Origin of the sequence: Fulvivirga imtechensis AK7 (genome assembly GCF_000331535.1) — a bacterium.
Taxonomy (GTDB): Bacteria; Bacteroidota; Bacteroidia; order Cytophagales; family Cyclobacteriaceae; genus Fulvivirga; species Fulvivirga imtechensis.
Genome location: NZ_AMZN01000006.1, coordinates 1 through 57,671 on the forward strand (window position 1 = coordinate 1; position 57,671 = coordinate 57,671).

Annotated in this window: 45 protein-coding genes (1 of these 45 running past the window's edge); 28 read left to right on the plus strand and 17 right to left on the minus strand. The window is 43.0% G+C overall.

The window, feature by feature from the left end:
- Positions 1-46: 46 nt before the first annotated feature.
- Together C900_RS01875 and C900_RS01880 are read right to left on the minus strand one after the other, a co-directional pair.
- A complete protein-coding gene (locus C900_RS01875) occupies positions 47-1,018 on the minus strand; it encodes an EamA family transporter (RefSeq protein WP_009577853.1) in 972 nt (323 codons plus the stop codon).
- Positions 1,019-1,372: 354 nt separating this feature from the next.
- Entirely contained in the window at positions 1,373-2,905 is a 1,533-nt protein-coding gene (locus C900_RS01880; protein WP_009577854.1) for a GH3 family acyl-acid amido synthetase, read from the minus strand.
- Between the two features lie 178 nt (positions 2,906-3,083).
- Here C900_RS01880 and C900_RS01885 point away from each other — a divergent pair, with 178 nt between their 5' ends.
- From C900_RS01885 to C900_RS27995, 3 genes are all read left to right on the plus strand, one after another.
- On the plus strand, positions 3,084-4,292 hold the full coding sequence (locus C900_RS01885) for a BaiN/RdsA family NAD(P)/FAD-dependent oxidoreductase (RefSeq protein ID WP_009577855.1): 1,209 nt from the start codon (positions 3,084-3,086) through the stop codon (positions 4,290-4,292).
- A gap of 246 nt (positions 4,293-4,538) precedes the next feature.
- Positions 4,539-7,790: a glycosyl hydrolase family 18 protein gene (locus C900_RS27990; RefSeq protein ID WP_009577856.1), complete on the plus strand. Its 3,252-nt coding sequence runs from the start codon at positions 4,539-4,541 to the stop codon at positions 7,788-7,790.
- 312 nt (positions 7,791-8,102) lie between these two features.
- Positions 8,103-10,466 carry an Ig-like domain-containing protein gene (locus C900_RS27995; RefSeq protein ID WP_009577857.1) on the plus strand — a complete coding sequence of 788 codons (2,364 nt, stop codon included), beginning with the start codon at positions 8,103-8,105 and terminating at the stop codon, positions 10,464-10,466.
- A 63-nt stretch (positions 10,467-10,529) separates the two neighbouring features.
- Here C900_RS27995 and C900_RS01900 read toward each other — a convergent pair whose 3' ends face one another.
- The 5 genes from C900_RS01900 to C900_RS01915 all read right to left on the minus strand — a co-directional run bounded on the left by C900_RS01900 (position 10,530) and on the right by C900_RS01915 (position 13,363).
- A complete protein-coding gene (locus tag C900_RS01900; protein WP_009577858.1) occupies positions 10,530-11,309 on the minus strand; it encodes a zinc metalloprotease in 780 nt (259 codons plus the stop codon).
- Positions 11,310-11,484: 175 nt separating this feature from the next.
- Positions 11,485-11,619 (minus strand): hypothetical protein, encoded by a 135-nt coding sequence (locus C900_RS30795; RefSeq protein ID WP_009577859.1) that lies wholly within the window; start codon positions 11,617-11,619, stop codon positions 11,485-11,487.
- Positions 11,620-11,648: 29 nt separating this feature from the next.
- Positions 11,649-11,747 (minus strand): helix-turn-helix domain-containing protein, encoded by a 99-nt coding sequence (locus tag C900_RS31000; RefSeq protein ID WP_083867419.1) that lies wholly within the window; start codon positions 11,745-11,747, stop codon positions 11,649-11,651.
- A 222-nt stretch (positions 11,748-11,969) separates the two neighbouring features.
- Positions 11,970-12,566 carry a hypothetical protein gene (locus C900_RS01910; RefSeq protein WP_009577860.1) on the minus strand — a complete coding sequence of 199 codons (597 nt, stop codon included), beginning with the start codon at positions 12,564-12,566 and terminating at the stop codon, positions 11,970-11,972.
- Positions 12,566-13,363 carry a metallophosphoesterase family protein gene (locus tag C900_RS01915; RefSeq protein WP_040495279.1) on the minus strand — a complete coding sequence of 266 codons (798 nt, stop codon included), beginning with the start codon at positions 13,361-13,363 and terminating at the stop codon, positions 12,566-12,568. The genes C900_RS01910 and C900_RS01915 overlap by 1 nt, the downstream gene beginning before the upstream one ends.
- A gap of 453 nt (positions 13,364-13,816) precedes the next feature.
- On the opposite strand from C900_RS01915, the gene C900_RS01920 reads away from it, so the two are divergent.
- The 13 genes from C900_RS01920 (at position 13,817) to C900_RS01980 (ending at position 28,108) form a co-directional block, all read left to right on the plus strand.
- Positions 13,817-14,197: a SpoIIAA family protein gene (locus C900_RS01920; protein ID WP_009577862.1), complete on the plus strand. Its 381-nt coding sequence runs from the start codon at positions 13,817-13,819 to the stop codon at positions 14,195-14,197.
- A gap of 13 nt (positions 14,198-14,210) precedes the next feature.
- Positions 14,211-15,536, plus strand: coding sequence for an NAD(P)/FAD-dependent oxidoreductase (locus C900_RS01925; protein ID WP_009577863.1), 1,326 nt, complete (start codon positions 14,211-14,213; stop codon positions 15,534-15,536).
- A 10-nt stretch (positions 15,537-15,546) separates the two neighbouring features.
- Entirely contained in the window at positions 15,547-16,830 is a 1,284-nt protein-coding gene (locus tag C900_RS01930; RefSeq protein ID WP_009577864.1) for an OmpP1/FadL family transporter, read from the plus strand.
- Entirely contained in the window at positions 16,827-18,236 is a 1,410-nt protein-coding gene (locus C900_RS01935) for an SGNH/GDSL hydrolase family protein (RefSeq protein WP_009577865.1), read from the plus strand. The genes C900_RS01930 and C900_RS01935 overlap by 4 nt, the downstream gene beginning before the upstream one ends.
- Before the next feature lie 12 nt (positions 18,237-18,248).
- On the plus strand, positions 18,249-18,827 hold the full coding sequence (locus tag C900_RS01940; RefSeq protein WP_009577866.1) for a DNA polymerase ligase N-terminal domain-containing protein: 579 nt from the start codon (positions 18,249-18,251) through the stop codon (positions 18,825-18,827).
- Between the two features lie 34 nt (positions 18,828-18,861).
- Positions 18,862-19,773 (plus strand): non-homologous end-joining DNA ligase, encoded by a 912-nt coding sequence (gene ligD / locus C900_RS01945; protein WP_009577867.1) that lies wholly within the window; start codon positions 18,862-18,864, stop codon positions 19,771-19,773.
- A 197-nt stretch (positions 19,774-19,970) separates the two neighbouring features.
- Positions 19,971-20,588 carry a superoxide dismutase family protein gene (locus C900_RS01950; protein WP_009577869.1) on the plus strand — a complete coding sequence of 206 codons (618 nt, stop codon included), beginning with the start codon at positions 19,971-19,973 and terminating at the stop codon, positions 20,586-20,588.
- 3 nt (positions 20,589-20,591) lie between these two features.
- Positions 20,592-21,371: an MlaE family ABC transporter permease gene (locus tag C900_RS01955; protein ID WP_009577870.1), complete on the plus strand. Its 780-nt coding sequence runs from the start codon at positions 20,592-20,594 to the stop codon at positions 21,369-21,371.
- Positions 21,368-22,108 (plus strand): ABC transporter ATP-binding protein, encoded by a 741-nt coding sequence (locus C900_RS01960; protein ID WP_009577871.1) that lies wholly within the window; start codon positions 21,368-21,370, stop codon positions 22,106-22,108. Before C900_RS01955 ends, C900_RS01960 begins: the two co-directional genes overlap by 4 nt.
- A gap of 22 nt (positions 22,109-22,130) precedes the next feature.
- Complete coding sequence (locus C900_RS01965; RefSeq protein WP_009577872.1) at positions 22,131-23,090, plus strand: MlaD family protein; 960 nt, start codon at positions 22,131-22,133, stop codon at positions 23,088-23,090.
- A 20-nt stretch (positions 23,091-23,110) separates the two neighbouring features.
- Positions 23,111-23,590: a thiol-disulfide oxidoreductase DCC family protein gene (locus C900_RS01970; protein WP_009577873.1), complete on the plus strand. Its 480-nt coding sequence runs from the start codon at positions 23,111-23,113 to the stop codon at positions 23,588-23,590.
- A 168-nt stretch (positions 23,591-23,758) separates the two neighbouring features.
- Entirely contained in the window at positions 23,759-26,266 is a 2,508-nt protein-coding gene (locus C900_RS01975; protein WP_083867412.1) for a PIG-L family deacetylase, read from the plus strand.
- Between the two features lie 141 nt (positions 26,267-26,407).
- Positions 26,408-28,108, plus strand: a complete 1,701-nt coding sequence (locus C900_RS01980; RefSeq protein ID WP_009577876.1) for a sodium:solute symporter family protein — start codon at positions 26,408-26,410, stop codon at positions 28,106-28,108.
- 20 nt (positions 28,109-28,128) lie between these two features.
- Here the strand turns inward: C900_RS01980 and C900_RS01985 are convergent, their stop codons facing one another.
- The 3 genes from C900_RS01985 to C900_RS01995 form a co-directional block, all read right to left on the minus strand.
- Positions 28,129-31,401, minus strand: a complete 3,273-nt coding sequence (locus tag C900_RS01985; protein WP_009577877.1) for a two-component regulator propeller domain-containing protein — start codon at positions 31,399-31,401, stop codon at positions 28,129-28,131.
- 146 nt (positions 31,402-31,547) lie between these two features.
- Positions 31,548-31,904: a sensor histidine kinase gene (locus tag C900_RS01990; RefSeq protein ID WP_157493855.1), complete on the minus strand. Its 357-nt coding sequence runs from the start codon at positions 31,902-31,904 to the stop codon at positions 31,548-31,550.
- A 170-nt stretch (positions 31,905-32,074) separates the two neighbouring features.
- Positions 32,075-33,067 carry a helix-turn-helix transcriptional regulator gene (locus C900_RS01995; protein WP_009577879.1) on the minus strand — a complete coding sequence of 331 codons (993 nt, stop codon included), beginning with the start codon at positions 33,065-33,067 and terminating at the stop codon, positions 32,075-32,077.
- Positions 33,068-33,149: 82 nt separating this feature from the next.
- Between C900_RS01995 and C900_RS02000 the strand changes: the two genes are divergently transcribed.
- The 8 genes from C900_RS02000 to C900_RS02040 all read left to right on the plus strand — a co-directional run bounded on the left by C900_RS02000 (position 33,150) and on the right by C900_RS02040 (position 43,953).
- Positions 33,150-33,989 (plus strand): DUF3825 domain-containing protein, encoded by an 840-nt coding sequence (locus C900_RS02000; protein ID WP_009577880.1) that lies wholly within the window; start codon positions 33,150-33,152, stop codon positions 33,987-33,989.
- Positions 33,990-34,037: 48 nt separating this feature from the next.
- On the plus strand, positions 34,038-36,506 hold the full coding sequence (locus C900_RS02005; RefSeq protein WP_009577881.1) for a site-specific DNA-methyltransferase: 2,469 nt from the start codon (positions 34,038-34,040) through the stop codon (positions 36,504-36,506).
- Positions 36,503-37,357 carry a DNA damage-inducible protein D gene (gene dinD, locus C900_RS02010; RefSeq protein WP_009577882.1) on the plus strand — a complete coding sequence of 285 codons (855 nt, stop codon included), beginning with the start codon at positions 36,503-36,505 and terminating at the stop codon, positions 37,355-37,357. The genes C900_RS02005 and dinD overlap by 4 nt, the downstream gene beginning before the upstream one ends.
- A complete protein-coding gene (locus tag C900_RS02015; protein ID WP_009577883.1) occupies positions 37,354-40,959 on the plus strand; it encodes a BPTD_3080 family restriction endonuclease in 3,606 nt (1,201 codons plus the stop codon). Before dinD ends, C900_RS02015 begins: the two co-directional genes overlap by 4 nt.
- A 303-nt stretch (positions 40,960-41,262) precedes the next feature.
- Complete coding sequence (locus C900_RS02025) at positions 41,263-41,679, plus strand: hypothetical protein (protein ID WP_009577884.1); 417 nt, start codon at positions 41,263-41,265, stop codon at positions 41,677-41,679.
- Between the two features lie 95 nt (positions 41,680-41,774).
- A complete protein-coding gene (locus C900_RS31005) occupies positions 41,775-42,269 on the plus strand; it encodes a Pycsar system effector family protein (RefSeq protein ID WP_040495282.1) in 495 nt (164 codons plus the stop codon).
- Positions 42,266-43,285: an adenylate/guanylate cyclase domain-containing protein gene (locus C900_RS02035; protein ID WP_009577885.1), complete on the plus strand. Its 1,020-nt coding sequence runs from the start codon at positions 42,266-42,268 to the stop codon at positions 43,283-43,285. The genes C900_RS31005 and C900_RS02035 overlap by 4 nt, the downstream gene beginning before the upstream one ends.
- Before the next feature lie 2 nt (positions 43,286-43,287).
- Entirely contained in the window at positions 43,288-43,953 is a 666-nt protein-coding gene (locus C900_RS02040; protein WP_009577886.1) for a hypothetical protein, read from the plus strand.
- A 138-nt stretch (positions 43,954-44,091) separates the two neighbouring features.
- Here C900_RS02040 and C900_RS02045 read toward each other — a convergent pair whose 3' ends face one another.
- Complete coding sequence (locus C900_RS02045; RefSeq protein ID WP_009577887.1) at positions 44,092-44,892, minus strand: hypothetical protein; 801 nt, start codon at positions 44,890-44,892, stop codon at positions 44,092-44,094.
- 753 nt (positions 44,893-45,645) lie between these two features.
- Here C900_RS02045 and C900_RS02050 point away from each other — a divergent pair.
- Positions 45,646-48,357 (plus strand): vWA domain-containing protein, encoded by a 2,712-nt coding sequence (locus tag C900_RS02050; protein WP_040495284.1) that lies wholly within the window; start codon positions 45,646-45,648, stop codon positions 48,355-48,357.
- Positions 48,358-48,512: 155 nt separating this feature from the next.
- Here the strand turns inward: C900_RS02050 and C900_RS02055 are convergent, their stop codons facing one another.
- A complete protein-coding gene (locus C900_RS02055) occupies positions 48,513-49,073 on the minus strand; it encodes a peroxiredoxin-like family protein (protein ID WP_009577889.1) in 561 nt (186 codons plus the stop codon).
- Between the two features lie 187 nt (positions 49,074-49,260).
- Here C900_RS02055 and C900_RS02060 point away from each other — a divergent pair, with 187 nt between their 5' ends.
- A complete protein-coding gene (locus C900_RS02060) occupies positions 49,261-49,620 on the plus strand; it encodes a TerB family tellurite resistance protein (RefSeq protein WP_009577890.1) in 360 nt (119 codons plus the stop codon).
- Positions 49,621-49,623: 3 nt separating this feature from the next.
- Here the strand turns inward: C900_RS02060 and C900_RS02065 are convergent, their stop codons facing one another.
- Positions 49,624-50,304: a hypothetical protein gene (locus C900_RS02065; protein ID WP_040495286.1), complete on the minus strand. Its 681-nt coding sequence runs from the start codon at positions 50,302-50,304 to the stop codon at positions 49,624-49,626.
- Between the two features lie 315 nt (positions 50,305-50,619).
- On the opposite strand from C900_RS02065, the gene C900_RS02075 reads away from it, so the two are divergent.
- Together C900_RS02075 and arfB are read left to right on the plus strand one after the other, a co-directional pair.
- Positions 50,620-53,142, plus strand: coding sequence for a phosphoenolpyruvate carboxylase (locus C900_RS02075; RefSeq protein WP_245558388.1), 2,523 nt, complete (start codon positions 50,620-50,622; stop codon positions 53,140-53,142).
- 70 nt (positions 53,143-53,212) lie between these two features.
- On the plus strand, positions 53,213-53,623 hold the full coding sequence (arfB, locus tag C900_RS02080) for an alternative ribosome rescue aminoacyl-tRNA hydrolase ArfB (RefSeq protein WP_009577893.1): 411 nt from the start codon (positions 53,213-53,215) through the stop codon (positions 53,621-53,623).
- A 62-nt stretch (positions 53,624-53,685) separates the two neighbouring features.
- Here arfB and C900_RS02085 read toward each other — a convergent pair whose 3' ends face one another.
- The 4 genes from C900_RS02085 to C900_RS02100 all read right to left on the minus strand — a co-directional run.
- Complete coding sequence (locus tag C900_RS02085) at positions 53,686-54,213, minus strand: hypothetical protein (RefSeq protein ID WP_009577894.1); 528 nt, start codon at positions 54,211-54,213, stop codon at positions 53,686-53,688.
- A gap of 228 nt (positions 54,214-54,441) precedes the next feature.
- A complete protein-coding gene (locus C900_RS02090; protein ID WP_009577895.1) occupies positions 54,442-55,476 on the minus strand; it encodes a hypothetical protein in 1,035 nt (344 codons plus the stop codon).
- Between the two features lie 324 nt (positions 55,477-55,800).
- Positions 55,801-57,393, minus strand: a complete 1,593-nt coding sequence (locus tag C900_RS02095) for a Kelch repeat-containing protein (protein ID WP_009577896.1) — start codon at positions 57,391-57,393, stop codon at positions 55,801-55,803.
- 189 nt (positions 57,394-57,582) lie between these two features.
- Positions 57,583-57,671, minus strand: partial view of a hypothetical protein gene (locus C900_RS02100; protein ID WP_009577897.1) — the 3' end only. It continues 2,395 nt past the right edge of the window; 89 of the gene's 2,484 nt are visible here — the last part of the coding sequence; the start codon falls outside the window, past its right edge; it ends in the stop codon at positions 57,583-57,585.

Here is a 57,671-nt window from a genome sequence, read left to right on the forward strand (position 1 = left end):
ACTGGAAACTCTAAACTGGAAACTCTAAACTGGAAACTCTAAACAATTAACAATTAACAGCTTCATCCTCCATGGGAACATTTGAGGCACTGGTTTTCTGCACTTGTGCACGCGTAATATTAACGAGTATGGCACTGCCCAAAATGATGGACATTCCAACTAACTGATTGGTATTGATGACCTCATCGGCAAGCAGCCAACCAAGAAAAACGGCTACCACGGGATTGATATAGGCATAGGTGCCTACCACAGCAGATGGTTTCTGCGTAAGCAACCAAGTATAGGCAATGAAAGCTATGATAGAGCCGGCAACGGACAAATATAACACGGCTGACCATGCCCTCCAGCTAATATGGGTAAAAGTGAAAGAGGTCAATTCACCCGCACTCACACTGATCACTGAACAGATAACCGAACCAATGATCAACTGCCAACCCAGGTTAAGATAAATTGACCCGGGCGCGGGGTTAGTCCTGTGATATAAGGTGCCGGCTACCCAGCAAACAGAGCCCAGCAAAACCGCCAATGAGGCGATAAGCTCAAGGCGTACATTTTCGTTCATGGATGTGCCGCTGATAGTATCTTTAAAAAGCAAAAGTATACCTAAAAAACCCAGCACGACCCCGGCTATGATATAGGGATTTGAAAAATATGTCTTCCAGTTCGTTTTATCCATAATTACGAACCAGATGGGCAAGGTGGCCACCAATACGGCCGCATAGCCCGATGCAATATATTGCTCAGACCATATCAATAGCCCCTGTCCCCCTGCCAGTACCACCAAAGCAAGTACGGCATTCTTGACAAGAGCGGAGGCTGTTGGAAACTTTTCTCCCTTAAAAACACAATAACCTACCAATGGCAGTCCAGCAACAATAAATCGCACGGCAGCCATCAAAAAAGGAGGGAAACCTTCCAATCCGATAACAATAGCCAGATATGTGGTGCCCCATATAAAATAAATAGCAGCAAAAGCTGCTATGGTTGCCAGCTTATAAGATAATAATGATCGATCCATAAATAGTGTCTATAGGAAAACTCTAAGTAGCTTTAAGAAAAACGCTTCCGCCAAAGGGCGGGACGAAGTGCCAAAAAAGCGGAGTCCCGTACAACAAAACTGTTGGGATGAGCATTTTTGGAACAAGCGTAACGCAGACACTCAGACATTGGCGTTTTTTCTTAGAGGCACTAAATAGTAAGTTTATAATTTTTGATCATCCAATGGATGATTCAGTATAAACGGATAACCCCAGATTTGGATGGGTTCAGATACGTGATATTTTTTAATCAGGTCGATTAAATTATTTCATTATCCCGGAGTGATAACCACCGGATTAGGCTATGTTTATTGATGGAAGCGTATCGCATCGGGTTATTGCCAACTGAGTTCACGGGCTACAAAGTTCTCCCATTCAATAAATTGATCTTCTTTCATTACACGGGGCGTTTTTACCTGCCCTCCCTTTTTGTTCTTTATTGCATTCCAGTCATAAAATAATCCGGGAGGAATGATCTTGACGATCACATGTTTTAAAGCACGGCTTCGGGCATTTTCGTAGCTGTGGTTAATTTTTTTGAGGCTTTCATCAAGCAGCCTGACGATTTTGTTTTCATCTACAGTGTCTTCGGAGCCAATATACCATTTGTGGGCGTAGTTATTTTCGGTGAGTATGGCTGAGACGGTAAATTCATTAATAGTCATACCTAACTCATCTTCCAACTTCTGAATGGCCCAATTCATATTGTCTACCGAAAGTTTTGAGCCTACTACATTCAGGAAATGCTTTGTCCGGCCGGTAATGATGATCTCGCTTTTCTTTCGATTGACAAACTTTACGGTATCCCCAATTAGATATCTCCAGGCTCCTGATACTGTTGAGATCAGCACTACATATTCCTCATCTTGCCGTATTTCAGCCAGTGGCAATACCTCGGCACCAGGCTTTATTGCACCATTCTCATCGACATTCGCGGCATTGAAAGGTACAAATTCAAAATAGATCCCGTTATCAGTGGCCAGTGCCATGGCATGGGTTTCCGGCCTCGACTGAAAGGCAAGGAAGCCCTCCGAAGCAAAGTAAGTGTCGATATAGATAAGCGGTCGTGCCAACAGTTTTTCCAGTCCTTTTTGATAAGGGCCAAAAGCTACCCCGCCAGTAGCATACACTTCCAGGTTGGGCCATATCTCGTGAATATTACGGATACCATTGTACTCAATAATCTTTTTGAGCATAAGTTCTATCCATGAGGGTATGCCAGATAGTGAGCCAACATCCCAATTCGGAGCCTCCAGGGCAATCCGTTGTATCCTTTCCTCCCAATTGTCTATCCTTAGAATTTCGTCTCCGGGTTTGCAATAGGTTTTAAACCAAAAGGGTATGTTGCTGGCGTTGATGCCGCTAATATCACCCTCTTTGAATATTCCATTCTCAATGAGATTGGTGCTGCTACACAGCATTAATATGTCTTTTTCAAAAAACTCAGGGGGCAGGTCAAAGTTGGCCAGGCAAGTCACTTGTTGTAAGCTGGTCTTACGTGTGGCTTGCAGCATATCTTCCGTTACCGGTATTTTTTTTCTTGCGAGATTTGTGGTGCCTGAGCTATAGGCCATATAGGTGGGTTTACCTGGCCAGGTAACGTCCGCTTCTCCAGCTACTGTTTTATGCCACCATTCCCTGTAGATCTTGTTATGATCATGAACGGGTATAGCTTTTGAAAATGCTTTAGCTACATCAGGAGCCTGAAGAATGGTCGTGAAATTATATTTCCTCCCAAATTGGGTGTCTTTTGCTTTTTGTAGCAGATCAAGTAGCACTCTTTCCTGACAAAGCACAGCCGGATCATCTGCAGATAACCGATCCTTTAGTTCGATAGCTGTCTTTATAATATTTCCAAGTACTGCCATAGGTTTTATATAACATTTCATTATGACACTTGCTAAAATAGTACCCATTATGAAAGTAGGTTTTAAAACACAAGAAATCAGCAGATTCGGAAAGAGGGTGAGTTTTGTTCTACAATTGTGTGGTTGATGTGCAACTTATTCCTTTCCTTTATGGGCACTTTACAACAGACGAAAATCAATGAATGTAGCTATAATAGGCGGAGGAGCTGCAGGCTTTTTTGCCGCCTTGTCTTGCAGGGAGGCACATCCTGATGCCAACATTACCATCTACGAAAAGTCGGGTAAGCTGTTATCCAAGGTAAAGGTTTCAGGAGGAGGGCGTTGCAACGTGACACATGCCTGCTTCAGGATCTCTGAGTTAGTTAAATTCTATCCCAGGGGATCAAAACAGTTAAAGAAAGCCTTTGGCCAGTTCGATACCAACAACACAGTGCAATGGTTCGAAGGAAGAGGAGTGAAGCTCAAATCGGAACCCGACAATAGAATGTTCCCCGTTACCGACAACTCACAAACGGTTATTGATTGCCTGATGCGAGAGGCAAAGCGGGCCGATGTTCATATAACTATGCACTGTCCGGTAATCGGAATAGCTAAAGAGGCATCCGGGTTTTTATTGAAAACCAAAGAGGCAACCTTTGAGGTCGACAAGGTAATAGTGACTACTGGTGGTAGTCCCAAGCAAGAGGGCTTTGACTGGCTCAGGGAGCTTGGGCATGTTATCGAACCACCAGTTCCTTCACTTTTTACATTTAATATGCCAAATGAGCCCATTAAAAAGCTTATGGGGCTTTCAGTGCCCTACGTAGCAGTCAGGGTGCAAGGCACCAGGCTAAATGCGGAGGGGCCGTTATTGATCACCCACTGGGGTATGAGTGGTCCTGCTATTCTTAAGCTTTCAGCCTTTGGCGCCAGGGTTTTACACGAGCTTAATTATGAGTTTAATGTGCAGGTGAGTTGGGTAGGAGTGCTTTCAGAGAGGGAAGTGCAAGAACAGTTAGAGCAGCTTACTGCCTTTCATACCAAAAAAAAGGTGCTGAATCTCAATACATTCGGTTTGCCATCCCGGCTGTGGGGGTTTTTAATTCAAAAGATCGACCTTAGAGAGGACATCACCTGGGGTGAACTGGGTAAGAAAGGACAAAACCGAATGGTGAATATTCTGACCAACGATATCTATAAAGTGCAGGGAAAAACAACCTTTAAAGAAGAATTTGTGACATGCGGAGGCGTAGGTCTTCAGGATGTAGACTTTAATACAATGCAGAGCAGAAAAGTTGAAGGACTTTACTTTGCCGGTGAGGTACTGGACATAGATGGTGTAACCGGAGGCTTTAATTTCCAGGCAGCGTGGACTACTGGTTTTATTGCCGGAAAGCTGTTAGAGTAAGGATCGAGCGGAAAAAAAACTGTAGACTACTTCAAAGAGTAAGGGGTCGCTCGTTTTCTTATAAGAGATTCCGGATATAGATCACCCATATTCGATTAATTTGACTCACCAATCTGCACTTAGCTACACTTTCCCACCATTCAGCTAATAAAGTTGTAATTAGGTCTTGATTTTAATAAATCATGGTGTAGAAGTACCTGGGTACATCTGTTCTCAGGAGCTATTACCAACCTAAAACCAATTATTATGATCAAATCACATTACCTAAAATTATCTTTTGGCAGCTATAAACTGCCATGGATGTTGGCGTTAGTCATATTGGCGAGCCTAAATACAGGAAGGGCTCAACAATATTCTGCTACCTGGACGCAGGGGCAAAGGCTGATGCCGGATTTTACAGGAACGCTAAAGGTTACCAACCACACGTCTTCAGCAGTAGAAGACTATCACGTTGAGTTTGAACTTGACGCGCACTATTTACAGGTAACAAGTTATTCCGGTACTGTCACGAGTCTGGGAAATAACAGATATAAATGGGAGCCACCCTCCTGGGGCGGGGGTACGTCATTGGGAGCCAATGCATCTGTTGATATCTCGGTAAATGCGAAATATGCCGGTATTTCGATACCACCTTTCAATGCTACTATTCAAGGGGCAAACATTTCCGCTACCGGCTTTGAGGTGGAGAACCTGAGTCCCCTTTTTCCTTCTCCCTGCGGACAACCACAGTGTGACCCGGCACCGGGCTATGACCCATCAATGAAGGTCATAGCTTATTATATCTCATGGGGTGTCTATGGGCGTAACTTTCATGTGCAGAACCTGAGGGCAGATAAAATGACGCACATCAATTTTGCTTTTGCTAACATCAATCCCTCTACCTATCGAATCGTGGTTGGAGATGAGTTTGCTGACCTTCAAAAAGAAGGCGGAAGCTTCGATAAGCTGTATCAACTAAAACAGTATTATCCTCACCTGAAAACGCTCATATCAGTAGGTGGCTGGACCTGGTCGACACATTTCTATGAAGCTGCGGCTACGGCCGCCAACAGACAGGCTTTTGCAGAGTCGGTGCGCGAGTTTCTCGTGAAGTACAAGTTTGATGGGGTGGACCTAGATTGGGAGTATCCCGGTGGGGGTGGCAATGATACCGGGAAAGGAGGCCCGGAGGATGGCGCCAACTATACCAGGCTCGTACAGGCAATAAGAGCGGAACTCGATGCACAGGAAGCGATCGATGGTAAACAATACCTGATCACCGCAGCCGTAGGAGCCGGCACTTCCAAGATCAACGCCATGGATGTTCAGGGCTTTTTTGCAGCGGTAGACTGGGCAAACATCATGACCTATGATATGAATGGAGCGTGGGCCAACTACACCGGGCATCATGCTCCTTTGTATAACAGTGCCGGAGATGGCGTGGGCACACATCCGGATGGTAGCCCGGTTATTGATCCTAAATTCAATGTTCATTCTGCAATAAGCCACTACATGGCTGATGGCGCTCCTGCCAATAAGATCACTGTAGGGCTTCCAATCTATAGCAGGGAATGGCGAGATGTTGCTGCTGGTGATTCACACGGCTTATACCAACAATCATCAGCCTCGCAGCCACCTCCCGGCTCCTGGGATGAACCGGGTCAGCCTTCCGGAGTGCATGATTATAAAGACCTTGTAGCGAGCTATATTAATAAAAATGGCTATACCAGGTACTGGGATGACGTAGCCAGCGTGCCTTATTTGTACAATCCCAATCAGTTGGGGGGGCACTTCATTTCTTATGAAGATACGGAGTCACTGGGCCACAAGATCAGCTATATTCATCAGAACAACCTGGCGGGCGCCATGTACTGGGAAGGGACACAAGACGTGCCTTCCGGGCCCAATTCATTGATCGATAAGATCTATAGTGATGTAATGGCGGGTGGGTGTTCTCCTAATTGCCCAAACGTTGATCCACAGGTGAGCATTGTAACACCTGCTAATGGTAGTACTTTTGTTGAAGGCACTGACATTACCATTACAGCATCGGCTTCTGATCCTGATGGACATGTAGTGTTGGTGGAGTTTTACGGAGACGGCCAGAAGTTGGGAGAGGATAATTCGGCCCCATATTCATTTACGTGGTCCGGGGCTGCGGTTGGTGTGCATGAAATTGCTGCAATAGCTACAGACAATGATAATGCCTCGACTATTTCATCTGCCGTAACCATTGAAGTGACGGAGCAAGGTTCCAATCAGCCACCCTCTGTTAGTATCACTGCTCCTGCTGATGGGACAGTTTTCACCACAGCCGATATTATCACCATAACGGCAGAAGCTTCTGATGCTGATGGCTCCGTTTTAAAGGTGGAATTTTTTGAGGGAAATAATAAACTGGGCGAGAACTCTTCGGCACCATATACTTTTAACTGGAGCGGTGTAGTAACAGGTAGCTACTCTATTACTGCCAGAGCTACGGACAATGAGGGACTTATCACCACTTCCCCGGCCGTTCACATAACTGTTGAGCAGCCAGATACAGGTGGGTGTGACGGCTTACCTCAGTATGTAGCCGGCTCTTCCTATTCGCAGGATCAGGACGTTCAGAATATTGGTAATAAATACAATTGCAATATTCCGGGATGGTGCTCTTCTTCCGCTGCCTGGGCTTACGAACCAGGAGTAGGGCAGCATTGGCAGGATGGATGGAGTCTGTTAGGCCCTTGTGGGGATGGCACTGGTAATGCCAGGCCTTCTGTTAGCATCAGCGCTCCTGCGAACAATGCTTCCTTCGATGAAGGTGAAAATATCTCCTTTTCCGCTTTAGCTTCCGACAGCGATGGTACCATTGCATTGGTGGAATATTTCCGTGGAACAACCAAAATAGGTGAGTCAGCCACAAGTCCGTATACCGTTACCTGGACAAACGCTGCAGTGGGTACCTATTCTATCACCGCCAAGGCAACTGATGATCAAGGAGCTCAGGGTACCAGTAGCCCTATTTCCATTACTGTTAACTCGAACTCAACAGGTGGAGACTGCGAAGGAATAGCGGTGTGGTCGGCTTCAGCAATATATCACGGAGGGGATCAGGTTCAATTCAATGGCAATAAATACCAGGCTAACTATTGGACACAAAATAATAACCCCGAAGAGTTCTCGGATCCTTATGAGCACTGGACGCTCGTAGGGCCTTGTAGCAGCGCTTCGGCCCGTTTGGGCCATCAGGCTCAGCATGTGCTGGAAAACATACCGGTTGATTTTGTTCTTCGGCAGAATTATCCCAACCCTTTCACAGAGAATACCACAATAGAGTTTTCTCTTCCTGAAAAACACCCGGTGTCACTGGTTATTTACAACAGTGTGGGTGAGGAGGTAATGCGAATAACTGATGGCAACCCAGAGCCCGGGAAGTATAGTTACGAACTTAATACTACCAACTGGTCGAAAGGACTTTATTACTACCAATTGACCTATAAAGCGAACGTGACTACACTAAAAATGCGTAAGGAATAACCTTAATTCAAGTTGCCACTGCGCCTGGTCGGTGGCAACTTCTGCCTTTTCAAAACCAGTAAAATGAATAGCCGGCTGTAGGCAAAAGGGACGGAAATCCGAAGACCAAGGCTCTCATCGAAGGAGTGTCTTATCAAAGCAGATCTCATCCGATGAATGACAAGAGGAAATTTGAAAAAGTTGACAGTTGGCAAAAGCAGTAGGCAAAAAAGTGTGTGGCGAGTAATAGTCGAGGTCTTCAGTGATATATTTTGGACTCCCGGCTTTGGTCTATTTACTCAATACTAATATCTCAATACTAAATATATGCACATGAAATCTTTATATATACAATACTTATTATCTATCAGGGTAGCAGCTATCCTGACGTTCTGTTTTTCTGGTTTGACATTTACTGCCATTGGGGCGGATGAAGTAGATTGTAGTGGATTACCGGAGTGGAGCGCTTCCGCGGTTTATACCGGGGGAGCTGAGGTACAATATAATGGCCATAAATATCGCGCTAATTACTGGACTCAAAACAATAATCCGGAACAATACTCTGACCCCTATGAGCACTGGACCAATTTGGGTGCCTGTGATGGGGGTACTAATGTCAGCCCGTCTGTAAACATCACACAACCATTAAACGGAGCTACTTTTATAGCAGGAGACAATGTATTAATTGAAGCCAATGCCTCTGATAGTGATGGCAGTGTGGTGAAGGTGGAATTTTATTCGGGTGGTACTAAGCTGGGGGAAGCCACCTCTTCACCATATATTTTTACATGGAGCAATGTTGTGGCAGGAACTTATTCACTTACAGCAAAAGCCACAGATAATGAGGGCGCTTCCAAAACTTCTATAGCGGTGGCTGTTACGGTTAACCAGGATGGAACCGGTGGCAACTGTTCAGGCTTGCCGCAATACAGTGCAGGAACCAGCTATGGCCAGGATCAGGAAGTGCAGAATGTCAATCAGAGGTTCCGTTGCAATATTCCCGGTTGGTGCTCTTCTTCTGCGGCCTGGGCCTATGAACCGGGGGTAGGCATGCATTGGCAGGATGCCTGGACTTCTTTAGGTGATTGTGGTCCGGGAGGAGAAAATGAAGCCCCATCAGTAAGTATCACTTCGCCACTTAACGGTAGTAGCTTTGTTGAGGGAGCTACCATCACAGTTACGGCTAATGCTTCTGATGACGGGCAGGTAACAAAAGTTGAGTTTTACAGAAACGGAACAAAGATAGGAGAGGACTCGAGCAGCCCTTACGAGATAGTATGGTCTAATGCTACGATCGGCTCTTATACTTTAACGGCTAAAGCAACTGATGACAAGGGTGCATCTACCACATCATCCGCAGTATCAGTCATGGTAAGGTCTGATGATAGTGGTGAAGATGGAGACCTGCCTAAGCGGATCATGGTGGGGTACTGGCACAATTTTGATAATGGATCAGGGACAATTAAGCTTCGCAATGTCTCCGATAAGTGGGATGTGATCAACATTGCTTTTGCCGAACCAACAACACATGCCGGTTCTACTATGCAATTCACACCTGATCCTGCTATTTACCCTACTGTGCAGGAATTTAAAGATGACGTGGCGCTACTTCGCAGCAGAGGAAAAAAGGTGCTGATCTCCATCGGAGGTGCTAATGGTGCTATTGAGGTGAGTAGCGCTGCAGGTGCACAGAATTTCAGCAGCAGCATGATCAATATTATTAATACATACGGCTTCAGTGGTATGGATATTGACCTGGAGGGGAGCTCCCTCTCGCTGGTAGCCGGTGATACAGACTTTAGAAATCCGGTGTCACCAAAGATCACCTACTTCATCTCAGCCACTCAGACAGTGCTAAGTAACTATGGGTCTGATTTTATCCTGTCTATGGCGCCAGAAACAGCCTTTGTACAGGGAGGGCACAGCACCTATTCCGGTATCTACGGAGCTTATCTGCCGGTGATCTATGCCCTTAGAGGCCAGATGAATTATATACATGTGCAACATTACAATTCGGGTTGTATGGTTGGCCTGGATGGCAGATGTTATTCGCAAAGCACTCCCGATTTTCATGTGGCCATGGCTGAGATGTTGCTACAGGGGTTTTCCATAGCAGGCAACCCGACAAGTTTCCCTGCTCTAAGACCTGACCAGGTGGCCATAGGACTGCCTGCCTCACCCTCAGCAGCGGGAGGTGGATATACTACCCCCGCTAATGTTCACAAGGCATTGGATTACCTCATCAAAGGTATTCCTTTTGGGGGGAGTTATACCCTGCGAAATTCCAGTGGATATTTTGATTTCAGAGGGCTTATGACCTGGTCCATCAACTGGGACATAGCCAATGGCTATGAATTTTCGAACAACCACAGAGCCTATCTGGATGCATTGGACGGTGCTTCAATGGCAAGAGTGGCTTCTACAGCTCAGGTTGAAAAGCAGGATACAGAGGTAATTAATCACCCGAATCCATTTGTGTCATCCACCACGATACATTTTACAGTGGAGCAGGAGGCCCACACCTCGCTGGTGATATATAATACCGTGGGGAAAAGAGTGGCTGTATTGGCCGATGATATTTTTGCACCGGGGCATCATGCCATACAATGGAATGCAGAACAGGCGCCTACAGGGGTCTACTTCTTTAGATTGACCTCCGGTGGTAAGGCAACGACCTATAAGATGTATAAAGACTAGTATTATAACCCTCCAAGGGTTTTGGAACCCTTGGAGGGTTAGTATACGATCTCGGGCGCTCTCTTAGTACAAGCCGTATGCCCATCTGATCATTTCTCTGTCACCACTTGTCCATGCTGCTATATTATATTGCCATCCACTGGGTATATTTGGATGCATTATGGAATTATAATCTGTATATGGGGTGCCGGGAATATGATAGGCGCCAGGTTGATTGGTATGCCAGTACCCGAGGTTGTGGCCTAGTTCATGTACCATTAATCCTACTTTATCTCCATAACTTTGATTATGACGGTGATACGTGTTGATCCACATCCAGGACCCAACGTTTCCATTACCATGGGGAAACGCGGCATATGCCCATGCGGATGCACTGCTGTTGTAATAGCCTGATACTACTATGTCAGCCTCGCTTCTGATATTAGTAAATGAAATATTTATGTTAGGACTAATATTACTCCAGTGTTTCGCTGCGTAGTATAATGGTCCGCCATATAAATGGTTGGGAAAGGTGGCGTCTTTATATATTTTCACATCTCTGGTATAAGAGTAATACATCCAGCCACCATTCCAACGCTGTTCCTCAGCAGGTTGTTCACTGTTGAAGTTTTCAGCCATTTTTTTATCAAAGACTATATCAACTCCTTTAACGTAGTAAAAGCCGTCCTCAATATAGATATCCTTTGCGTCAAACCCTTTATCGCTAATCAGTTCAACCATTTTAGCATCCGGTGGTTCTTGCTGAAGTTCTGCCAAAGCGCCATCATCTTCCTGGCAGGAAAACATTAATCCCATGCCAAATAAAAGGTATGTTAGTGTGATAAATTTATTTTTTGCTGTCATAATTGGTATTATGGTTTAAGGTTCATTGCTAACTTAAAGGGATTTTATACTAATTAATTGGTCTTTATTTTCTACTCCTGATACTATTTTAACGTGAGTTCGGCATAGGAGAACCGATTAAAGGTATGCATATCAGAAAACAGCCGAAAAAACTGGTAATCTTGTTACATGGTTTTCAGAAGAAAATAAAACACTCCGCTACCATATAGTCCTCTGCTTTTTGCTCAAAATCAGATCGTCCCTTACTTCCTTTTTTACCGTACTTCTGATCAAACAGCTCGTTAATCGTTTTTGGATTCTTTGTCATCATAGTACTCTTTTCTTAATTTTTTGCTCGTTCTATTTCCTTTCGCGGGCTCGTTCGATTTTGGATATGTAGCTACGTTTTACGTTGAGTTTTTCTGCCAACCGTTGTTGTGTTAAGGCTTTTTTTGCAATTCTTTAACCATCAAGTGATATCCGGCTTTCAGCTTTATGCAAGATTATTGAGGCAGGGCCAGGTGGGGCAGGTTAAATATCAGCGTTGAGTTATAGCCTGCCAACGTCAGAGGACTGTCCCGGTTGCCAACACGCTCCTTCTCCCGATATGAAATAATATGAAATATGGGAAATCGGATTGGATGGCACCCTTAACTTTAGTGGGGATTTAGTGTGAGGTCATCAATACAACTTCAGCTTCACCCCCAGGGCGAGGCTAAATATATCTGTGATACTCAGGTATTTCGTATTTTGAATATAACTCAAAAATTCCAGATCGTAGGTCCCTAATTCATAGTAAAAATCCAGACCTTTAACTTTTTGCTCACTTTTTAGCGGCATTTGTAGTCTGCCACCGATAAACGCCCCGAAACGCAACGAGGTTGCCCACCAATAGTATCCCTTAGGGTACTCATTGGGAAGTAGGGTGTCAAACTGACTTCCGAATGAATAGCTCAGGTAAGGCCCGATAGAAAAAGGGATGAGAGTTAACTCTTCTCCTAAATTCGTTTTCCAGGGAGAATAGGTCATTTTACCGGTCAGGCTTACAATATGATCTCCTCCGATGGATTTGGGTAAAAAGCCCAACATCAGATCCGTTTCCAGCTTTCCCTTTCCATGAAGATAGCCCGGACCAGCAGATAGAAAGCCGATGTTGCCGGCAAATTGTACCTTTGTATGATTCGGAATATACCATTTTTTATCCCTCTGATCGTACTGCCCTTTTAAGGTGGATACAGAGAAGAGGAATAAGATCAGGATTATAGTAGTCTGCCGCATCAGTAGTTAATTACTTCTATTTGTGTTTCTTGTGAAGACATCGTCACAACAATATACCCCCGCTTTTGCATGCTGGTGGTAACAAAATAACGGGTACCGTCATCATAGTATTCATTATCAAAAAAGGAATGCCGATGCGCATGAAGAGATAGCTCCACATTTGGGTCCTCAGCTAGCAATTGTGCATACTCTTGCTCAAGGTTGGGATCAAAATCACCATCAAAAGGTGGAATATGAGACATTACTACCGTCTTTTTGTTAGCTGTATTATCCTCCAATTGCTGTTTCAGCCACATCAAATCGGGCACAGTTCCATTGAAATTAAATTCCCTGGAATTTGTATTGAGCATAATAAATCTGTAATTGCCATACTCAAAGGTATAATCAAGCTCTCCGTACATCTCGCGGTATACTTTTCTGCCATTGGCCAAAAGGTCATGATTACCGATCACTGTGAGGTAAGGTACCTTTAAGCCGGACATTATCTCATGTATCCATTTGAATTCCTGCACCAGTCCAAAATCAGAGATGTCACCGCCATGAACCACAAAATCGATGTTGGCTAATTGGTTGACGCTCTTTACAAAATCATCAGACTCATCATAGAAGCGCTGCGTATCGCCCATGAAAACGAATCTAATGGTTTCAGAGGGAGTTGTTTCTTGCAGTTTGGCAATATTTTTAGCGGTCAAATCCTTTTCATCATCTTCAAGAATAATTTGATTCGGATTATATTCAAAACATGCCTGCAGTGTGACGCAAAGCAGAATTAAAATAGTATATAATGATCGTCTCATTGCACTTATATTCATCACTAAAACGGAAGGATGAATAAAAGTGTTACTATGAAATGAGCATAAATTTTAGGCATCCTCAAATTATTGAGATCCCGATAGTTAGTTATATTCAATGGGGACAGCTCCCCGATAGCGATCAGGACAGGAATGAATAGTGGACAGCAGACAAAATCAGCAGGCAAAGGTGTGGGTAATAGGCGAAAGCCTCCAGGAATGTAGTCGGACTTCAGTCTACGGTCTTCGGTCTTCCCACCCCAAACATTCATCGGATGAGACTTTCTTTGTGAAGACACTCATCCGATGAAAAGTACGTTCCACATACTGTGGTGGTTATTGCACGTTATTTCGACACTTCTAAACAATCTCTTCTCTCAAAACCATCTGAAACCTGCCAATAAAGACGGTACAATTTTTTCATCTCTATGATTATACAATGTAAAAACTTTAGAAGCCATGATAGAGATACTAACAAAAGTGCATGACGATACTCTGGCCATAAGAATGAGTGGTGAAATCACCTCGAGCGATTATGATCTTATCATTCCACTGCTGGAAGATAAGATCAGGATTCATGGTAAGATCAATCTGTACTGTGAAATGGAAGAATTGGATGAGGTAGAACCTAAGGCGGTCTGGAAGGATCTTAAGTTTGATATTAAGCATTTCAATGACTTCAAGAGAGTGGCAATAGTAGGTGACAAGCAGTGGCTCGAGTGGGGCGCGAAGTTTGCCAAACCCTTTACCTCAGCTAAAGTGAAGTACTTCGACAAAACTGAAAAAGCAACTGCTATGGAGTGGGTAATGTTAAGTGAAACTGAGGAACATCGGAGGTAAGATTAGTTATAATATGCCGGAACAAGTTATCGAACTGCTGAAAGAACAGCATGAAGAAAAACCAGTTAGAGAATTAAATGACCTGGGAATTAGAAAAACCGAGAGGCCGCGCCTGGTGATCCTGGGGGGTGGTTTTGGCGGCTTGCATCTTATTCGTGCGTTAAGGAAGCAGGACTTCCAGGTTGTGCTCATCGATAAGCAGAATCATCACACTTTTCAGCCCCTGCTGTACCAGGTGGCAACCTCTGGTTTAGAGGCAGATTCGATTGCCTACCCACTAAGAAAACCGCTTAACGCTCATCCCGACTGCCATTTCAGAATGGTAGAAGTGACAGAAGTGGTGCCGGAAAAGAACCTGGTAGTAACCAATGGAGGCACACTGCGGTATGATTACCTAGTGATCGCTACCGGGGCGCGAACTAATTATTTCGGGATGAAGGATATTGAACGTCATGCCTTGCCGATGAAGAGCATTTCCGATGCTATCGGGATCAGAAACAGGTTATTGCGCAATTATGAAGAGGCGCTTCTTATCAATGATCCTGAGCAAAAGGATCAATTGATGAATGTTGTGATTGCCGGTGGCGGACCAACCGGTGTTGAGCTGGCGGGGGCTATTGCTGAATTCAAGAAGTATATCATGCCGCATGATTATCCTGATTTGGATGTAAAATCAGCAAAAATCCACCTCATTGAATTGACACCTGAATTATTGCCGGCTATGTCTGATGAAGCTTCTCAAAAAGCTGAAGAATACCTGAGGCAATTGAGCGTGATCATTAAAACAAACACAAAAATTGAAGGTTACGATGGCCGGGTAGTACGCACCGATGCAGGAAATATTCCCGCCAGGGTCATGCTATGGACTGGCGGAGTATCGGGGGCCATTCTTCCGGGACTTGGTAAAGGTTTGGTTACCAAAAAAGGAAGAATAAAAGCCAATGCTTCTGGAAGGGTGAAAGGGTATGATAATGTATTTGCTATAGGAGATGTTGCCCAAATCGAGACGAAAAATTATCCCCAGGGTCATCCACAACTGGCTTCTGTAGCCGTTCAGCAGGGAAAATTTTTAGCTACAAATCTTACCCGCCATATCAAGGGCAAGGAATTAAAGGAATTTCACTACATCAATAAAGGCACTATGGCCACTGTGGGCAGAAAAAAGGCAGTGGTAGACATGAAGAAGTGGAAGTTTCATGGGGCAGCGGCATGGCTGGTATGGTTGAGTGTACATCTGTACTCCTTAGTAGGCTTTAAAAATAAGGTGGTGACTTTCATCAACTGGGCATGGAACTACTTCAATCATGACCGGGAGACAAGGCTTATTATTAAAGACTGATCAGAATCAAATGAAAAAACTGTTTACAACTTTTATTTTTCTGGCTGCAGCTTCGGTATCGTGGGCCAATGGTTATCAGGTGTTATTGCAGGCTGCACGTGCCATTGCAATGGGAAATATCGGGGTGCCTTTTGCCACTTCATCCAGTGTGTTCTGGAATCCCGGAGCCCTGGGGATCGCCAGGCATTCAACTGTTGAAATTGGCTTTGCTCCTATTTTCTCTCGTGTGCAATATTATGCCTCAGATATTCCCAATAGCACCTATACAGCGGAAACAGATAATCCCATAGGTACTCCCTTTTATCTCTACGCGGTGTGGGCTAGAGAAGAAAGTCCGTTAAGGCTGGCAATTGGGGTCTACACACCCTATGGTAGTAGCGTGAATTGGGAATCTGGCTGGCGGGGTGATGTTCTCTTGGATGAAATCGGGTTGGAGTCTGTTTATGTTCAACCCACCATTGCCTACAAGCTTACCGATAAGTTGAGCATTGGGGGAGGGGTGGTCTATGCCATCGGATTCGTTAACCTGCAGCGACAGCTTCCTATTTCTTCAGAAGACGTTGACCCATCGGTGGAGTTGAACGGCAACGCTTCTGGCTGGGGTTATAATTTAGGCATTCTGTTTCAGCCATCCCAACGGTGGAGCATAGGTTTGAACTACCGGTCGAAGGTGAGTATGACGCTTAAAGATGGCGATGCCACATTTGCAGTACCCCAATCTCTGCGGGTGTATTTCCCGGAAGGCAATACTTTTGATACTACCCTGCCACTTCCGGATAACATTGCCCTGGGTGTAGCCTGGCATACGAATGAAAGGCTGACCTTAGCGGCACAGGTTACCCGCACGGGATGGAATGCCTATAAAGAACTGGCGTTTGATTTTGCAATAAATACTGACCGGCTTCAGGATACCCACTCACCTAGAAATTATGAAAATTCCTATTCGTATAACGTTGGTGCCGAATATGCACTCAACCCTGTTTTTACACTAAGGGCCGGCTATTATTTTGATGAAAGCCCGGTAAGGGATGGATACCTGACCCCGGAAACGCCCAGCTCTGACAGGAATAATTTCACCGCAGGGGTGGGTATAGCAGTGACGGAGCAACTCAACGTTGATCTCTCTTTCCTGTATATCAGCGCCAAAGAACGCACTCAAACACAGGAAGATGTAGAGCAAGCGGGCACATACGATCCCGAAACAGGAGAGCAGGGGGCCTTGCCAGGTACCTATCGCTTTAATGCTTTTATACCCGGAATATCTATCAGTTATAAATTCAATGTAAGACAATGAAAAATATACTTCTTATATATATAGCTATAATTGTCGGTTTTGGATGTCAGCCTGAGCTTGACGTGCCTGTACCACAGCGAGGTAAGGTCGACTTTTCAAACTATATAGCCGTTGGTAACTCGCTAACAGCAGGGGTAAGTAACGGAGGACTTTATCGTGACGCACAACTGACTTCATTTCCTGCCATTATTGCGGGACAGTTTCAGGAAGTAGCACCAGTGAATTTTGAGCAGCCGCTATTACCGGAAGGCACTGGCACAGGCTACATGTACATAGCCGGTTTTAATGACTCAGGGGCTCCACAAATTGGTATGCGTGCACCGGATCCGAATTTCGCAGTTAAGCAAACCGGAAGTTTTAATAATCTCGGTATTCCTGGTATCAGGTTAAAGGATATTACTTTTGTGGGTTTGGGGAAAATTAATATCAACCCATTCTTTTACAGGATACTATCGCATGGCGAAGAAAACTCCACCAGCTATCTGGACCTTGTGGCGGAGAGTGAGCCTACTTTTTTTACCTGCTGGATAGGCAGTAATGATGTATTGGGCTATGCTACCACAGGTGGAGCTTTCGGAGTACAGGGTAAAGAAGGTACAGGATTGTATGGCATCACCGATCCGGAATCGGAATTTGAGCCTTTGTATCAGTTGCTGGTCCAAACACTGGCCAAGAACGGAGCAAAAGGTGTAATTGCCACCATCCCTGATATTACAGCAGCGCCATATTTTACAGCGGTGCCATTTAATGCCATTCCCATGGATCAGACTGCGGCCGATCAGGCAAATGCAGGCTATGCCGGGTATAATGCTGGTATTCAGCAGGCTTATGCAGCCGGATTGATCAGCCGTGAAGAGAAAGAGCTACGGACTATACGCTTTAATAAGGGACAAAATGCGGTGGTTATAGATGATGAAACGCTGACCGACCTTCAGGAGGGAGGGTTGCCCAACCTTCGGCAATTAAAACATAATGAAAAGGTACTATTGACGGCTAATGAAATATTAGGAACCCGCAAGGACCCCGAAGATCCCGCCTCGATAATTGGAGTGGGAAGCCCTCTTGCAGAACAGCATGAACTCACAATAGAAGAGATCGAAAACATTACCGAAGCCATTTCGGCCTATAATGCTATTATTGAAAATATTGCGGCTGCTAACCCGGATATAGCACTCGTAAAAACCAATGAGCTGTTGAAACGGGTGAAGGCAGGTATGTTTGTAGACGGTATACCGATAGATGCTAAATTCATATCGGGAGGGGCATTTTCCCTGGATGGCATCCATTTGACCTCAAGAGGCTATGCTTTGGTGGCCAACGAGTTTATCAAAGCCATAAACAGGGATTTTGGAGCTTCCATAAGTCCGGTGATCGTGAGTAGATATGAGGGTGTTAATTTACCTTAAAAGATCAATGTCATGAATAGAAAATATGATTTATCGGCCTACAACGAGAAAAGAGATTTCACTAAAACATCCGAACCACCCGGCACTACGGGAAGATCATCGGAGCGGTTAAGGTTTTCATTCCAGAAACATGCCGCATCCACACTGCATTATGATTTCAGGCTTGAGGTGGACGGTGTATTGAAGTCGTGGGCTGTACCAAAAGGACCATCTACTAACCCGCAGGACAAGAGGCTGGCTATACGTACAGAAGATCATCCACTCAATTACATAGATTTCGAAGGGGTTATTCCTGAAGGGTCATATGGAGCAGGCAAGGTATTGGTATGGGATATAGGTACATACGATAATATTACAATTAAGAGCGGACAACTGGAAGATCTGAACGCAGCCATAAAGAAAGGACACTTTTTAATTGAGCTGCATGGTAAAAAGCTTAATGGAAGCTATGCTATGACCCGTATGAATGATGAAGAAGAGCAGTGGCTATTGGTGAAAATGGCTGATGAGAATGCACAAAGCCAAGGACGGATTTTGGAGGAGCAACCCCAGTCAGCTATAAGCGGAAAGCTGATAGAGGAAATGAAATAAGTTGCCCCGAACCAGCATCTAAACTCAAAAAACAATGAAGGTAGGAAGAAGAAATACAGATATTACGAGCGAAGAAAAGCTCATTTTCCCGGCTTTGGGAATATCAAAGAGAGAGCTTGTTGATTACTATTATACAATAGCCCCTTGTATGTTACCATATATCGAAGACCGGCCATTGATGTTACAACGCTTTCCTAATGGTATCGAAAAAGGTGGTTTCTACCAAAAGGAGGCATCGGAATACTTCCCGGATTGGATAGAAACAACGATTGTTCCCAAAGAAAATGGTGAAGTAGAACATGTGGTTTGTAATAATCCCGCTACACTGGTCTACCTGGCTAATCAGGCTACAGTTAGCATTCATTCATGGCTTTCAAAAACCAAAAACATTAACAATCCGGATAAATTTATTATAGACCTGGATCCCCCTTCTGACGACTTCGAAGAGGTGAGAAGGGCAGCTTTTCTGGTGAAGGACTTCATCGATGAACTTTCCGTTAAGTCTTTTATAATGACCACTGGCTCATCTGGTATGCATGTCATTGTTCCCTTAGATGCCCGGTTTTCCTTTGACCTGGTGCGGGAGACAGGCCACGCTATTGCAGAGGAGCTTACTGAAAGGCACCCGGATGTTTTTACCACAGCACGATTTAAAAGCGATCGGGATGGAAAGATCTACCTGGATATACAAAGGAATGCCTATGCACAAACCGGTATAGCTCCATATAGTCTGAGGAGTTTGGCAGAAGCATCGGTAGCTACCCCTCTGGAATGGACAGAGTTGGGGGATCAGGCAATTGATGCCCGTACTTTTACTATAAAAAATATCCATGAGCGAATAGCTGAAAAAGGTGACCCCTGGAAGGGAATGAGAAGACACGCCATATCTCTCAAAAGCCTCGAGAGAAAACTTCAGAAGGTACAAACTCTTCATCATAGTCACTGATACAGTTCTTCATCTTTGTGTATTTTTTTACACGATTAATGCCGGTGGACCCAAATGATGAGAAATTTCTGCAAACTTAAAAAGCTTGCCGGTGCTATTATTTCAGGTCTTTTCATGGCCCCTGCACAACCTGCCATTTTTGGCATGTATTTTTATCTATATCTCGTGATTAATCATTAACTAAACCAAAAAATGCTATGAAATTATTTAGGACCTATTTAATGGCGCTATGTTTTGCTATGCTGTTTGCTTGCGGGGCAGGCAATGAAGACAAAAGAGATACCATGGAAGATGCTGAACATTTTGAGCCCATCAACGGAGATGTCGTTGAGAATGACGATGAAAACAGTGAAGCTTCTCTAACTGCTATAGCCAATATAGCCAGTGCAAGTGGCAGTAAGCTGACCGGTAAGGCTACCTTCAGACAGCAGGAAGATGGAAAAGTGAAATTTGAACTGGAAGTAAAAAATGCCAAGCCCGGCCAACATGCTGTACACCTGCATGAAAATGGTGATTGTAGCGCTGCGGATGCGTCTTCAGCAGGAGGACACTGGAATCCGACTAATACCAAGCATGGTAAAAGAGGAGAAGGTGAATTCCATAAAGGAGATATCGGAAATATGGAGGTAGGTAATGACGGTAACGGATCAATGGAGATGACGGTGGAAGGATGGTCTATAGGAGGGGCTAAGGATAGCAACATACTAAATAAGGCTGTAATTGTACACGCAGGAGCTGACGATTTTACTTCTCAGCCATCAGGAGCTGCAGGTGCCATGATAGGCTGTGGTGTCATTAAACAGGGTGTGGAATAATAAATGAAGATTGCAGAGTCATTACCAGAGTCATTTCAACGCTTTTTCATCAATGTAGCTGGAATAGGCCGCTTTACAAAGCAGTTTTTCCGCCAGGTGTTCAAGCCGCCATTTGAGTTTCGGGAAATACTCAACCAGGCTTACAGGTTGGGGTATGATTCCTTATTTCTGGTAGGTATTACCGGGTTTATCATTGGTATGGTAATGACGCTGCAAACCAAGCCCACACTCGAACAGTTTGGCGCAGAATCATGGTTGCCATCTATGGTGTCTGTATCTATTATTCGGGAGATAGGACCGGTCTTGACTGCACTTATCTGCGCTGGAAAGGTAGGGTCGGGCATAGGGGCAGAGCTAGGTTCCATGAAGGTATCTGAGCAGATAGATGCCATGACCGTATCAGGCGCCAATGCTTTTAACTACCTGGTTGTTACCAGGGTAATAGCCACCACCATTACTGTTCCTATTCTTGTATATTATGCCGATGCTATTTCTTTAGTAGGATCGTATGTAGGAGTCAATATAGAAGGTAACGTAAGTCCTTCACTGTTCTATAAACAATCCTTGGATATCCTGGTGTTTTCGGATATTGTTCCGGCCACTATCAAAACATTGTTTTTTGGTTTTGCCATTGGTATTGTAGGTTGTTATAAGGGCGCAACTGCTGATAAGGGAACGTTGGGAGTAGGTAGCGCAGCTAATTCTGCGGTGGTGATATCTTCGCTGATGATCTTTGTTATAGACCTGATCGCTGTTCAGCTCACACAATTGTTTATAAGATGAAAGAGGAAGAAATAGTGATTGACATTCAGGAACTAAAGAAGTCATTCGGTGATAATGAGGTGCTGAAGGGAATGAACCTCCAACTGCATCGTAAAGAGAACCTGGTTATACTTGGCAAAAGTGGTACGGGAAAATCGGTTCTTATCAAATGTATTGTCAAACTTATAGAGCCGGATGAGGGCAGGCTGCGGGTACTGGACCAGGAAGTAAAAGACCTTGAAGCAGACGAAGAACTGAATAAACTCAGGAGGCGGGTTGGATTCCTTTTTCAGGGAGGAGCACTCTACGATTCTATGTCAGTGCGGGAAAATCTTCGGTTTCCGTTAGAGCGGCTTTCGGATAAGCCATCAAGGGACGAAATGGAAGACAGGGTATACGAGGCGCTTAGAAGTGTTGGTTTGGAAAAAGCCATTGATAAAATGCCGGCGGAGCTATCGGGAGGTATGAAAAAGCGGATAGCACTGGCCCGGACATTGATCCTGAAGCCTGCTATTGTGTTGTATGATGAGCCCACTACCGGCCTGGATCCGGCTACCTCTAAGGAAATAAGCCAGTTGATATTGGAAATGCAGCAGGAATACGACATTTCCTCCATTATCATCACGCATGACATGGCCTGTGCCCGCATAACATCGAATAAAATGAAAGTCATTCGCAATGGCGTGTTTAAATATAAAGGTACCTATGATGAACTCAGAGAAAAGAACGACCCATGGCTGCGTGATTTCTTTGAGTAAGGAATAGTAAACAAATGAATCAGTGGATAAGAAAGTAAGAGAAGATATTACGCTAGGAATTTTTGTAACCATTGGCCTGCTGCTATTTGTAGGCCTGGTCTATTACATTGGCAGTAGACAGCAGTTGTTTGGAGACAGGGTAAAGCTTACTGCGCTATTTAAAAATGTAAGCGGGTTACAGCCAGGTAATAATGTGCTGTTTTCAGGAATAAAAATAGGAACAGTCAAAGACATTGAAATTGCCTCAGATTCTACAGCACGTGTTACCTTATATATAAATAGTGAGGTAAGTCAGTTTATTAAAAAAGACGCATATGCTACCATTGAGTCAGAAGGCTTAATGGGAAATAAATTAGTGAGTATATCCTCAGGGGCAGCTACAAGCGCTGCCGTGGAAGATGGCGACCAGATCAGAACAAAAGAACCTGTTAGTATCGATGAGGTGATCACCTCTTTTAAGGCTACCTCTGACAACGCACGTGACCTGACGAGAAATCTCAACCTGATCAGCGAGCAGATAAAAAATGCCGAGGGTCTTTTGGGAAAGGTCGTATCAGATTCTGTGTTATCACAACGAGTTTCTAATGTGGTGATATCACTGGAAAGAACAGGTGTGAATGCTGCACAGATCACCCGGCAGGTAGAGATAGCAGCTCGACAGGTTAACACAGGGGGAGGGCTTTTGAGCAAGGCGTTGCATGATGATAGCCTGGCCAACGATCTGCAAACAACAATTGATTCTGTAAAATATGCGGGCCGAAACCTGGCAGATGCCAGCAGGGAGTTAAAGCTGTTTATGAAAAGACTAAATGACAATCAGGGAATGATAGACAAATTGCTTAACGATACGGCCACTGCTAAAAAGTTTGAGGAAACCATGTACAACGTGCAGCGCGGTACAGAAGATCTGGATGAAGTAATGAAAACTATCAACAATAGTTGGCTGTTAAACCTGTTTTCGGGGAATAAAAAAGAGGATTAGTTGCATACAAAAGTAATTGAATGTTTCGGAAAATTGATAAAACCACCATTCCCCCTAATGGAAAACCAATGATGGTGTGGGACGGAGACTGTAACTTTTGCCGGTATTGGATCTGTGTTTTGAAAAGCAAAACCGGGGATGAGCTTGAATACCAGACTTACCAGGAGGCAGCAGGTTACTATTCCAACATTTCCAGGCAAGCTTTTGCTGAGGCGGTTAGGCTTATAGATGGCGGTGGTCAGGTATATAGCGGACCGGATTCGGCATATAGAGCTTTCTTTTACTTCAAAAACCCTATACGTTTTGCACATGACTGGTATGACAGATCAAAGGTGTTCAGATTCGTTAGCGACCATGCATATCATTTTGTTTCCACCCACAGGCCACTGATGCTTACCCTCACAAGAATGATGTGGGGAAATGATCCGCTAAACAGAAAACCCTACTGGCTCATATACCTGGTCATTATACTTATTCCTGTTGTTTTATTATTTTTTTAATGCTCACCGTTCACAGTTTACAGTTTACAGTTCAAACCGTTCAAAGGACGCTCAGCGCCACGCCCTCCGCCCTCCGCCATTCCTGTAATTTTCAGTCTTTTTCTTGAATTGTTGATTAAACCTTTAATCTTTGCAATCGTTAGCGTTAGTATTTGCAATCCGGTTGTTATGAGAAAAATATACTTATTGTTGCTCTTCACATGGTCTTGTGCTATTTTTTCTTTTGCACAGAAGCCTGAGAAGCCCAATTCAGCAGAGATCCTATTGAAGTTGAAGAAGCTGAACTTTCTGGGAACAGCCCTATACGTGGCCGCTCATCCCGATGACGAAAATACCAGGCTTATCACCTGGCTTTCAAACGACAGGTTGGCTAACACAGCTTATCTGTCATTGACACGAGGGGACGGTGGTCAGAATCTGGTGGGCCCGGAAATTCGTGAGGCTCTTGGGATAATACGTACACAGGAACTTTTGGCAGCCAGAAGGATCGATGGTGGTAAGCAATTCTTTTCCCGGGCTAACGACTTTGGTTATTCAAAATCGGCAGAGGAGACACAGGAAATATGGGATAGGGAAAAAGTGCTGGCAGATGTTGTCTGGGTCTATCGCAATTTTCGTCCTGATGTCGTCATTACCCGTTTCCCCCCTGATGAAAGAGCAGGACACGGTCATCATACTACTTCTGCTATCATGGCAAAGGAAGCCTATGAAGTGGCAGCCGACAAGTCGCAGTATCCTGAACACCTTGAGTTTATAGAGCCATGGCAGCCTAAACGCGTGTATATCAATACCGGAAGGTGGTGGAACCCTGATATTAATGCAGATACAGAAGGTGTCGTTGCCATAGATGTAGGAGGTTATAATCCGTTGCTGGGCAAGTCTTACCCAGAGATTGCTGCATTGAGCCGAAGCCAGCATAAAAGCCAGGGCTTTGGGTCTACAGGTACAAGAGGTGAGCAACTTGAGTTTTTGGAGCTAATGGCGGGCGATGCGGTTGAAAAAGATATTTTTGAGGGTATCGAAACCAGTTGGAAACGCGTAAAGGGAGGGGAAAAAATTGGAGCAGTGCTGGAAAAGGCTATTGCTCAATATAATCCCGAAAACCCTGCTGCCATTATGCCCTACCTACTTACTGCAAGAACGGAGATACTTAAACTCAATGATCAATATTGGAAACAGACCAAAGAGACTGAGGTCAATCAGTTGATAAAAGATGTGTTAGGACTCTACCTGGAAGTCGTTGCCGGTGACTTTTCCGTTACACCCGGAGACCAGGTTCAACTCATGGTAGAGACCATTAACCGCTCAGCATTTCCTGTCCAACTGCAGCGTGTAAAATACAATGCCCTGGCCGATACAGTGATGCAGTTGAACCTGACTAATAACGAAGTGGTTACTTTTAAAACTACACTACAGATACCAGAGGACAGAGCTTATTCACAACCTTATTGGCTTGAAAAACCGGGGACCCTCGGGATGTACCAGGTAGATGACAGAGGTTTAATAGGTCAACCAGAAAATAGGCCGGCAATACCTGTCAATTTTACATTAAACATCGGTGGGCAGCAAATTGACTACACTGTTCCCGTAGTTTACAAATGGAATGATCCTGTTGATGGAGAGCAATATAAACCTTTTATATTCACCCCTCCTGTTTTTGCCAATATCTCCGAACCGGTTTATATATTTTCAAATGACGAAGCCAAGGCTGTGGATGTGATGTTGAAAGCCGGAAAATCCGGTATTTCAGGTAAGCTGTCTTTGCAAATTCCTGATGGTTGGAAAATATCACCTTCGGAATATGCCTTTGATCTTCAGATGAAAGGGCAGGAGAAAAGTTTTAGATTTCAGCTCACTCCACCCAAAAAGCAAAGCGTGGCCAACATAAAGGCCGTTGTTGAGATAGAGGGGAAAAGTTACAGCAAGGGGTTTGTCAATATAGAATATGATCATATTCCAACCCAGCTTTTCATGCCCGAAGCGGAATCGCAGATAGTGAAGATAGACATTAAAAAAAGGGGTGAGGTAGTTGGATATATTCAGGGTGCCGGTGATGCCATACCCAGAGCACTACGTGAAATTGGCTATCAGGTAAGAGAAATGGCGGAAGATGAGGTAATCCTTGAAAACTTAAAAGGACTGGATGCGGTGATACTGGGTGTGCGTGCTTTAAATACTAATGAAAGGATACCTTTCTATATGGATGATCTATTAAAGTACGTTGAAGAGGGCGGTACACTAATTGTACAGTACAATACAAATTTCAGGTTGCAAACCGAAGATTTTGCACCTTACCCTATGAAGCTTTCCCGCGACAGGGTAGCAGATGAAACGGCAGAAGTAAGAATACTCAAGCCTGACCATCCTGCTCTTAATATTCCTAATAAGATAACCAAAGAGGATTTTGAGGGCTGGGTACAGGAGCGTGGCCTGTATTTTCCCGGCGAATGGGACGAGAAATATGATGCACTGCTTTCCAGCAATGATGACGGTGAAACACCAAAGGACGGAGGGTTGTTGGTAGCAAAATATGGAAGGGGTTACTATGTTTATACCGGGTATTCGTGGTTTAGGGAGTTGCCTGCCGGAGTACCGGGCGCTTACCGGCTTTTCGTTAACCTGGTGTCATTAGGAAGTAATACCGAGTCGAAAAACACTACCGGAAAATCCAAATGAACCTATGAAGAATAGTTCTTTAAAAAAGCCCCGTGAGGAAAAGCCACCTGTCTTTAACAGTTGGAGGGGCTGGTACGTCCTTGTTATAGGCAATCTGGCTTTTTTAATTATTCTCTTCTACCTTTTTACACGACATTATTCATGAGCGCAATCGACTGGATCGTACTGCTGGGTACACTGATTTTTATTGTTGTTTACGGAGTATGGAAGAGTCGGGGCAGTAAAAATATCAACGACTATCTTCTGGGCCATAACTCCATGAAATGGGGCACAATAGGGCTGTCCGTGATGGCAACGCAAGCCAGTGCAATTACCTTCCTGTCCACACCGGGGCAGGCTTATGAATCTGGAATGGCCTTTGTACAGAATTATTTCGGTCTACCTATTGCCATTGTTATTATTTCGGCTGTTTTTATACCCATTTACTATAAGCTTAAGGTGTATACTGCCTATGAGTTTCTTGAGAAACGGTTTGATTTTAAAACAAGACTACTGGGAGCGTTCCTTTTTCTGGTACAGCGCGGTCTGGCAGCCGGTATCACCATCTATGCACCGGCCATCATCCTCTCCACAATGCTGAAGTGGGATCTTACCCTTACGATCTTGCTCACCGGTATATTGGTTGTGATCTATACTGTGTCGGGTGGGACAAAGGCGGTTAGCATTACACAAAAATACCAGATGGCTGTGATCATGGGAGGGATGTTCATCGCCTTTTATATGATCGTTGACTATTTGCCGGACTTCCTGTCCTTTAACCAAGCCATACACGTGGCTGGTAAAATGGGTAAACTGGAAGCGATAGACTTTTCCCTGGATCCTGAGAAAAGGTATACCATATGGACGGGACTTACCGGTGGGCTGTTCCTGGCGTTGTCTTATTTTGGTACAGATCAGAGCCAGGTGCAGCGGTACCTTACGGGTACATCAGTAGCTGAAAGCAGGTTAGGATTGATCTTCAATGCTATTTTGAAAGTGCCAATGCAATTCTTTATTCTTTTTGTGGGAGTTATGGTGTTTGTGTTCTATCAGTTTGTTCAGCCGCCCGTTTATTTTAAGCAGGCAGAGATGGAGCAGTTGTATGCCAGCGCATATAAAAGCGAAGCTCAGCAGTTGGAAAAAGAATACACTGAGACTTTCGAAACCAAGAAAGCACAACTCAGGGACCTGGTTACCGCAATGGAACAAGGCGGGGAACGCGACATTGAGGCTGTAACAGAAAAGGTGCGCGAAAGTGATGCCCGGGCACAATCAATACGAGCTGAGTTAAAATCGCTGCTTATAAAAAATGACCCGGAAGTAGAGACGAAGGATTCGGATTATGTGTTCCTCACTTTTATTATGAATTATTTGCCTAAAGGTATTATTGGATTGTTATTGGCAGTGATATTTTCTGCTGCGATGTCGTCAACATCAGGAGAGCTCAATGCGCTAGGCTCCACTACTTCCGTGGATTTTTACAAGCGGATATTTAAAAAAGATGCTTCAGATAAGCATTATCTTGTGGCATCGAAGCTGCTTACCGCCTTTTGGGGTGTTATTGCCATAAGCTTTGCTCTGTTTGCACGCCTGGTGGAAAACCTGATAGAAGCAGTGAATATTCTAGGTTCAATTTTCTATGGAACTATACTAGGCATTTTTCTTGTAGCCTTTTTTGTAAAATTTGTTAAGGGCAATGCGGTGTTCATGGCCGCTGTGGCAGCACAACTCTTTGTGATTTTTAGCTTTTATACATTTGAGATCAGCTACTTATGGTACAATGCTATTGGGTGTATATTGGTAATCGTAGTGTCAATTCTGCTTCAGCTAATAATTGGGCATAGGCAGCAGCCTGAAAATTAAAAGGAGGTCCTTCTGCCCAATCAGCTAATATCTTTTGCCGGAAATATGATGTTGATTTTTGTGTATTTTCCCGGTTCGCTGCTTATTTCGGCTTTTCCATTCAGCTTCTCAACAGATTTTTTTACCAGGTACAATCCCAGACCGTTTCCTTTCGATTTCTGTGAGCCTCTGTAGAACAGGTCAAATATTTTATCTTTGATACTATCTTCAATGCCCTCACCATTGTCTTCTACAGAGAGGTAGATCATACTTTCTCTTTTTTCAACACCTACCCTAATTACCAGTTCTTTTGAGGGGTTTCGAAAGATCAGTGAGTTTTCCAACAGATTTTTCAGGATAATGGTCAATAATGTGATATCAGAGTAAAAGGTCGGTGAAGTGTCAAACTCACTCTGTAGTGTAAACCTGACCTTTGATGTATTGAGTGATGATTTGACATCTGAAAGGAGCAACTCCATATTAATTGGGACATAGCTAACGGTGGTCTTCAGGATAACATGCATGGAGAGCAACTTCGCCAGTATACCATTCATATTGTAAGCGGTGTCTTCTATGCGATCAAAAAACTCTAGATAACGATGATCATTCGAAATGGCCTTCCCAAGCATGGTTAGTCCCAGCAGGCTGGCGGTAGGGCCTTTTAAGTCATGCGATGCCCTGTAAATAAATGTATCCAGCTCTTCATTCGATGATCTTAACTTATCAAGTGTGGACCTGAGGTCTTTCGTGCGCTCTTCTACCTTGTCCTCCAGTTGAGAATTGACCTTGGTAAGCTTTTCATTAACACTGGTGATCTCTGTGTGTGCCTTTTCCAGCTCCAGGTTCTTTTGAGCCAACAGGTCGTGCTGTAGCAGTAATTCCTCCTTTTGCTCTTCAAGCACCCTGTTGATCTCCATCAATTCAGAGGTTTGTTCTTCTACCAGGGAGGTCAGTGTCTTATTTCGTCTGTTTACACGGTGGACACTCAGTCGGAAGGCAGCAAGTATAAGTAGTGTAGTAACAATGGCGGTGACCAGGTAAAACAGTGGTGTTTCATAAAAATGCGGAGAGACAATAATGGTAACTGATGCCGGATTTTCATTCCATATACCATCCTCATTAGTGGCCGTAACTTTGAAGGTATAAGTACCATGTTGTAGGTTTGTGTATTGAGCAGATCTCTCGTGTCCGGCCTTTATCCAGGTCTTGTCAAAATTAGACAGCATAAACTTGTACCGTACCTTGGCAGGGGATATATAATTTAGCGCTTCATAGTCGATAATAATACGATTCACATTGGCATCCAGTCTTAACGTATCATTTTTTACATGCATTTTCCTGCCGTCTGCTGTCAGGCTGGTAATAAAAACGGGAGGTGGAATTTCGTTATAGCCTATTTCCTGGGGGCTGATCATGAAAACACCATTTAGCGCAGGTACCCAGATACTTCCATCTCCAGCTATTACAGATTTTGCCGCACCGGTGCATTCTGCCACTTCAAGGCCATCTTGCTTATCAAACAACCTGAAGTTAATATTATCAATTGTGCCATCGGCAAAGTCGTTTAACTCCTTTTTTCCTGCCTTTACCACACCTTTACTGGTGGGCAGCCACACATCACCGTATGCATCTTCCAGAAAGTCAAACGGTGCATCGGTGGCCAGGCCATGGGCAGCGGTGATATTAAAGAACTTGCCGTCCACCATCCTGCAGATGCCTCCGTTGGTGACCACCCAGGTAACGCCATCCTGATCAGTGTAAGTGTTGAAGATCAAATTACTGGCAAGCCCATCTTCTTTGGTGATATACTTTACAGTACCATCGCGTTTAATGATGTTAAGGCCGCTTTCATTGGTGCCGACCAACAGGTTGCCATACCGGTCTTCCTGGATTGACATTATAAAATCGGAGTTGAGAAGATTACTTTTGTCGTAGATCTCAAACTTATTCTCACCTATAACTTTAACAAGTCCGCCAGCTCTGGTGCCGAACCAAATATTGTGGTTAGAGTCTTCAAAGAAAAGCCTGACTTCGGCATCGGGAAGCCCATTTTCAGTGGTATACCATTTTTCAGAGCCCGACCGTTTCTTCAGCAGCATACCTACTGAGGTGCCTATCCATATATTACCCTTCGAATCCCTTAGTATACTTCTGATCCTGGTATCCGGTAGTGGTGTGTTGAGCTTAAACTCTCCTACACGGTCATGCTCGATGAGATTGATTGTACCGTTATTTGTACCGACTAAAAATCGATTGTCTCCGTAGGCGGCTATGCTGCTAATGGCTTTTGTTGCCAGTCCATCTCTGACCGTGTAATTGGTAAATTTACTCTTTTTGATGTGCGCCAGCCCGGCATGATAGGTAGTGACCCATATATTCTCATTATCGTCTACCAATACATCAGTAAAGAAATCGCTGGGTATTACATCAGCAAGCGCTAGCTGAGCCCATTTGTTGGCATCCCGAGTTTTTCGGTACAATCCGCAGTCGGTCGCAAGCCACAGGTTGCCTTTCTTGTCTTCAAATATGGTGTTTATGAGGCAGGGGTCAATGCCGGCCACCGGTTCGAAGTTTTTGCCATTAAACCAGCAGAGGCCAAGATCGGTGCCCACCCACAGCTTACCATTTTGGTCTATATGAATACTGAATATCTTATTTCCCGGCAGCCCGTCTTTAGTGGTGAATATTTGAAATTGTTCATTGTGATAGCTTACAAGCCCATTTCCTTCTGTGCCTATCCAAATGGTGCCGTCCGCAACAATGCTGATAGCGCTTATGGTTATATTTTCAATGGCAGGGTGGTGCTTAAATTTGTTGATTTCTTTGCCAGTGTGGTAGTAAAGGCCATTACCCCGCGTACCTATCCAAATGCGATCATTATCAATAACCATGGTTTGGATGGATTGGTTTTTCATGTTCTCGTCATTTTCGGAGATAAATTCTCCGTTTTGATAAGACATTATGCCGTCACCATAGGTAGATATCCATAGTTTGTTATTGGAGTCTTCCTCAATTTGTGAGATGGCGTTAGAGGGAATATTGTCATTAGCGCGAGTGTAGTTGGTAAATTGTATTCCATCGAACTTGATAACTCCGTCAAATGATGACAGCCATATATACCCTTTTTCTGATTTATGGATTCTCAGCAAGGTATTTGCCGGTAGTCCGTCATCTGTCGTCCATCGTTCTACATAATATTGTTGCGTATCACCACCCGGAATTACCAGCCGTTTTGGTTGACCGAAAATGTCATTGGCGATACCTGCTATAAGAATTGCGACAAAAAATATCAGTTGTATCTGTAAAAATTTCATTAAAGCCAGATAAGGTACGCTTTGAGCTATATTAATATAATAGATTATTCGATATTATCCTATGCATCAAAACGCTAAGTTTGGAAGAATATAAATGTTTTTCAGACCTTACATTCACCCATACAACGAGAGTGAAGGCTGTGGGCTTAATTTCGGTCATCAGGTATTTCTATTATAAAAGTGGTTCCCTCACCGGGTGCGCTTTCGCAGTGGAGGGTGTACCCCAATGCCTCGGCATATCGCTTGACTATGGCTAATCCCAGTCCGGTTGATTTTTCTCCTGCTGTAGGTGTGGCTGATGCTCGCTGGTATTTGTTGTACATCACTTTTTGGTCTTCTTTGCTGATACCAGGCCCATGGTCAGAGACCACAATTTTCAGGTGCTTATCTGCAGATTTTTGTATCCCCAATGATACGGCTTGGTTGGCAGGAGAGAATTTTATGCTGTTGGATACAAGGTTGGACACCATTTCCATCAGGAGTACACGATCTGTTTCGATCACGACATTATCAACTTCGGCTGTGAGCGTAATATTGATATTCTTCGATTTGGGATGTAGGTATCAACCGTGAATCAAGGTAGTAAGTTATATGGTGAATTTTTAAATGTCAACTGGTGTGGTAAAGGGGCAAGTCAGCTTCACCGTAGCAGCGTGTCCAAAATTGTGTGTCATTAATTTGATCTTCTCAAATAATTCTCATGCATCTTGCTAATCTTATCGCTTAATTCCATTATAAGTTCAGGTGGAGATATCACTTTCAAGTCTTCACCAAAGCTTAAAAGTCTTGCTATTAGCTCTAGATTGATGTGAACATATAGTTGATAAGTATTGTTTTTTGCATCTACTAACTCTTGGGAGGAATGAATTTTTTTTGTTTCAATATATTTCTTTCTTTTATCTGAGACCTGAAACTTAATAACTTTCGGACCTTCACTACTTACACTAACACCCACCATCTGTTTGAAATGGTTCTTTTGATCAAAGCTTATTGAAATGTCGGAAATATCGAGGTAATATTCCTCAATATCTATTATTCTATCTAAAGGATAATTCTGCACCTCTGATTTGTCAAGGTCATAAGCAATTAAAAACCAACGACTGTTATATTCTTTTAAAAGAAGGGGTACAATTTTAAGGTCAAAAGGTTCTGGCGCATTAAATGGTTGATACTTTAAATAGAGAGGTTGTTTTTGCTGGAGGTGTGGGTACAAACGATTTATCCATTGAGAGGCAGCAGGATAGTCAACCCTTTCAAATTGGATAATATCATTTCTAATATTTTCGCTAATTCCTAACAGGTTTTTAACCTTGTCAACTACCTCTTTTAATTTTACACTTTGCTTGAATTCAGGAAACTGATTCAGTATGTCAAGGGCATTCATCAAGATATAGGTTTCTTGATCTTTTATGGGACTTTGAAAAACGGAAAAGCCCTTTTCTACATAAAAGAAATAGCTGTTCTCCTTTTGGATTAAAGCTTTCAGAAGTCCTGTTTCTCCGTTTCGCATTACACGAATATCTTCATTTATAGTTCTTTCTGAAACGCTTTCAATTCCGGCTTGAAGCCTACATGCCTCAGCCAATTCTTCATAAGTATACTTCCTGCCGGACCGTAGGCATTTGTCTATAACTTTTATTCGAGTAGATTGGTTTTTTCCAGCCATACTTTGAAAATAGTTTATTTGATGCAGAAAGGTTGCATTTTGGAGATAGAATTTTGATCTTATTAACTAAAATAGCATTGACATGTACAAATCGCTCCTGAAACGCTATAAAGATCAACCATCAAAAGAAATTTTTGCGCATTTCCCATATCAAGGAAGTGTGGGAGATAATTGGGAAACTCCATTTATTAAATTAGCTAAAATGGCAAAAAAAGACAAATGGAAGTTTCAGAATAAGGAATTTCAAAATGAGCAGAACAAAGGAGAAGTTCCAATACTAATAAATTACCTTAACTATACTTTTTTAAGACTTCAAGATGAGAAAAAAATTGCCTACTCGGCAGATGGAGATAAAGCATGTATTAACACAGGATTACAGACACCAAGAGGAAAGGACATCTATGCAACTTTCTTTAAAAATACTCAAGCTCGAGAAAGAGAACAGCCTGATTGGACACTTTTCGCGTTTGTTGATTCCTATTCCGATAAACTGGCTCCCTTTCACCCATTACCGGATATAGCGGAATATATTTTAGACCCTAATGATTTGGTATTCAATCTTGATTATCAAATTGAACCAAATCTTGATCATTTTTTAAAGAAGAATGAGGAACGATTGCCTACAGTATTACAAGGGAATATTAAAATGGCAGAGAATGTAATTAACGGAGCAATACAATCTCTTCATGGAATGGTGAAGAGAAACTATAAAGTAGCTATTCCTCATTGGTTTGAGGGTAAAATTCAGCTTTTGTTGCCTTTGGTCCTCACCAATGATGAAGGTGTTGCTGACTTGGCATTAGTTGTTGAAAGAGATGACAAAAGAAAAATTTATCGAGGTAAAACGATTCTCACTATGGATATGGCCTATTTGGATGCCCGACTAATTACTAAACCAGCCGATGAATGGCTAAATCCATAAATAATTTTAAGGAACTAAAAATTATTCTAATTATTGTAATTTCGGCGCATGGCAAAAAAATCTTCACCAAAATCTATCGCACAATACCAACATTCCGATAAAGAGCGGGCCAACAACCCCCATATCGGGATGGTAAATGAAGCTACGGAAACCTACGGAAAAGTAGAGAAGAAAATCTACCAGTACGATCCGCACCTTGACCCTCAACTTCAATGGGCCGGTAAGGCTGAACGGACCTCTTTTGAAGTGCCTACAGTAAGTTTACATGTACACGAACGGATAGACCCGAAGACGATCATAGAGGCCGTAAAAAAAGACGAAGAAGAGGATTCGCAGCTATCTCTTTTTGAGCAGTCCAAAAAACCTCTTCGAGAAGCCATTGAATTCTACAAGCATAAAGAAGGCTGGACCAACCGATTGATCTCTGGTGATTCATTGCTAGTGATGAACTCCCTGATTGAAAAAGAAGGCATGGCTGGCAAAGTACAAATGGTCTATTTCGATCCTCCATATGGGATCAGATACGGCTCTAACTTTCAGCCTTTTGTGAATAAGAGGGACGTGAGGGACGGGAAAGATGAGGACCTGACGCAAGAGCCGGAGATGATTAAGGCTTTTCGAGACACCTGGGAGTTGGGAATTCATTCTTATTTGAGCTATTTACGAGATCGGCTTCTTTTAGCTAAAGAACTGCTCCATGAGAGAGGAAGTATCTTTGTCCAAATTTCAGATGAAAATGTGCACCATGTACGGGAGATCATGGATGAGGTTTTTGGAAGTGAGAACTTTGTAAGTATGATTAGCTACGTTACAACGACGGGGTTTAAGTCAGTTACCCTAAGTAGATCAGGGGATTATATCATTTGGTATGGTAAGAAAAAAGATACTATCAAATATAAGCAGCTTTTCTTAGAGAAAACTTTAGGTAGTCAAGGTGCGACTGCGTATAAGGAACTTGAAAATTTGCCAGTGGCAAATTTTCAAGTTAAAAAATTCGGCGCGAAGCGCCTTGGGACGTCAGCTGATCTGACGTCCCAAGGCGCTTCTTCTACTAATCAGGCTGTAGTGTTCAATGGGATTGAACACTATCCACCCAGCGGCCTGCATTGGAAGACAACGGTGGAGGGGATGAAAAGACTAATTGATGAAGGTCGAGTATTTAAAGTTGGTAATACTTTGCGGTATTTACGGCTTTATGATGATTTCCCTGTTTATCCTATTAATAACTTCTGGAGTGATACCGGAGTTGCTGGATTTACAGGCGAAAAGGTGTACGTTGTTCAAACTACCAAAAAAGTAATTGAGCGTTGCCTCCTGATGACCACCGATCCAGGTGATCTGGTTGTGGACATCACCTGTGGCAGTGGCACTACAGCTATGATGGCAGAAGAATGGGGCCGAAGATGGATTACCTGTGATACTTCCCGCATCGCCATTACCCTGACGAAACAAAGACTTTTGACTGCTAATTTTGATTACTTCAAGTTGGCTCGACCCACAGAAGGCTTAAGCGGGGCATTTGAATACAAAACTGTACCTCACATCACTCTGAAAAGCATCGCTAACAATGAACCACCAGGGGAAGAGACCCTCTACGATCAGCCTAAAGTCGATAATTCCATCACAAGGGTAACCGGCCCTTTCACAGTAGAATCCATCCCGGCCCCCTTTGTCAAGAACCTGGAAGAGGCTATTGATGAACAAGGCGAAGCGGACAACTCTGTAGCTAAATCCGGTGAAACTCTTCGCCAGGATCAATGGCGGGATGAACTACTCCGAACAGGCGTTCGTGCCAAAGGTGGCGCTATGATGGAGTTTAGCCGGATAGAGGCTCAACAAGGAACGAAGTACATCCAGGCACTTGCCGAAACCCGAGAGGAAAACCCCAAAAATGTCCTTGTGGTATTTGGGCCGGAGCATTCTCCGATGGACGCCAGGTTGGTAGAATTGGCGTTAGATGAGGCCAAATATCTGAAGCCGGATATTCTCCTTTTCTGTGCCTTTCAGTTTGACGAAGAGGCGGCCAAAGACATAGACGAGACACCCGAAAACCTCATTGGCTTCAAGCTACTCAAGGCGCAAATGAACATGGACCTGCAAACGGAGGACCTGAAAAAGAACCGCAATACCAACCAAAGCTTCTGGCTGATTGGACAACCAGATGTCAGGATCAATGCCGTAGAGGGTGAGAAGGTGACCGTTGAGGTCGCCGGTTTCGATTACTACAATCCCAAAACCGGAGAGGTGAATAGCGGTGGGCAAAAAAACATTGCCATGTGGATGCTGGATACAGACTATGACGGACGCAGCATTTTTCCTCGACAGGTATTTTTCCCTATGGCCGGAGCAAAAGAAGGATGGACCAAACTGGCCAAGACATTGAAAGCCGAGATCGATGAAGAGAAAATAGAAGCCTATCGCGGTACGGTTTCACTGCCATTTAAACCGGGTAAACAAATAGCGGTGAAGATCATCGATGATCGGGGTATTGAAAGTTTAAAAGTAATCAAGAGATGAAAAAGGAACAGATCAGCGCATTATTCGAGCAATTTGAAGCGGCCTGTTACGTCTATGAAGGTCTGGAATGCTGGAGTGCCAGGGAACTGCAAGAAGTGCTGGCATATTCAGAATGGCGCAACTTTACCAAAGTACTGGACAAGGCCAAAGAAGCCTGCAAAAATGCCGGAGAAAAGCTGTCTGATCATTTTGTTGGCGTCAACAAAATGATCCAATTGCCCAAAGGTGCAGAACGTAAAATAGAAGATATTGCCCTGAGCCGCTATGCCTGTTATCTGGTGGCCCAGAACGGTGACCCCACCAAAACACCGGTAGCTTTTGCACAAACGTACTTTGCAGTGCAAACCCGAAAACAGGAGCTGATCGAGCAGCGCTTATTGGAAGTGGAGCGGGTCATTGCCCGAAACAAGTTATCCAAAACAGAGAAGAAATTATCAGGGATCATTTTCGAACGTGGTGTGAATGACCAAAGTTTCGCCATTATCCGGTCAAAGGGCGACCAGGCGCTGTTTGGTGGGAAAACCACACAATTTATGAAAACGAAGTTGATGGTGCCAGCCAACCGGCCATTGGCAGACTTCCTTCCCACACTGACAATCAAGGCCAAAGACTTTGCCACCGAACTTACCAGTCACAACGTTGTTGAGAAAGACCTGAAAGGTGACCGCTCCATCTCCAAAGAACACATTGACAATAACCTCGCTGTGCGGAGGATGTTGATTGAACGTGGCGTGAAGCCGGAAAACCTTCCCCCTGCAGAAGATGTGAAAAAAGTAGAACGAAGACTGACCAGTGACGAAAAGAAAGTGCTGAAGGAAAGTAAGCAAAGGGCTAAAAAGAAAAAAAGATGAAGCAGATCGACCAGTTAATCATCTGCTCTCCTTATCGTGAGCCCGGTAAACATTGGCAGCAGGACGAAGAAACCCAGGAGTTTGGCATTATTGACGGCAGGCGACCTGCCGGATACACCATTGCTTCAGGCAATAAATCAGGTTTTGTTCCTTTAAAGCTGGCCAATACTATACGTACACGGCTGAAAGAATGGCAGGAAAAAGGCCGGCCCGGACTAACTGGAATTTCTAAGGAGCTTTTAGAACATTGGAATGATCCTGATAAACGGACAAACCCGTTCTTCTTCTGCCAGATGGAAGCTATTGAAACCATCATTTTTCTTAATGAAGCTCCTGCTCATTACACAAGTGGATTTACTATTCCGGGCGATGGTGGATCTTTCGAGCGATGGTGTAGCAAGATGGCCACCGGGTCCGGTAAGACCATTGTGATGGCCATGTTGATTGCCTACAACATTCTGAATAAGGTGACCTACCGGAAGGACAACCGCTTTTCTAAGAACATCCTGATCGTGGCTCCCGGATTGACGGTTAAAAGCCGTTTGTCAGTGCTTAACCCTTCCGATGAACATAATTATTACCAGGAATTCCAGATCGTGCCGTCCACTTTGATGGAGAAGTTGCGGGAGGGGAAGGTTAAGGTCATTAACTGGCACATGTTAGCCTGGGATACGCAGGACAAGTTGGATGAAAAAGCTAAAAAGGGTCAGCTAAGAAGTGTGGACAAAAGAAAGCACATGGAACTGAGCGATACTGCTTATGCCAAAAAGGTGCTTGGGGAAATGTCCAACTCAAAGAACATCCTGGTCATCAATGATGAGGCGCACCATGCCTGGCGTTCAGCGGCCGAGAGTAAGGAAAAGGGGAAAACCAAAGATGAAATTGATAATACGGTGTGGGTGGGTGGCCTGGATAAGCTCAACAATAAAGTGCCGATTTTAAGGTGTCATGACCTTTCCGCAACTCCTTTTGCCCCAACCGGAAAGAAATCAAGCGAAGCTGGCTTGTTTGAGTGGATTGTGAGCGATTTTGGATTGAATGACGCCATAGAATCAGGATTAGTCAAAACCCCAAGAGTGGTGATCAGAAGTGATGGAAAAGTGGCTTCTGATTTTAAACCAAGGCTGTACCATTTGTACAATGACCCGGATGTCAAGGTGGACATCAACCAGAAACAAATTCCAAAAGAATCGCCATTGCCAGAATTGGTTAACAATGCTTATGATCTCTTGGCTACTGACTGGCTGAAGACAAAACAGGAATGGATCAAGGATGGGATCAATATTCCGCCGGTCATGATCACAATAGCCAATACCACTGTAACCGCTGACCGGATCAAGTACCATTTCGATTCCGGGTCTTGTAATGTTCCTGAGATATGTGATCCAGAAAAGACTTTGCAGATTGACAGCAAGGTATTGGGTGCTATTGAAAATGAAGACGAAAGTCTGACAGGATCAAAAGCTGAATTAGCCGAAGCATTAAGGAGGAAAGTTGACACGGTAGGGAAGTTGGGGGAACCGGGAGAGCAAATTCAAAATGTCATTTCCGTTGGGATGCTTTCAGAGGGTTGGGATGCCAAAAATGTGACTCAGATCATGGGTTTACGGGCGTTTTCGAGTCAATTGCTTTGTGAGCAGGTAGTTGGCAGGGGATTAAGGCGGGTAAGCTATGATTTTGATGACGACAAAATGCTATCACCGGAATATGTCAATATTTTCGGAGTTCCTTTTTCATTCATACCTCATGAAGGTGGGGTGTCTACTCCCCGTCCAGCGAAACCAAAGCATATTATTGAACCCACAGATGCAAAGAGGGACTTCCGGATAGAGTTTCCAAATATACTCCGGGTAGATACCATTTATCAGTCAAGGCTAAAACTGGATTACGAAGAGGTCAAACCTATAGAAATTGATCCATCTAATACGATTACCGAGGCTGAGTTGGGGGGCGTGATTGACAATGATGTTACCCCAGCGGCTTTGAGTGATGTAGATATAAAAAGGATAGCGGAGAACTACCGGTTGCAATCCGTCATATTCAAGGTTGCAACCCGGGTTTTTGGGATCGAGAAACACAACTGGAAAGGAAATGAGTATGATTTCCTAGCTCAGCTTCTAAAGCTCACAGAGGAGTTTATTCAGTCAGACAAGATCCAAATCAAAACCGAACTCTTTAGTCAGGATCCAGTCAGGAAAAAAATACTTATTACCCTGAATATCGCCCGGATCATTCAGCATTTTATGGTAGCCATTAAGGCCCAAAATGCGTCAGTCTTTTCGCCGGTGTTCGATAAAGAGAAGCCCATCCGGTCTACCGGCGATATGCCAACATGGTACACCTCCAAGCCTAACGCCTGGCATGAAAAGTCGCACATTAACCACACTGTTTTTGACAGTACCTGGGAAGCCAATAATGCGAGCATCATCAATAAACATGAAGCTGTTAAAGCATTCGTGAAGAATGACCACCTGGGGTTTACCATCAAATATAATTACAAGGGAGTGGTCAAGAACTACTTCCCCGACTATTTAATTCAACTCAACAATGGAGATTATTTGATCCTGGAGGTAAAAGGACAGGACAGTGATGAAAACCGGGCGAAAAGGGAGTTTTTAAACTTGTGGGTACTTGCTGTCAATCAAAACGGAAAGTTCGGAAAATGGCATTGGGCGGTAGTGTTTAACTCATCGGAAATTCATGACATCCTTAACAAGTACAAGGAATTCCCTGCCGAGTATTTTCTGCCTATAGATGAGCCGAAGAAGGAAAAAGAGCTGATCGAAAACAGTTTCAATTTTGCAACTTTTTATGGCTTGTCCGCGGATGATCTTAAGAAGGAGGGAAGTGTGGAGAAAATGGTTCAGAAGGTTTATAAAGAGCTTCTATCCCAGAATTTCAGTGAAATTTTTAAAGTGATCAGAGAGGCCTCAGCAGCTACTGATGAGGCACTTGAAGACGAAGAAGCGTTTCAAAATCGTACCTATTCGTTGCTCGATACTTTTGCTCCCAGCGACAAAAAAGTTTATGATAGCAGGGTCAGAAACTACATCAAAGAGGCAAAGCATCTGGAAAAGCAAAGTCTGGATTACCTGATACAGGCGGAGTATCTAAGCGATTCTATTGTCATACATACGGGTGAAGATTATTCTCCCTTTATTATGCAGGTATCGCGGGCTGTCGAGAGCGAGTTACTGCATAAGGTTTTCATACCGTTCACAAATTTCATTCGAACAGAGAATCCGAACATCAGTGCCACGTACGCTTATGATTTTAACAATAACGATACAAAATTCTTTGCTCAACGATTAAGTAGAAATGAAAATTCCTACACATTAGGAAATATGCATCACATCCTGAAAAAAACGGGGGAAGAGCAATCCAGAAGTAGAAGCACTCTGTCCAAAGATTTCTATGCTTATCTGGAAGAGAATTTTGATAGGGGAATAACTCAAGCAGATTTCCTGAATGACGTTGAGGAGTTGATCAAGAAATTCAGAAACAAATCCGCCCATGTTGATATGTTATCGAAAGAGCAGGCTCAGGATTGCAAGTACCTAGTAAGGAAGGTGCTCACCAAGTTTTTAGGATTGGCAGCCTAGACTTGGATAGTAGCAATTTGTTCAGCTAACTTAACGTACAACAGATGCCAATTCCTACCCATGATTTAAGCTGCATAACTAAGGCATTTAACACAAAATGTCCAGATTGCAAGTGTGACGTGTATTTTTTTTCTTGCAACTGCGGCAGTAAAGTTTATTTTGATGATTTAGGTGATCCTTGGCCAAAACACCGCTGCAACGAACGAAATATTAGAAAACGGCTTGAACTGATGCAGGATCTGGAACGGAGATCCCATGATGAAATATATACAATCATAATGGAGTTCTCTGAAGATCGAGGATATGATATTCCAGAAAAATATTTATGAAATTCTAGGCTCGGTTCTGTTGAGGAGGACAAAAAAGATATTTGTTAATGAATTGAATGACCTGGATGGAATGGAAATTATATCCGGACAGGTTATGGATTTGACTCATCGTACCAGTTTTAAATCAAAGTTCAAAATAGACCTGAAGAACCACATTCAAGTTGCGCTGGCTGGCCCCTTGCTTAAGAATGATTATGCAGAACTCACAGTTCGAGAAAAACCTGACAGAAGAAATAATTGTCGACAATTCAAGGTATATGCTAAGGAAACTTACCTAAAGAGGAATCCCCTTAAAAAGGGAGATTTTATATTAGCCAACATTAAAGAGGTTGAACACGGCCTAAAACTTAGCAAAAGAGTTTGGGAAGTAGTACTTCATAAGGTATTTTGAGTCAACCTCAAATTCACTGACATTTTTTTTGAAATATTTAATGAATGCAAAAAGGCTGCATTCGCAGGATACATCTTTGAAGAAAATATTCAGAGATGGAGAAAGAAAGACTACAGTTTTGTATTAACCGTTTTGACCATTACTATGACAGCATCAATAATAAATGCGCTGTCTTTTTAGGTCTTGGCACTTTCATACTAGGTGGTTTGATTGCGTCATATCCTTATTTGCTACAGAATGTAGAATGCACATCATGGATTCATGTCTCAATGGGTCTACTCATTCTTCTTAGCCTAGTCAACTTATTAACCATTATATCCGCATCAACGCCACACCTCAGTAATAAGGGAACTTCAATGTTTTATTTCGCATCCATTTCATCCATGACAAAGAAGTCATTTGATGAACAGTCGACTTGCTATATGCCGGAAGTAGAACTGGATGACTTGAGGGATCAGGTTCGTGAATTATCAACTGGTCTCACCCGTAAATTTCAGAAACTAAAGATTGTTGGACGGCTTTTTAGCCTCCAGTTCATCTTGTTTATTCCTCTAATCATTTTTGTAATCATAAACTTTAAAATACAATGAATATTTACAAAGACTATCTTGATACGATCAAGTTGGCCATGTCAGCCGATCGTAAATCCGGATTTCCAGTTACAGAAGACTTAAGTAATTTTGACGGAAAAATTGAAAAGGGATTTTCATACAGGGATTTCATAAATAAGGTACCCGAAACAAATCTGTTGCCTTCACTGGATGATTTCTCTAAAGAGGTTGGATTACAGCCTGATTTCAATCAGCGGTTGGGCTTGCATCCAGACTTTGCTCATTTGAAGCAGTCGGACCAGACAGAGAATCATTACATTGCCTCTGTTTTTATCGACATTAAAGGCTCTACACATCTTTTTAGGAAATATGATCCGGAAACAGTTTTGATAATTACCAATACAATTCAAAGAGCAGCAATACATACATGCCTTATTTTTAAAGGTTACATACACCGTTTACAAGGGGATGGGCTTTTTGTTTATTTTGGAGGTAAGCAAATTAACATGGCAACAGCAGTTTTACATGCCTTGCAAGCCACTAGTGTATTTAGCTATTTTGTAAAACATGATCTTAAGAATCTTTTTAGCGAACAAGGAATCGATAACATCTATACACGGATTGGAATAGACCTTGGTTTTGATGATGATGTTGTTTGGTCAAAGGCCGGTTTAGGGGAAATAAGTGAAGTAACTACCTGCAGTCTTCATACAAGCCTTGCCAGTAAAATGCAATCGTCCGCGGAAAGTAACGGGATCGTGGTCGGGGACCACGTTAAAGCGCAGATCAATGCAGATTTTCAGGACCTGTTTAAGCCTGTTTGCCACAGGACACGTAATGAAAATGATCGTTATATTTTCAGAAATATCGATGACGGTTTTAATTATACTCAATATGATTTTGATTGGTTAAAATTCCTAAAACAGCAGGAATTCATTTTTACTGATTTAGACGGCAATCTAGGGCTTAAACGAAAAAAGCAAATAGTTTACTCTCACCAATCGATTGACAGACTCATTCCCATTGCAAAGCAAAGTAAACCTTATTCTAAATAACGATGAGACGTGGTAAAGATTTTAAGAAAGACTTTAAGATAGCCACAGAACTGTTTCCTAAGTTAAGAGCTAACTGGAACTTAAAACATGAAAGTTGGCACATAAATGGGCAACTTGATATTTGCGATGAAGTAGGAGATTACTGGGGCAGTTTTGATGTTCATATTACTGTCCCGCAATCCTATCCGTATTGTGTACCAGTGGTTAAAGAGGTTAGTAGACGTATAAAAAGAGATGTAAATTGGCATATTAGCAAAGAAGGTATTTGCTGCATTGACATAGATCACAAAATGCTATTTCTTGCAGTAAGGGGAATAAATATTAGAGACTTTATACGTTCTCTTGTATATCCTTACTTTGCCAACCAGCTTTACCGGATAAAGAAAGGTAAGTACGCAGGGGAAGAATTTAAACATTACTTCGAAGGGGTTCGACAATTTTACTCTGAACACTTAGATATTCATGATGCTGGTACAGCAATTTTGATGTTAGAGGCAATATTACAAGGCCTGATTCCTGATCGAAATAAAAAATGCCTTTGTGGGAAGCCTAAAATCAAAAAGTGTCATTTGTCAAGTGTGGAATTTCTCAGGGATCTCCCTCAGGAACGATTGAAAACAGATTTAAATGAATTCAGGAAAATTGCTGCTGAAATCGGCGAAAAATAAATTAATCAAGATGATTGTTGTGGCGCTTCAATGCTGCCAACTGCTTCTGCCAACTGCCAATTTTAATATAAGTACAACCCCTGAAACGTATGATATCCATAGCTTCAGGGGTCTTTAACAGGTATCGGAGTTTATCGCTTAATAATCTCTGAAAAGTACATAGCCTCCGAAAGTGCCACTACCGAAACCACTTACAAATACTCTTCGGTTGCGCTTGCTGGTATAGGTCTTTGACCAGAACCGGCTGTTGGATGGACTTACATTGATCACGTCTTGCTTGACATAATTCCCCCACACATTCTTATACCAGGTATCAGCAGACAAGGTGTTGGTGCCCGAGCAGTTAACAAGGTAAAGATTAACAGTCTTACATTTGTCAGCGCCATTTTTCCAGGAGCTGTATACGGTGGCACCGGCAATCCCCCAGGTGTAACCTTTGTATGTTCTGTAGAATTGTCCGAAAGCATCGGTATCATAGTAAGAATGGCCGGAGCAGTTCGAATTTTCCTCGTTGGCCGTCAGCGCTGACATCTCTGAATAAATGACCTCAGGATGTTGAGCTACCGTACCTCTTTGCTTCGCTGAGGTTTTTAAAGCTTCATCTGTCTCCAGAGCCATGATATCGTCAGGAACAGGTACAGATTCGTTAGTGAGGGCAAGGAAACGCTCAAGCATAGAGGCTTGCTGCAGCTTTTCACCTAATGAACTGCCTATCTCTTCGTAAACCACTCCATCAGCCTCGCTTCTAAACACTACGGACGCTCCGTCAGTCAATTGAATGGTGGCCAACATCTTTGGGGTAAATAAAAGCCCATCCGCTTCTGTGACCTGATCATCTGGTGCTATCGTGTTTTCCTCTTCACAGGAATACATCAACGATGTCAGCAAAGTAATTGCCAGGATCATTGTTTTTGTACTAAACATCATTTTCTTTTTCATAATCGTATTTTTTAGTTGGTTTGTATGATTTTCAGCAATTTTAACTAACTTAATGTAATGAGAGGTCACTCATTTCATCAATCCCTGTTTTGAGTTGATAAACCGGTAACTACAGTTGATGGAGTATAAGTGTTAAAGATGGCATCACGGAGATGATCCGGTTTACCTGTGTGTAGAGTGTTAATTAAGTCTTTAAGAAAACTCAAATGCTCGTTCCAAAAACAGCCTGTTCAGGTGTGAGGTGATAAACTCAAAGGGAATACTATAAGTTAACGGCTATGGCCCTCGAGAAATCTCCTCAGCAATTGCCTTTTCTGTTGTTTGACAGAATTATGTGCCATAAGAGTAATAATTCCGGCTACATAAACTGTTTCTTAAGAGGCAAAAAAGTAAGACTTAAGCTATGAAAAAGCCAAAAGCCAAAATTGACACAAACTTCACAACTTAGCAAGACGTTGGTTATCAATACATTGCAAAACTTGTCATTGGTACGGGATGAAGGGTCTTCCTAAGTTGTGAATAGTACCCTTGAACTTAGTAAGATTCTTCATTCTTCCCCCGAAGGCAAGTTCGGGGACCTTAAACAGAGAGTTTTGAGTCAATTTTTCTGATATGCATACCTTAAATAAGCTTTGTTATATCGAATTCACGTTAAATTAGCGTTCTACACACCAGGTCTTTAAAACATTTTTAGGCCCTGTGCTGCTAATTGAAGGTTTAAACAATATCTTTATTCCCTATTCAGGTTGCGATATGTATCAATCAAATAAATATTTTCTGCTCTTTGTTTCGCTTTTATGTGGAGTTCTTTATAGCAATGCTTATGCTCAGGATGTAGCTGATATCAATAAACAGGTTGCTTTTTCTAATGAGATAGCAGCCAATATTACCCATCATAATTCATACATGAAGCATTTATATGGACAACTCAACGGGTATAAGGATGACTCAAGGACCAGGATCACTTATGAGATTGCCCGGGGGATGAAGCAGGCTGATGGATATCTTTACAACAAGGCAGTTTCTGCCGGAGGCGGTCATGCTCAGAAAATAAAACAGCACTATGATGAACTGACAAATATGAATAATAACCTGGCTGCTTACATAAAATTGGAAGACTACAATTCGGATCATGGTGATCAGGGACTACGACTAATAGACGAAATGCAGACCGAGGTGCTTAACCTTTCAAAAGCCAGAAAGGAGCTATGCGACCTCGTTTACTCCAGACGCAGCAATTATTCGAACCATATCAGCGGAAAGGTCTACCGGCTGATGATAGACGTGGTAGATCATGAGGAGCAGATACTCAGGTACCTGGACGCTGCGAGTGAGCCTCTGGATGAATCACTTATGGTTAAATCTTATCTTGAAACTGCGGAAAAACTGCTGGAACTGGATAAAGACATTGCTCTGCCATATCCTGCCAACATGTTTTTAAGATCTTTTGCTTCCGGTGTAAAAAATTTGCAGCGCATCAAGCAAAGAGCTGTAGACGAAAATAACTTCGCGGCTCAAAGATCTACCAGGCATAGCCAGGATGTTTACAAAGATTTTCTGAACTACTTCAACAACGATGTGCTCGCTTTTCTGGAGTCATTCGTACAAGCCAGTGAAGGTAAAGGGCTGAAGATGAGTTTGTACCCTAAATACATACCACTTTTAAAATTGAGAGAGAATGAATTTGACGTGCGCATTGAGCCGAGGCCGTTTACAGATAGAAAAATGCCTAAAACGGAGATCGTGCAGCAGAGTCTTGTCCTGGACAGGATCACTTATCAGGCATTAAATAGTTATGTTGAAGCTCTTAACGTCAGGACAAGGGCGCTGCTTCATTTGCAAAATAACATTAGGAATTTCCGGTCTTCATTACAAACACTGCAAAAGAGAGACGAAGCCAGCCGCAAAACTTACAAGTTGAGGTTTGATTATGATCATTTTATGGTTCCTGAAGTTGATATGGCCCTGTTGCGGGTAAACACTCCTAAAGTACTTCCGGCATACAGCAGCAGTCTTACGATCCAGATGGAAAACATTCAGGAGATTATGCTGGAATACGAGCGACTTTGCGAGGAACTGTCCGTTTATTCAGAGAATAAGTTGTTTGTAACTGCAGGTTTTGACCGTCCTGAAGAGATATTGAATAGGTTTCTGAAGCTGAATGAAATATATGAAACGAGAAAGGAGCAACTGTACAGTGATGTTCGCACTATCTATTCCTCATATAGTCTACCTGACCGCTCTAACCCATGGATCATTTCATCGGGAGCTCTCCTTCATGCTACAGAAATATCAAAGCATAAGCTGTATCTTATCAGAGGTGCATTTGCCGAAGACAGTCGTCCCACTATTTCCACTGATACCCTGCTGGCCATTAGGAGAGACCTGGTTTCAAACCAATCTGAGTATATGAAAGGCATTCAACGCATCGGCAGATATCACGGGCATTGCCCATATAATCCCTATGAAGACATGCCGGAGCGCATCAAAGTGTTTGTTGATAAAATGGGCTATATCAGTTCATATCTGGAAAAGGGAGACAAGAGTAAATATGCTGACTATGTGTATGTGTATAACGACATGGTAGAGAAGTACAACAAATTTGCAGAACTGGGAAGGGGAGAAGTGGAGTCTGCTGAAAATGATAAGCTTCGTCCTGTATTTATTTTGTATCAGACCAGCACTTTTGCTCCCTTTGCTGGGGAGGAAGGCCGCACAAATACACCCCATACAGCACATCAAAATGCCCCTGCCACTACACCGCCTAATGCAGACAAACCTGCTGTTAAAACCAATGAAACCAATGAAATGGCAGAGACTCACAAAAGCCACCAGCAGGTGATCCGTGACACAGTATATATAGAAACTGTGAGAACGGACACAGTCTATTTGCATGAAGGTGACAAAGATTTTACATCATTTGAAGGGTATGCCACTAACAACCTTGTATTCCTTCTTGATGCTTCGGGGTCAATGGACAAGCCTGACAGATTGCCTCTGTTAAAACAGTCCATGAGCTATTTGATCAGTTTGATGCGGGCAGAAGATGAGATTTCGATCATTATTTACTCAGGTAAAGCAAAATTGGCTCTCAAGCCAACATCAGCCGCGGAATCAGATGTTATCAACCAGGTGATTGCCAACCTATCTTCTGAGGGTAGATCCAATGTGAATGATGGCATTGAACTGGCCTACAAAGTGGCCGATAAGAATTATAAAAGAGGTGGTAATAATCGTATCATAGTGGCTACAGACGGTGAGATACAAATAGGTAAGTCTGCAATGAATATCATAGAGAAGTTTGCTCGGCAGGATATACAGCTTACGATATTTACATTTGGCAACGTTGAGTCAGACAGGTTAAGGTCTGTCTCCGAAGTGGGTCATGGCAACTACAGGCACATTACCAGGCAAAATGTAAATGGGCAACTGATCAGAGAGGCAAAAGCAAAACGCCTGCAGTGAAAAGCTAATTAGTATTTCTAAGAAAACTCTAAGTGGTTTTAAGAAAACGACAAGGTCAAGGCTTGCGAAGTGCCAAAAAGCGGAGCGTACTAAGGTACGAGAGCATTTTTGGGGCTAGCGTAACGCAGACATTGGCGTTTTCTTCGAGACACTAATTAGCCGGTAACGTTACCTTGTGCAAATGACCTGATGGCTGAGACATCCATTCTGTCATTCAGCCTTTGCGAATAATGAAGTTCTTTGATGACCAACCCTCTATCTACAAGAAATTCAGCAGGCATGGTTTTAATTGACTCGCCACTAGCCATTGTGTGAACAGGAAGGCCGTTCATCTTGGCTTTGTACACCGTCTGTACAAAAGAGGTAAGGTGACTCATCGCTGATTTATATCCGGAACTTTCCAAACCATAGGCGCCATACCATGTCTTGCCAGGGTCAGAGATAATAGGTATGGGGGATACTTCCTTGTGGAAAATACTTCTGAGAATTACTCTTTCCGGTGACTCAAAAAAGAATATCATCTCGAAGCCTGATTCTTTAAGCTCTTCATGTATTTTAGTGAGGGTATGGACACGAAGGTTGCAAAACGGACAGCCGGCATGGCGAAAAAAAGCTATTAATATCTTCTTGTCCCGGTATTCATCAAGGTCTATGGTTCTTCCGAATACATCCTGCAGCTTAAAAACAGGGGCTATTACATTCTTTTCCAGGTACATAACAGTATATTTACTTGCTATTATACGTAGCACTCTGCCAATGCGGTGCTATTTCACTTTTAAAAATTCAACTGGTTTCCATTAAACCGATAAATTTCAGGGATATGTTACAATGGTAATATGTAGTATTTTTACAAAAAAATTTACTATATTCCTGAATTAATCGTAACCCGCAATTTCTAAAATCATGTTAGATAACATTCAACTGGAACATTTCCGTAACCTGGTTTCCCTGGCCGCTGCTGATGGTAAGATAGCCGAGATTGAGCGTATAACACTTGCAAAGATTGCCTTTGAGAGGGATATTCCACTGGACCGGCTAAACATCATGCTTGAAAGAGCAGATGAATATATCTATTTGATACCACAAAACACCCAGGAAAGAGAGAAGCAACTGGAAGATATGATTAAACTGGCACTGGTGGACGGTGAGTTTGCTCCGGCAGAGCATAGGCTCATACTGATGGTAGGAGAGAAACTCGGCTTTTCAAAGCCGGAAATGGATAAGATGATAGAGGCACATTGCGGAGATATCAAGGTGAAATAAACATTATTCCGTAATTTCATAATATATCCGGATCAAAGATTGAGGTTTGAATGGCAATAAAGTGTCAATATCTGTGTATAATGCTCTGTCGAAGTGCAGTATTTGCAGTGTATTTGTTTCTCGGAAATACTTTTCCTCATCTTTCTTAAAAGTATAAACGCCTGCCCCTTCCATATAAAACCATCTGTCTTTCAGTTGTTGATAGTATTGCAATACTTCCTCCGGTTGATCGGCAGTTACCAATTCCATTGTGGCATATTTTTTATTAGCGTATTCCACCTGTGGGTTTAGCTTTATTACATAGGCGCTTGGATAAGACTTGATACCCACAGCTTCTTCAGTGGGTATTTGATACGGTTTAATCCGTCCTTCAAGTTGCGGAGGGATCATTGAAAAAGCAACGTCAGCGGATCGCGGTCTCACTTTGGTAAGACTATCAATAGTTTCTTCAGGAGTTTCAATTAGCGTGGTGACTCCAATACTTTCCATACTCTCACTGTTGCCGCCCCGAGTCGAGTCCATAGCCGTCAAAGTGTTTTCCTTTGCAGTTGAAGTGGGATTGACGATACTATCCTTTGTCTCGGTGGATGTTGTTTCTTCTTCATTTGACCTCTGATCGCTGCATGCTATACCTCCCAGAAGTGCGACTGAAATAAGAAGTAAACTAAACGAATTGCTTTTCATTTGGTAGAAGTAATTGTTAAAAAACGACTTCGAATTTACCAATTTTATTTCGTATTGTACTTCCTGTTGGCGAAAAATTGAGAGAGATTGCAATCGTTTTAAATAGGATTAACTTATTGAAAATCAACAACTTGTAAATCTGTATTGCCAATTTTATTATTGATAATTTTTCCCTCATATACTTCTGATTTGTCATTTCATGTTGTAGAATTGTATGATTTTAACCGGTCGCAGGGTTGTAAATATGTAATATAAATCATACAGATCATGAACGTCTCAGACAGTCCGCTCTCACTTTTTCGAAACCTGGTTGGAATGAAATTTCAACTGTACAATAGCCTTTTCACCTCATTGCCTTTTCACAGGGTGGAAAAAACGGGAGTGCTGTTATCTCTGTTTTTGCTTCACTTAGAGGAAGGGTTTGCCAAAAATAAGAGTCCGAAAGAGATTGTCGAGAGTTTTATGGGACAGTATACCACCTATACTACCCAGGAGGAAAAGTTTAATCTGCTGTTTCGATTCATTCAATACGCGGAAAGACAGGTGGTGCTGTTTGACGCCCTGGAAGATGCGGCTTTTGAACACATCCATGATATAAAAGGGCCGGGCACCGTCAAGCACTTGCAATCGGAGGTGATTTATGAACAGGCTCAAAAGCAGTTGGCAGAAAAGTTGAAGGATTTTTCTGTAAGGGTAGTGCTCACCGCACACCCAACGCAGTTTTACCCCAATTCGGTGCTGGGTATTATCCATGACCTTGCTCAGTCATTGAAACGCGAGCATACCACTGAGGTGAATTCGTACCTGCAGCAACTGGGGATTACACCGTTTTTGAAAAAGGAACGCCCGTCCCCTCACGATGAGGCTGTGAACCTGACGTGGTTTTTGGAGCATGTGTTCTATCCGGCAGCGGGAAATATTCTTTCGGCAATGAGGCAGTATTTTCCGGGCATTGCCAATTTTAAAAACCCATTGATACGTCTTGGCTTTTGGCCGGGAGGCGACCGAGATGGTAATCCTTATGTGAAAGTAGATACCACCGTTAAAGTGGCCGAAGTGTTGCGAGCATCAATTATAGTCTCGTACTACAGGGATGTGCGGGAGATGAAAAGAAGGCTGACCTTTAAAGGTGTGGAAGGGCCGATAGCAGAACTGGAAAAGAAGCTTTATAACCACATTTTTATACCCGGCTACCAGGCGGATATTACCAAAGAAGAGATACTGGAGGCGCTTCAGAATGTCAGAACCACCATTCTCGAGCAGCATAATGGCCTATTTGTATCGCACGTAGAGGACCTGATAGCTAAAGTAGAGTTATTCGGGTTGTTCTTTGCTTCACTTGATATTCGTCAGGACAGTTCGGTTCATAATGCTTTGCTGGAGAGTATTGCTGAAAAAACTGATGTTTTGCCCGGTCAATACGCCTCTCTTTCTGACAGTGAAAAAATAAGATCACTCCTTCAGGCGAATAAAGAAGTAGATCCGTCCCAACTGGGCGATGAATTGTTTCAGGATACTTTAGACACCATGAAAGCGGTGCGGTCTATCCAGCAGATCAATGGTGAGGACGGATGCCATCGATATATCATCAGTCATTCCACTAGTGCCCTGAGCGTGCTCGAGGTGTATGCGCTGTTTCATATGAGCGGGTGGAAGAAAGGTCAACTCTCCGTTGATATAGTGCCTCTTTTTGAAACCATAGATGATTTGAAGGCAGCTCCGCATGTGATGAGAGAGCTTTACAATATACCCGAATATAAAGAACATCTGAAAAACAGAAGAAGCATTCAGACCATAATGCTGGGCTTTTCTGACGGCACTAAAGATGGTGGTTATTTAATGGCTAACTGGAGCATATATAAGGCTAAGGAAGAACTTACCAGGGTATCGAGAGAAAATGATATTGAAGTAGTGTTTTTTGATGGTAGAGGCGGGCCTCCCGCCCGTGGTGGTGGTAAGACCCATCAATTTTATAAATCGATGGGACCGAATATTGAGAATAAGGAGATACAACTGACAGTCCAGGGGCAAACCATTAGCTCCAACTTTGGTAATATAGATTCTGCCAGGTATAATATGGAGCAGTTGATCCATGCAGGCATTAGCAACGCCCTGTTTCGGGACGCAAATAGTAAGCTAAGCCCGGAGAATGAAGCTACTTTGCGGGAACTGGCTGATGAGAGTTACCGTGCATTTGGCAAAGTGAAAAATAACCCGATCTTCCTGGAATACCTTAACTTTGCCAGTCCCTTGAAATATTATTCTGAAACCAATATTGCCAGCCGGCCTTCTAAAAGGAACAAAGACAAAAAACTGACCCTTGATGACCTGCGGGCCGTGCCGTATGTGGGCTCATGGAGTCAGATCAAACAAAACCTGCCCGGTTATTATGGTGTAGGCCTGGCCCTTGAAAAGATGGAAAAGGAAGGGAAATGGGAAATGGTGCAGCAGCTTTATAACAACTCACTGTTCTTCAAAACACTGATCGCCAACAGTGAAATGTCCATGTCGAAATCGTACTTTCCTCTGACAGCATATCTCGCGCATCACCCGGAATACGGTGCATTGTGGAATGACTTTTATGAGGAATATGAGCGGAGTAAAAAATATGTACTCAGGCTCACCGGAAAAGAGGAATTGATGGACGATAAGCCTGTGGGGAAGCTTAGTATTAACATGCGCCAGCGTATTGAGCTTCCGTTAACGACCATACAGCAATATGCTTTGATACAATTAAGGGAACAAACGCAGGAGGATGAGCAGTTGCTGAAGACTTATGAAAAACTGATCGTTAGGTGCTCATTTGGTATTATCAATGCGGAAAGAAATTCCGCCTGAGGTTTTGGTTCGTTAGCTGAAAGAACCATGCATGGCTTATCTTTGTTGTTGACCTTAAAGAAAGAATAGTTTGAGCCAGCTTAAGCCATACCAAAAAGACTTCAGTTCCGAATTGAATTTTACCACCTCACGCAGCAGTGGACCTGGCGGGCAGCATGTCAATAAGGTGAACACCAAAGTAACGTTGAGGTTTGATATTGATCATTCGGAGATGCTAAGCGCGGAAGAAAAGGCAGTTATTAAAGAAAAACTATCCAATAAAGTCACAAACGATAATTTTCTGGTAATAAGTGCCGAAAGCGAACGTTCTCAGTTGAAGAATAAGGAAGAGTCCATTAAAAAATTCCTGGACCTGTTGAAGCAGGCTTTCAAGGTTAAAAAGAAGCGCAAACCCACAAAACCATCCAAAACTGCTGTAGAAAAGCGACTCACGGAGAAGAAAAAGCAATCGGAAAAGAAGCAGATGAGACAGAAGTTTTAGTCTTAAAAACAAAGAGCCATCCTTTTCGGGACGACTCTTTGAAAACTGTAAGTTTTGGGAGGTTAATATTTTCTGGCGTATATCAATACATCCTTTATCAAATTCTTTTTAAAGCCATAGGAAAGTCCTTTGCTGATATATGATTTTTCCGGTTCTCCAATGAAAAATGAAGCAGTATTAGGTACTTTGACACCCCAGGAGCCCGAAGGTATAAGATCGCCTGGCAGGATAAGTGCCATATGTCCCTGTCCGTTGTCGCTTTTGTAAACAGCTATTGCAGCTTTCTTTTCGTTAGCATACTTTTGAGCTTCACTTAACGCATCAGGCTCATAAGCATGCCCCAGGAGTGTCCACCGGTCACTTTCACCAACAAAGCTCGCAATCTCGTGAGGAAATAGATATCTCCCCAGTTTTTCGGAATAAAAATCGTTGATGTTATACACAGTTTTGAGAGACTGCCCTATAAAAGCATTGCATAAAGCCACATTTTCGCAATTAGTAAATTCGGTCAACGATTTATTCAACTCCTGCTCCCACCCGTCATTAATAGCCTGACTAAAAACGTCTGATGCAAAAAATATCAAAGCCATTGAAATAGAGACTTTAATGAAGCATTTATTAAAGATTTGATACACAGGTTTTATCATTTTAGTGAACTTTATATTATTGGTTGTTTTTTTCCATAGTAAATATAGAAGATATACCACCTTGTAACCGTGTATGTAAGGAAATCGGGCTTTTTGCTTAAAATGGTAGAAAAAATCCACCCAAAGAAATGTTTCAGATGGATTTTTCAGTGTCAGATAGAATTCACTTTGCTATTGGATCATTTCACAAGAGACAGGGAAGTCGTCCCGTAGCTCTATCTTTGCTTCCATCCACTTTCCTTGTATTACATTCCAGTTCTGGATAACCTCAAAAACTCCATAAAGACATTTGTCTGCCTTTTTATAAGTATAGGCCCCATATAATGAGCGATGGTCTCTTACATCCGTTTCATTATTTAACATTACCTGCCAGTCATCAACAGAGTAGTATATTTTTAAAGGAGAGATTTCCTTTGCTCTTATTAGTTTAAGCGCCTGATTTTTGTATGAGTCATCAGCAAACGCTCCTTTTTTTGGTACTCTGTTGTTTTCCGGGGCGCCTTTAGATATTCTTTTCCGAAAATCCTCTGCAATAGTGGTGTAGTTATCCTTTCCGTTAGTAAGGTCCAATGTGAAATGCCCTCGCCCTATAACCTTCTTATCATCATCTACTTTCGCATATAGCCTGATTTCCAGCTCCCGGAGCTTGGGGTCAAACCCAGAGGCAATATCAAGGAAACAGGTAAGAGAAGGCCCCTTTCTTACTGTCCCGGGAGAAAGGCTTATCCTGAGTTCGGTACTTGCGGCCTCCTCATCGGTGGCTATCACATTGCAGGCTTTGTAATCTCCATTGGGTTCATTTTGCCGGCCTATCCCCATGTTGATGAATTTCCGCACCTTGCCATCTTTATCTTTGTTATTAGGGTTCGCATCTACATATTTTTCAATTGGCTGAGGGGTCTTGATATACATCCAAAGGGGGTCACCGTCTTTAACATGGCTAACGGCATGTGCTTTGGCTTCATCAAAGCTATTATACTCCTTTGCAGCAAAGATTATTTCAGACGGTAATTTTTCGTCACTATTCTCTTCTAACAGAGTCTCAGGTTCTTCCTGAGCTGTCTTTTGTTCTGGCTGATCCTTATTCAGTGATAATTTAACATTACCTCTTTTGGTAAGATCCTTTAGTTGACCATAAACATTTAGGGTAAGGCCGAAAGCCAATCCGAATAACAGCAGGCTTCTTTTTAAATTTGTATTTTTCATCTGTATATATTTAGTATTGAGATATTAGTATTGAGTATTGAGGATCTATTTACGATTCACGATTTTTGATTTACGAATTAAGCGACAAGCCGCAGGTTTCAAACTGTAAATCTTTAACAATAGTGTTCATGTTTATTGCATTGATGGCCTGCCAAACAGCGATTAATAATTGCTGATCACCGTGTCTACTTCGAGTCCGACCCCCTCCTTTGCCTACTGCTTCTGCCAACTGCCGATTATTCATTTTGGGTTGGTATGGCTCACTTATGACTATTTCATGAGAGTTTCGTTGCAGCTTGTCCGGGTCAGGGACAAATGTTCATTTTAATCGATTAATATTGCCTGAGCATCTGCATTGGTCAGTTCGGTGATAACTTCCTGATTTTTCCAAACAATCTGCACCTCAGGTTCATCGTTCCTGGTGCCAGCAATGTATACATCACCGTTTAATACCACGATATCTTTAGCCATAATGTCGGTGGCATTTGCGAGGGCTACAGGTGTAGCATTTACCCAATATGCAGCAGATGACGTGTTAGCATAATCTATACCCACTATGTGAACATCATTGTCAGCAACTACCATAGATGATACACGAGGATTGGTTGCCACCAGGTCAGTTGCCATTCCATTTTTCCAATACTTGGCTGTAACAGACCCAGGGAAATATTCCTGACCGGCAACATACACATCACTACCATTGATGAATATTGCGGAGGCATCGGCATTGTTGGTGCCATCAGTCAAATTCACAGGAGTGCCATTTTTCCAGTACAAGGCCACAGTTTTACTAGTGGCTTCATTATATTCGTAGCCAGATATGTATATATCACCATCAACAACAGCTATATCCGTTGCGCCTGACAATGTTTCCGATAAAGGTACTTCCATACCATTCTTCCAATAAACTGCTTTGTAGTTATGGTGACCCACTATATAAACGTCACCACCTGAAATAGCAATAGCATGGGCTGAAGAGTAGGTGTCATCATCTGTTAGTCGTATTACTTCATCGTTATTCCAGTACACAGCAGCAGAATGGGTGTCCATTGAGGCATATCCAACTACATAGACGTTGCCACCATCAAGGGCCAGGTCTTTTGCATAACTTCTGAAGCTGTCGGCAGCAGTAGGAAGGAGTGTGGCGACCCCATTTTTCCAATAGGTGGCAACTTGACCATCGTCTTCAGGGTAATAAGTATAACCGGCCAAATATATGTCATATGGGGTAGTGGTGAATGTAATTTCTTCGCTATAGACAGTTCCTACACTATTGGTCGCGTATGCTCTTACATAATAGACAGTTTCAGGAGTCAGGTTGGTAAGGTAGCTGGTGAAGCTCCCTGTGCCGGTACCATCCGTGGTGGAAGAATTTTCTACGGTAGGTTTTGGAACTGTACTCCAGCAGATACCTCGCGCTGTGACCCCGGCTCCTCCGTCAGACGATACTTCGCCACCTCCAATGGCCGATCGTTTTTCAATTTGTGAGATTCCAATAGCAGTTACAGCCGGGAGTACTGGTGCTGTGGTAGTGAAAGAAACTTCACCACCGTAAGCTGTGCTTACGCTGTTAGTGGCATAAGCCCTTACATAGTAGGTCGTTTCTACCTCCAAACCGGTAATTAAACTCGTAAAACTTCCACTCCCGGTTCCATCTTCGGTGAAACTATCTTCAACAGTCGGATTGGTAGAAGTGCTCCAGCAAACGCCTCTTGCAGTAATTTTTTCCCCTCCGTCACTAATAATTTCGCCACCTCCTGATGCAGATATGAAGGAGATATCAGTGATTGCCAGGGTTGTCAGTTCGGGGGGAACCGGTACAGGTGCAGGATCATCATCCTTACAACTTTGAATGATGGCGCCCATGAAAATTAGTACTGCTAAAAGGGCATAATTAAAAAGATGTCGTTCTGTCATAGTTTTTAAATTATTAGAGAAAAATAGTTCTAACTAAAAAGGTTAGAAAGCAGGGGCTGTCCGAAAGCCTACCCCTAGACATTGTATCGGACATTATCTGCTTTTTACCTTCATATCGTTTGTAAGAAAACTCTTGCCTAACATTGGGGTATTGCATAGCGCTGAATGGTAGTATTCTTAGGTCATACTTTAATCGAGATACAAGCCTCTCGCTCCTGAATCGAAAGTCTCAGAGAGGATTGTACCATCTTTATATATGACCGATGATCTTATTGCTC

What these genes read in the sequence shown, in the direction of transcription:
- C900_RS01875 (WP_009577853.1), bottom strand. Translation starts at nt 1,018, where the DNA reads ATGGATCGATCATTATTATCTTATAAGCTGGCAACCATAGCAGCTTTT.
- C900_RS01880 (WP_009577854.1), bottom strand. Translation starts at nt 2,905, where the DNA reads ATGGCAGTACTTGGAAATATTATAAAGACAGCTATCGAACTAAAGGAT.
- C900_RS01885 (WP_009577855.1), top strand. Translation starts at nt 3,084, where the DNA reads ATGAATGTAGCTATAATAGGCGGAGGAGCTGCAGGCTTTTTTGCCGCC.
- C900_RS27990 (WP_009577856.1), top strand. Translation starts at nt 4,539, where the DNA reads ATGATCAAATCACATTACCTAAAATTATCTTTTGGCAGCTATAAACTG.
- C900_RS27995 (WP_009577857.1), top strand. Translation starts at nt 8,103, where the DNA reads ATGAAATCTTTATATATACAATACTTATTATCTATCAGGGTAGCAGCT.
- C900_RS01900 (WP_009577858.1), bottom strand. Translation starts at nt 11,309, where the DNA reads ATGACAGCAAAAAATAAATTTATCACACTAACATACCTTTTATTTGGC.
- C900_RS30795 (WP_009577859.1), bottom strand. Translation starts at nt 11,619, where the DNA reads ATGATGACAAAGAATCCAAAAACGATTAACGAGCTGTTTGATCAGAAG.
- C900_RS01910 (WP_009577860.1), bottom strand. Translation starts at nt 12,566, where the DNA reads ATGCGGCAGACTACTATAATCCTGATCTTATTCCTCTTCTCTGTATCC.
- C900_RS01915 (WP_040495279.1), bottom strand. Translation starts at nt 13,363, where the DNA reads ATGAGACGATCATTATATACTATTTTAATTCTGCTTTGCGTCACACTG.
- C900_RS01920 (WP_009577862.1), top strand. Translation starts at nt 13,817, where the DNA reads ATGATAGAGATACTAACAAAAGTGCATGACGATACTCTGGCCATAAGA.
- C900_RS01925 (WP_009577863.1), top strand. Translation starts at nt 14,211, where the DNA reads ATGCCGGAACAAGTTATCGAACTGCTGAAAGAACAGCATGAAGAAAAA.
- C900_RS01930 (WP_009577864.1), top strand. Translation starts at nt 15,547, where the DNA reads ATGAAAAAACTGTTTACAACTTTTATTTTTCTGGCTGCAGCTTCGGTA.
- C900_RS01935 (WP_009577865.1), top strand. Translation starts at nt 16,827, where the DNA reads ATGAAAAATATACTTCTTATATATATAGCTATAATTGTCGGTTTTGGA.
- C900_RS01940 (WP_009577866.1), top strand. Translation starts at nt 18,249, where the DNA reads ATGAATAGAAAATATGATTTATCGGCCTACAACGAGAAAAGAGATTTC.
- ligD (WP_009577867.1), top strand. Translation starts at nt 18,862, where the DNA reads ATGAAGGTAGGAAGAAGAAATACAGATATTACGAGCGAAGAAAAGCTC.
- C900_RS01950 (WP_009577869.1), top strand. Translation starts at nt 19,971, where the DNA reads ATGAAATTATTTAGGACCTATTTAATGGCGCTATGTTTTGCTATGCTG.
- C900_RS01955 (WP_009577870.1), top strand. Translation starts at nt 20,592, where the DNA reads ATGAAGATTGCAGAGTCATTACCAGAGTCATTTCAACGCTTTTTCATC.
- C900_RS01960 (WP_009577871.1), top strand. Translation starts at nt 21,368, where the DNA reads ATGAAAGAGGAAGAAATAGTGATTGACATTCAGGAACTAAAGAAGTCA.
- C900_RS01970 (WP_009577873.1), top strand. Translation starts at nt 23,111, where the DNA reads ATGTTTCGGAAAATTGATAAAACCACCATTCCCCCTAATGGAAAACCA.
- C900_RS01975 (WP_083867412.1), top strand. Translation starts at nt 23,759, where the DNA reads ATGAGAAAAATATACTTATTGTTGCTCTTCACATGGTCTTGTGCTATT.
- C900_RS01980 (WP_009577876.1), top strand. Translation starts at nt 26,408, where the DNA reads ATGAGCGCAATCGACTGGATCGTACTGCTGGGTACACTGATTTTTATT.
- C900_RS01985 (WP_009577877.1), bottom strand. Translation starts at nt 31,401, where the DNA reads ATGAAATTTTTACAGATACAACTGATATTTTTTGTCGCAATTCTTATA.
- C900_RS01995 (WP_009577879.1), bottom strand. Translation starts at nt 33,067, where the DNA reads ATGGCTGGAAAAAACCAATCTACTCGAATAAAAGTTATAGACAAATGC.
- C900_RS02000 (WP_009577880.1), top strand. Translation starts at nt 33,150, where the DNA reads ATGTACAAATCGCTCCTGAAACGCTATAAAGATCAACCATCAAAAGAA.
- C900_RS02005 (WP_009577881.1), top strand. Translation starts at nt 34,038, where the DNA reads ATGGCAAAAAAATCTTCACCAAAATCTATCGCACAATACCAACATTCC.
- dinD (WP_009577882.1), top strand. Translation starts at nt 36,503, where the DNA reads ATGAAAAAGGAACAGATCAGCGCATTATTCGAGCAATTTGAAGCGGCC.
- C900_RS02015 (WP_009577883.1), top strand. Translation starts at nt 37,354, where the DNA reads ATGAAGCAGATCGACCAGTTAATCATCTGCTCTCCTTATCGTGAGCCC.
- C900_RS02025 (WP_009577884.1), top strand. Translation starts at nt 41,263, where the DNA reads ATGATATTCCAGAAAAATATTTATGAAATTCTAGGCTCGGTTCTGTTG.
- C900_RS31005 (WP_040495282.1), top strand. Translation starts at nt 41,775, where the DNA reads ATGGAGAAAGAAAGACTACAGTTTTGTATTAACCGTTTTGACCATTAC.
- C900_RS02035 (WP_009577885.1), top strand. Translation starts at nt 42,266, where the DNA reads ATGAATATTTACAAAGACTATCTTGATACGATCAAGTTGGCCATGTCA.
- C900_RS02040 (WP_009577886.1), top strand. Translation starts at nt 43,288, where the DNA reads ATGAGACGTGGTAAAGATTTTAAGAAAGACTTTAAGATAGCCACAGAA.
- C900_RS02045 (WP_009577887.1), bottom strand. Translation starts at nt 44,892, where the DNA reads ATGAAAAAGAAAATGATGTTTAGTACAAAAACAATGATCCTGGCAATT.
- C900_RS02050 (WP_040495284.1), top strand. Translation starts at nt 45,646, where the DNA reads ATGTATCAATCAAATAAATATTTTCTGCTCTTTGTTTCGCTTTTATGT.
- C900_RS02055 (WP_009577889.1), bottom strand. Translation starts at nt 49,073, where the DNA reads ATGTACCTGGAAAAGAATGTAATAGCCCCTGTTTTTAAGCTGCAGGAT.
- C900_RS02060 (WP_009577890.1), top strand. Translation starts at nt 49,261, where the DNA reads ATGTTAGATAACATTCAACTGGAACATTTCCGTAACCTGGTTTCCCTG.
- C900_RS02065 (WP_040495286.1), bottom strand. Translation starts at nt 50,304, where the DNA reads ATGAAAAGCAATTCGTTTAGTTTACTTCTTATTTCAGTCGCACTTCTG.
- C900_RS02075 (WP_245558388.1), top strand. Translation starts at nt 50,620, where the DNA reads ATGAAATTTCAACTGTACAATAGCCTTTTCACCTCATTGCCTTTTCAC.
- C900_RS02085 (WP_009577894.1), bottom strand. Translation starts at nt 54,213, where the DNA reads ATGGCTTTGATATTTTTTGCATCAGACGTTTTTAGTCAGGCTATTAAT.
- C900_RS02090 (WP_009577895.1), bottom strand. Translation starts at nt 55,476, where the DNA reads ATGAAAAATACAAATTTAAAAAGAAGCCTGCTGTTATTCGGATTGGCT.
- C900_RS02095 (WP_009577896.1), bottom strand. Translation starts at nt 57,393, where the DNA reads ATGACAGAACGACATCTTTTTAATTATGCCCTTTTAGCAGTACTAATT.